Source organism: Paenibacillus sp. 2KB_20, assembly GCF_052115765.1.
Classification (GTDB): Bacteria; Bacillota; Bacilli; order Paenibacillales; family Paenibacillaceae; genus Paenibacillus_AQ.
Window position 1 is genome coordinate 115,344 of sequence record NZ_JBFRHH010000012.1, and the last position, 57,671, is coordinate 173,014.

The following is a 57,671-nucleotide window of genomic DNA, read 5'->3' on the forward strand; positions in this document are numbered from 1 at the left end:
TCATTTCTACGGCCTTTAGATAAAAGCCTTCAAAATCTTTCTGAAACGCCATGCTTTTTGCAATTAACTGCTTTTCAGCAAAATCCAGATCGGCCGCCAGGCTTACTGCATGACCATATGCATCCTGCAGCCAAACCATATCATAATGCAAGGGATGGAACAGAGGTACGCCTTTACCTTCTTGTAGCCCCTGTAATATCCGCAGATATTCCTCCAATTCATTTACCATATGGTTGACAAAGGACGGTGTCAGAAGGAAATCAATTTTGCCTGCAAGCTGTCGTTCCAGCAAATTCAGCTTGAACTCTCGCAGTTCATAAGAGGCTTTATAGGCATCCTTCGTCAGTTTCTCGATGAATGTAGTGGCATCGGGTCGCCGCGACTCCCCAAGCAGCATATCAAATTTAGCCATTAAGGACTCGGCTGTGGCGATATCCCCTTTTTCCTTGGGTGAAAGCGCAGTAAAAATAAAACGACAGTGGTCGCCAAGAATCTGTAACCAAAACCGGTGTTCATACAAGGGATCACTCATTGATCTAGCCCCTCCCAATAGCGTTATTCTCAGAAAATATATGCTGCTGAGAGCGGAGTAGAACGCGGAAGGGATAGTCGGACAATATTCGCGACTCAAGCATCATTCATGACATAATACGGAACAAGAAATTCTCTTTTTTTTCCTAAAGCCGGTTCACGACTGCATCTCGTTTTCAATCCGTTTCATAAAGTCTTCAGCGGCGCTGTAACCGAGTTGTTTAAGATACCAATTGTTGGCCGCCGCCTCGATCAGACTGGCGACGTCGCGTCCCGGCTGAAGCTGAACCTCGATATGCGGAATTTGAATGCCAAAATACTCTGTAAACTGAGGTACCGCCTCGAGCTCGTTGTTTAGGGAATTTTCCCGCCAAGGCGACAGCTCAATATCGAGCACAATTCGCGTCTCGTCCTGAAACGCCGTGCGTCCGTATTGACGAACGACATTGATCAGACCGATACTGCGCAGCGCCAGAAACTCGCGTGTTGTCTCATTATGTGTGCCGAGAAGAGTCGAAGGTCCCAGCTTTTTAAGCACCACAATATCGTCTGCCACAAACCGGTGGCCACGTCTGATCAAGGTGTGGGCTGTCTCACTTTTGCCAATCCCGGATTTACCCCGAAGCAGGATACCTATGCCCGATACATTCACACATACCGCATGGATCGACATCTCCGGTGCCAAAGTCTTCACCAAATAGCTATCCAACTTGGCGATAAATTCGGTTGTTGTCTCTGTCGTCCGCAATAGTGGTATGCCCTCCTGATTACAGAAGAGCGTCAGATAAGGAATCTCCTGCTGTCCTGACGTAACAATAAAGCACGGCGGATGATATTTGACGATATTCCCGATATGTAACTTGCGTTCTTCTATGCTAAGCGTCAATAAATAGTTGATTTCTTTGCGACCAAGCACCTGCACTCGCTCCATAGGAAAAAAATCGAAATACCCGACAAACTCCAGCCCGGGCCTATGCGTCTGTGGACGGGTAATCATACGATCCATGCGATTGGCTCCTGCAAGTACTTCCAAATGAAAAATTTCCGTAAGACTTTGAACGGTGATCGACTTCATGTTGTTCTCCTCCTGCGGTTGCAGTATGTATTCGGATATATTCAACGAACAACAGGTATTTTCCTGCCTCTTTGTCTCCATTTACGAGACACCCACCCTTCCGGCTAATTTAGATCCAGGACGACCATGACTGCCTCCAAACATGAGTTTACATCAAAAAAAGTCGCCTATTTGGCGACTCTTGTGAGTATATAATGTGATCATTATTGTAGGCTTGCATGGCATCCATCTACAACAACTCAAAGGTAAGGTCCGGTGTGCTCTCCACCTTCACAGGCTCCATGGATTGTTCATGATATCCCATTTCCAGCACGGCAACAATCCGTTCGTCATCATGAACACCAAAACGACGGGTGCAAGCCCTCTCATAAATCCAGTCATTCATCGTCATTCGCACATGGAGCATGCTTTCCTGAGCGAGCAGACGGAAATTCTGCATAAGGCAGCTTGCAGCTCCGTAATCTTCTTCTATCTTATGAGGATCATGATCTTCCTTAATAACCAATATCAGATAGGCCGAAGCCTGGTCCTGCAATTCAGATAGCATGTCTGTATTGCCGGAGCCGATAAATATAAACCGCCAAGGTTCCCGCATTCCATCATTAGGAGCCCATACAGCAACATTTAATAATTCCAGTATATGATTCTCGGAAACGGGTCTAGCGCTATAGCTCATCAAATGACCCCTCCTCCACTTGATAAAACCGACCATTTCTTTTCTGCCTGTGTTCGTGCTCTGGCTCTTGGGGTCTTATCGAAGTATCCGAGATGAAAAATACCAACCAGCCTCTCATTAGGCTGCAGCTTCAACAGCTCGAATAATTCTTTGCTCTGCATCATCGGTTCTGTATCCCACAGCGTACCGAGCCGACGTTGCCAGGCAAGAAGCTGAAAATTTTGCATGATCCCGCAGACCGCTGCATAATTCATATCTCTTTTCCTTCTGTCCGCATCCGTAGAGGCAATGATGATGAGATGGCCAGGTATATCGGTGACCCTCTTCCGAACAAAATCCCGAACCTTTTCCGGCAGCCATTTGACCAGTCTGTTCTTCACCAGCGGTTCCAGCATACTAACAGCCAAACGTTCCTTCGAATCCGCCGTCCCCGCATACACGCTTCGGAAGGCCACTTCCTCTGTGGACGGATAAAGCTGCCGCGCAGCGTAGAGTAATTCGATCACCAGCTCCTGGTCCACGGGAATGGAGTTAAACTTGCGGATGCTTCTTCGTTCTCTGATCGTCTTCACGAAATTCATGCATTCAACCCCCAGCCATTGCTCGCTTGAATAATCCTTCAAGATTTCAAGTATCGCATCGGCGAACATATTCTTAATGATAAAAGTCAACCAAATCTCCAAATAATCGCTTCATAAGATCAAGCTCGGATTCGCTATATCTGTCCAAAAAATCGATCATCCTCTGCTGCTCCTTGATATGGAGCTCATCATGAATAGCAAAAAGCCTTTTCCCGGCCGCTGTTAGCCGGAAGTACACTTCTTTTTTGTTATCATTGAGCTGGGCCCTGCGAACCCAACCCGCCTTCAATAATTTATTGGTTATCTTGGAGGTGTTCCCTTTGCTCAGGTTCATCGTTTCGGCAATGGAAGTAACATTAATCGGTTCTTGCTCACCAATACACGCAATGGTATGTAGTTCCGTTATGTTTAGTGTGGATTCTATCTCTATTACTTTCCGGAGCTCTTCGATAAAAGCGCTGCTTAACCGGTTCTCATATTGTTCTTTTTGCTGCAGAAATTGAATGAAATTTTCATGGATAGCGTTTTTTATTTTGTTCTTACTCATGATTATGCAAGCTCCTCGACTCATTGTTTTTTTCATTATAACCAAAATTAGTTTCGCAAGAAACAATATGAGCATACCAGGGAAGTTACACCTCGGAAAGTTATGATAATTTCAGTTTTCCAGTCCATATCACCCCCTTCAAATCAGAATATTGTTTCCATTGAATAAATAACTAATCAGTAAAACGGGAAATAAATCGAAATAAGACAGAATATTTATTCACATGAAACAATTCTATTTTAAGGTTATTTTGATCCGATGTCAATTCCGTCCGTTCTTCATATCATCCTTTAAAGCAATAGCAACTTCGCCAGCAGAACGCGTTTATGCCTTGTGCTTCTAGCGGAGAAAAAAGACAGCTGCGTCATCGCAGCTGTCTTTTGATAATGAGCAATAATGGACTATTTGCTTGTCTTCAATGCAAGCGCAGGTCTCGTTAAGGAATAAACGGCGCAGATTAGCGACACCATGACAATTCCTCCGCCTACCCAAGACGTACTGGATACGGTACCTCCCTGCTCTAACACAAGGCCGCCGATAGCGGATCCCAGGGCAATTCCGATCTGCAGCGCGGAATTGTTGAAACTCTGCTGGATATCGGACGAGCCCGGATCCACTTGAATCAAGTAATTCTGCAGCGGAGGGGCCAGACTCCAGCTTAATGCACCCCATATCATCATCACGACCAAAAATACGCCGATTGAGAATGTGGAGAACGGCAATAGGAACAGCACCAACATGAATGATGTAATGATGATTACAATGCTCTTATGCGACCCCAGCCGGTCGGCGAGTGCGCCTCCAAAGGCCCCACCGCCGACTGCGGATAGTCCGAACAGGAAGTAACAGATGCTGATCCAGTATGGACTCAGCCCAAGTTCGGATTCAAGAAACGGCGTGAAGTATGCATAAATCGTGTAGTGCCCTGCAAGCATGAATAAGGTAGCGAGATGCGCTCCGGCGATTTTCGATTTGCCGAGCGCCTTGATCTGAACGGATAACGGCGTGACATTTTCAGGCTTGATCCGATCCAGAAACATATAAATCAAGATCATGGAGCCAATCGACAAAATGCCGATACCAAGGAACAGTACCCTCCATCCAAAAGCTTCACTAATCAAAATACCGAGGGGCACGCCAAGCACCAACGATGAGCTGATTCCCATATAAATAACGCCTAATGCTTTCGCCCGATGTTCAGGTTCAACCACCTTGGCGGTAATGGTCAACGATAACACGATAATCAGCGCTGTGCTCATGGCAGTTAATATTCTAGCAGCCAATAGCATCGTAAAATTGGGGCTTACATAAGCCAGCAAATTACCAATAAAAAAAACAAATAAGGAAATCATATAAAGCCGTTTCCGCTCCACTCTTGCCGTAAGCGCAAGGAGAACCGGTCCTGCTACCGCATAAACTAGGGCGAACACGGTAATCAGCTGCCCAGCCGTGCCGAGTGAGATATGCAAGTCATCCGCGATGAGCGGCAGTATTCCGCCAACAATAAGTTCAACCAACCCGACGGATATCGTCGAAATCGCTAGAATTAATACTTTCAGATTCATCTGGAATAGAATCCCCCTTCTTCGATGTCGTATTTGCCTATAATCAACAAAAAAAATCCTGATTACAAAAAATGAGAAACATTTTCTGTAATCAGGATTTTACGGTTCCTGGTAGAGACCCTCAGACCATATTAATGAGGTTATACATTCAAATATTTTATTAAGTTTCAAAACAATCGTTGTTTAATTTATCACATCCGTTACGAAATATCAAGCTCCCAAGCAGGATTCCAGCAAATCTCCCACAAATGTCCGTCCGGATCGAGAAAATGGCCGGAGTAGCCCCCCCAGAATGTGTCTTGTGCTGGCACGGTTACCGTTGCACCCGCCCTTCTGGCTTGCTCCATCACCTCATCCACTTCTTCCTTACTGCCGACGTTGTGACCGATGGTAAACTCTGAGGAACTCGGAGGGGACAGAGGAACATTCGCCTCAACTGACAGATCTTTGCGATTCCATATCGCCAGCTTCACGCCCGCTTGTAATTCAAAGAATGCTACAGCCCCATGCTCAAATTCCGTCCCAATGATCCCTTCGGTCGGGAGTCCGAGTCCATCGCGGTAAAACTTCAATGACCGCTCCAGGTCATCGACGCTGATTGTAAGTACGGATATACGTGCTTTCATTATGGCATTACCTCCTATGCATCATCGTTACCTCATACTTATTTTCGTCGATGACTCTATTGAATGATTGTAAAAAACGGACAACGTGCTTCTACACATCAACAATTCCATCATTGATCACTTCAAAGCCTGTACGGGTGACATGCCATATAAACGCCTGAAGTTGTTAATAAAATGAGGCTGATCATAGTAGCCGTATTGGGCAGCAATATCAGGAAATCGGATCGGCTTGGCCTGATGCAACTCCTGCAGCAAATTTTGAAAACGAATGATCTCCGACATTTCCTTCGGACTGACGCCGAGTTCCTTCTGAAATGCTCTTCTTATGGTTCTCTCGCTATAATTAAGTTTTTCGGCCAAGGCACGAACCGTTATTCTTCCTTTAGCAGCGTACAAATACTGCATGCCATGCTCTAGCAGCGGCTCGGAACAGACGTTATTCTGTCCTAAGACGCCCATTAAAAACCTTTCAACCACATCCATTCGGTTGGCGGAATCCAGTGCTGTGACCATTTCCTCGTTCAACTGATTCACATCCAGCCCCCATGCTTCCTCTAAGAACACAGGACCCTCCCGGAAATCGGAAGCTGGATAACGTATGAATGGGCGGACGGACTCCGCAAAAAAGCGGACACCGAACAATGACTGATCCTGCGTCAATCTCATGGCTCCATAAGATGACATCAGTCCGGTAATAAAGCCGGAGGTTGAAGCATCCCGTATCTTCAGATTAAATATAATATCGACGCAACCGTCAGGAAGAATGCGATGAAGCGGCTGCTGAAGTGGCGAAGCTGTATAATCCAAGGTCCAATAACAAGCCACATAAGGACTTAATGCCGGGCTTGGCAGATATTCGTGATAGGTGTAAGAAGAGTCCGGAGACGGATTCTCTATCGTTGGAGCTTGTATAGGGACATAGTTCCGCAATGTGTTCACCCTTTATTAACGTTGGATAGCGAATGACTCAAGTAACTAACAACTGAATTACAGCATTGATTAATGCTGCCCTGCTTGAACCTGGAGGTTCATCACATGACCATCACGTGTCGTAGCGTAAACCTTCCAATCCCCCGTTACTCCGCTCCCATCATTCATGACAAATGTTCGGATGCCCTCCCTGCCGGCTTTGACATCCATATATCCGAATTCCTCCGTTCCTCGGTAGACATTCAGAATTACTGTACCCGAGCTGTTCCTATTACGAACCTTAACGGTTAATTTATTTCCATTATCTGGTACGGTGGTAAACGTATTCTCGTATGCACCGATACTTTGGTACTTATCTAAGTCTATGAATTGTACCTTATATGGAGCATGGCTTGTATCGCCCTCAACTTCCTCTATGTACGATACAAGATGTTGAATGTGTTCGCCCGCACTCTTTGGGAACAGCGCCAACGCAAGGAACATGGCGAATCCAATTCCAAGCCATTTCATTTCGACTTAACACCCCCAATAAACTTCCCTATTCGCTGTGCTGCTTCGCGCAGAGCCGCCTCTTCCTGGACCAACGCGATTCGCACATAGCCCTCTCCTTCGGAACCGAAAGCATCTCCAGGAATAACCGCTACGCCGGTTTCAAGCAGTAATTCGCGGGCGAAACGGCGCGAGCTCCATTGAACATCTCGAAAAGCTTCAGGGAGCCGGGCCCATAGAAACATCGTGGCCTGAGGCTTAGGTACAACCCATCCTGCTTCGGCAAGTGATGCCACGAGGACATCACGCCGAAGCTCATATAGTGAAGCGACACCCTGTTCCTCATGACCAGATGCCATGGCTTGACGCAGTGCATGGACAGCCGCAATTTGTACAGGCTTGAATACACCAAAATCAATATTGCTTTTGTACTCCCGCAGCGCGCCCACTGCTTCCTCATGACCGGCAAGAAAGCCGATGCGACAGCCTGCCATGTTAAAGCTCTTCGAGAAGGAGTGAAATTCTACTGCGATGTCGATCGCGCCGGGAACCTGCAGAATACTCATGGGGCGATAGCCGTCAAAACCCATTTCGGAATATGCAAGATCATGAACGATCAGTACGTCCCATTGTTTTGCCAACCCGACCAATTTTTCGAAAAAAGCATAATCAGCCCGGACCGCAATCGGATTCCCCGGAAAATTCAACAGAATGAATGTCGCTTTCGCCCAAACCTCCTCCGGAATGCTGTCCAGATCCGGCACAAATCCAAACTCTTCCTTCAGCGGAAGATACCAAGGCCTAACGCCTGCAATCGCAAGCGCTCCGGCATAGATTGGGTAACCCGGATTCGGTACAATGGCCACATCTCCCGGATTACATATGGCCTGAGCCAGATGCGATAATCCATCCTGAGATCCCATCAAGGCGAGTATTTCGGTATCGGGATTGACATTTACACCAAAGCGGTATTCCATCCAAGCCGCTGACTGTTCTCGAAACTCCGCGGTTCCTCTAGTACCTGGATATGTATAGTTATCATCTTTTAGCGCTTCTTGGCTAAGCACCTCACGGATATCCGCAGAAGGACCACGGTCAGGGCTTCCGATGCTCAAGTCGATAATATCTCTTCCCTCTTGAAGAGCCTCTTGTTTCCACTCGCTGACCTCGGCGAATATGGAAGAACCCATCTGCGATAGTTTGTCTGCACGCCATGTGCGTTTTGAAGTTTGATTCGGCAAGATATCCACCCACTCCACTTTTTCCCTACATTATAGCATGAAGCTGGAGGTGCATCGCTTTAAAATCCTCATCTCAGGCTTGACTTGAAAAGCCTTTCATAACGTAAGATCGAAGCATACAAAAAGAGAATTCAGGAGAAGAGACAACCATGACCAGAACACGAGAGACCATCTTTATTATCGCCTTTACTTTTGCAGCCTTTGTACTTGGTACTACCGAATACGTCATTGTTGGATTATTAAAAGACATCAGTGTAAGTCTCAGCATTTCGCTTGCTGCAGCCGGTGTCCTCGTATCCAGCTTCGCTATTGCTTACGCCATCGGAACGCCGATTGCGGTCACGCTGCTTGGACGTATTCCTCGGCATGTTACCATTCTGACAGCGTATATTGCGGTGTTATTGTTTAATTATTTGACCATCTTTGCCACCACGTACCCCGTCATGTTATTCATTCGCATCATCACCGCGATTCTGTGCGGATTAACTTTATCGCTGGCCATTGCCGCAACAAGCGAGCATATGAGCGCTTCCCGCAGGGCTGGTGCGGTTGCCTGGATCATCGGAGGTTTCTCGATTGCGAATGTCCTTGGCGTTCCTGTCGGAACGCAAATCGGCCAGATGGCTGGATGGCAAACGGCTTTCATTGTTACATCATTGGTCGGAATTATCCCGCTAGTTTTGATGATGGTTGTCATGCCCAAGAGCAATACCATTAGCGTAAGCTCCATGAAACAGCAATTTGCCTTGTTCAAGAACAAGCGGATACGACTTGCCTTCTTCATTCCGGTCCTTGGCGTAGGTTCTGTATTTATCGTATACACGTACATAACGCCGCTTTTAGAGAATGTAATGGGAATTCCGCAGCAATGGATCAGTACCGTTCTGCTGGCCTATGGCGCCTTCACCATTCTTAGTAATTGGCTCGGGGCCAAGGTAGCGCAAGGCAATTCAAGGGTAAAATTGAAAGTGATTTTTATCATCCAAGCGATGATTATGATGGCGCTTGCTCTTACCCTATCACTCCCGTGGATGGCCTTATTGTCGTTAATGCTGGTCGCCTGCTTCTCCTTTGCGCTCAGTACCGCCGTTCAATTATACCTGATTGACCTAGCGGATGAATCTTCAGCCGGCTCCAAGGACTTCGCTTCTACACTTATGCCGGTCGCATCCAATCTGGGCATCGCCGTTGGTTCTCTACTGGGCAGCCTTGTCGTGGATAACGTTGGTCTCGAATATCTGCCTTGGGCTGCCGTTGTGTTCGCAATCGGAGCATTTGCCGTTACCTCCCGCTGCCATCAGCTGGATCAAGAGCATATGGGTTTAACGCCTCTGGCATCGGCAAAGGCTTCGTAAAACGCCCTTTTTTCAAGCCTTCTCATTCCTTTCTATGGTCGACAACCAGACCATCGTATCGGGATGGGAAACATTCCAGATCAGCGTTCATTAATCGTTAAATTCAAAAAGCTTACCCGTTATGTAACGGCGTAAGCTTTTTGTTTTACTGTTATTCAGTTTATCAGGCATGCTTGAATGACTGTCGACTATATGCCGGTTAGCCGTGTACAAATTTCCTTATTACGATTCCGCCATCCAGCATGGTTAAAGTCCATGGATTTGCGATATTTGAGGACACTGATTCCGCTATTTCTTTGGTTTTACGCTTTTCGTAGCAATATGTGGACAAGAGATCCGTTATTGCGAGATAATTGGGGGATTAACCCGTGATTATGGTGCAATAGCGGATTCTGTGTCCGCATGAACTCCATAATGGGCTGATTTCGGCGAAATAACGGATTCTCTGTCCTCATGATCTCCTAATGGGCGAATTCCAGTATATAGCGGAGATTACTCTGTCTGCATGTGCCCCAAAGTAAGCCGATTTCCGCAATATAACTGATCCTCTGTCTTCATCATCTCTTATTGGGCGAATTTGAGCATATGACGGGACTCTTCTGTCTGCATGTGCCCCAAAGTAGGAAGATTTCGCCGAAATAGCGGATCCTCTGTCTGCATCTGCCCAATTTGTCCGATTTCTGCTTATAACTGTAATTCAGTTCAGCAGCGATAGCCCCGTGTACCGAATCCCTCATTATGATCCGCCACCCGGCATCGTTAATGTCTGTCGAGTTTCGATATTTGAGGACACTGGTTCCGCTATTTCCTTGTTATCACCCATTTCGCAGTAATATGCGGACATGAGATCCGCTATTGCGAGATAATTGGGGGATTAACCCGTGATTATGGTGCAATGGCGGATCCTGTGTCCGCATGAACTCCATAATGGGCTGATTTCGGCGAAATAGCGGATCCTCTGTCCCCGTGTTCTCCATAACGGGCGAATTCCAGTATATACCGGAGCCCCTTCTGTCAGCATGTACCCCAAACTAGGCTGAGATCCGCAATATAACAGATCCTCTGTCCGCATATACCCCAAACTAGGAAGACTTCGGCGAAATAGCGGATCCTCTGTCCGAATATACCCAATTTACCCTATTTTTGCGTATAATTGTTATTCAGTTCAGCAGCGATAGCCGTGTACCGAATCCCTCATTATGATCCGCCACCCGGCATCGTTAATGTCTATCGAGTTTCGATATTTGAGGACACTGGTTCCGCTATTTCCTTCTTATCACCCATTTCGCAGTAATATGCGGACATGAGATCCGCTATTGCGAGATAATTGGGGGATTAACCCGTGATTATGGTGCAATAGCGGATCCTGTGTCCGCGTGATCTCCATAATGGGCTGATTTCGACAAAATAACGGATTCTCTGTCCTCATGATCTCCTAATGGGCGAATTCCAGTATATAGCGGAGATTACTCTGTCTGCATGTGCTCAATATAGTCTTATCCCGCGATATAACAGATACTCTATCCTCCTGTCCTCCATAACGGGCGAAATCCAGTATATGCCGGAGCCCCTTCTGTCAGCATGTACCCTAAAATAGGCCGATTCCCGCATATAGCGGATCCTCTGTCCCCATGTTCTCCATAACGGGCGAATTCCAGTATATACCGGAGCCCCTTCTGTCAGCATGTACCCATAACGGGCCAATTCCCGCATATAGCGGTTCTTCCCGCGTCGTCCTACTGTTCGATGGAATCTTTACTTAGGCTACCATCTCCCGGCATACTTTCGCACATCGGAAGCATGCTTCAGCACATTCCTGGCAGTGCTTCATGTCATGCTTCTTACACTCGTTGCCGCATGCTTCACAGACATCGGCGCAGATCCTGCATATTTCTGTGGCATACATACTGTTCGTGGACATCGCTTGAGCAGCAAATCCGCAAATATCCGCACACTGCCGGTCCAAGCGAATGCATTCTTTCATCATCGCCACATCATGTTCATCCAAACATGCGGTGTAACAATGGTTACAGGCTACCATACAGCGCAAGCATTCCTCGATACATTGTTGAACTTGTTCATGTGACATCATCCATTCTCCTTTCGGTCTTAGCGCTCATAGGATTACCTTTTTTCAAGGTTGTATGTAATTAACCATAACTTGTGAAGATAATATGAGGATATTTTATAGAGTCGAGATCATTGGTGTGAATAGAAAAGACGACTGCGCAGCTGGTATTCTCCCCTCATGGTAGACAACGTAAAAGAGACATCTGTTAAGATGGACTTACATGTTGTCTGCTGGAGGGGATTTTTTTCATGGGGAAAACAGGACGTACAAACAATAGTTATTCTGAGGAAGTTAAGAAGGAAGCTGTGCGGCTGGCTATTGAGGAGAACATGTCCTATCGAGAGGTGGCCAGGCGGCTGGGGATTCGGAATAAGACACAAGTTGAGGTATGGGTGAAATGGCATCAAGAAGGTAGAGCTTTAGAACAAGAAGCCTTTCACAAAGGGCGGCCGAAGACTACGTTTACCAGCCTTGAAGAAGAGATGGCTTATTTAAAAGCGGAGATCGCATACTTAAAAAAGCGGTATCCAAATCTACACGGGGAGTGACGAGCAAAGCCATTCGTTGCGCGATCATCGAGGAATTGAGACAGGAACATCCGCTGAAGTGGCTTCTGCAGCTAGCGGATGTTTCGCGGGCCGGTTATTACAAGTGGCGCCGAAGAGCTCCCGAGATGAGTGAGCGCAAACAGCAAGAACGACTGCTAGAAGAGCATATTATGGCGATCCATCGCTTACACCCGTACTTCGGTTACTTGCGTATAACAGTAGCGTTGAAGCGCGAAGGACTTCATGTTAACCACAAACGGGTTTACCGACTTATGAAGAAGCTGAGCATCCGTTCTGTCATACGGAGGAAACGGCGTTTCTTTGGCAAACAGGCATCCGTTGTTCATCCCAATCGCCTAGAACGAAACTTTCAGTCGGACGCGCCGCTACAAAAACTGGTAACGGATATTACCTACATTCGGGCGGGAGAGCGTTTCGTATATCTATCCGCCATCCAGGACCTGTATAACAATGAAGTGGTGGCCTGGCACTTATCGGAACGCAACGATCTTGCCCTGGTCACGCACACCGTAGACAAGCTAACCGAGAAAGCAGATCTCACCAGCGTTCTCTTGCATTCTGACCAAGGATTCCAATACACTTCGAAACCGTTTAACCGCAAACTCACGAACCTAGGTATCCTTGGAAGCCACTCCAGAAGGGGAAACTGCTTTGACAATGCCTGCATTGAGTCATTCTTTTCGCATCTAAAGACCGAGAAAATTTATCTGGTTCACCCGCAAACTTTCCTGGATGTGGAACGGGCCATTCACGAATATGTCTTATTCTACAACAATGAGCGTTTTCAGAAAAAACTAAACGACCGCTCCCCAGTTGAGTTCCGAGAAGCGGTCGCAGCTTAAAGATGTCTTTTTATTCGTGTCTACTTGACAGGGGTATGACCACAGCAGTCGTCTCTTATTTTTCATGATTGCCATGAATGGAACATTACCCGTAAATATACGGTCGAGTTGAACATTTATAGGAGATTTATAGGAGATGAATTAAGTTAACCAATCTTCACATGAATCCGCCAAACTCTGCAAATCTTGAAAGAACATGCCGGCATGGTAACCATCACACACAGCATGGTGCACCTGCAATGAGACTGGGAGGAGAATACGGCCACCCTGCTCGATATATTTTCCTCCGGTTATGATAGGAAGAAGATAGTCTGCTTCATTGACAATATTTAGATTAAATCCGCTAAAGCTTGCCCAGGGTATCATGGATATGGGAAACGTGTTCAGCGGTGGATTCTCTTTAACGAAAATCCCTTTTGCATCCCGATAACGCTCCATGTCCTGCTCGTAATGATCGTGAAATCGATAGAAATCATTCGAACATGCTGTCCATAAACAGGAGAAGGTATGGTCATCATTATGGAAAAAAGTATAGCTTGGCGTCATCCGATCCCAGTAACCCAATTCCCCTTCGGGACTATAGGACGTTTTGAATTCGACCCGGTTATTGACAACCCTGGTAACCATATAAATAAAAGCAGGATAAAGCTTGAATCCATTAGCTTTTAACGAATACAGCAAGCGAGTAATGTCGATATCCACGGTAATGCTAAAGGTACATTTATTCGATCGATAATGCTCGTAATAAGGTTTTCTCGTCCACTGTTCAACATCTATAATATGAAATTTCATCGTTTATGCCCTCCTAAAATAAAATCGTTCTATTTCAGGAGGGAATATCCACTGATCTAATCACACGCCATCACTCCAAAGTTTCCGTATTAGCAGATTTCTGTTACATCTTCGAGTTTAACTGATTCTGCCCAGTTTCATTATTATAAATGATACAGCAAGAGGCTTCACTCCTCAAGCAGCTGCTTAAGTCGTAAAGCCTCTATGTCATCCAATCTTAATGAAGAACTTAAGGCATTTGGGTAAACAGCAGGTTTACTGGCAAATTGCTTCCCGGCGCAGCCGTCAGCATGATTTCAACCTTCTGTTCGTAATCGCCTGTACGGTAGAGGACTGCTTGCTCGCCGGGAGCTACCTGTCCAAGGGAATAGATCGGTACAATCGTTCCATTTATCATGGCATATCCCGAGTACTTACCGCCCCGTGGGTTAAACGAGATCAGGGTATCCGGTGCTACGCGATCCAAAGTAATTTTATACAAGACACCAAAGTTGCCCGTGTTGTGCGTAATGTCTCCAACCATAGGGTCCATACCTTCCAGGTTAGGGTCATCCTGATTGTCTCCAAGTACAAGACGTTCGGAATCTGCACCTACCAGTTCGGAATAACGGATGACCCGCGTCGAATCCGGATAGGTTCCGCGGTTGTGAACACCATCGCGATTCAGGATCGGCAACGTGCTCAGAACCTTCAATGGATCGGATTTCTCATCAATCATCACAACATCGAACTGAATCGGCAGGTCGCTGTACATATCCGAGTATAGGGAGATGACATGTCCTTGCTTCATTCTAACATCGCTCAGTTCCGTCATGACCAGCTTCTGTTCACCTGGTGCAAGCGTTACTGAAGTTCGCTTCGAATCGTCCTGCATGGATTGGAAGTAGTTCAGCACAGACTTCTTGCCTGCTGCCGTTGCGATCGGCGACGGGCCTGCAAATCCCAAGTAATCTTGTCTGAGCGTTACCGGAGTGCTGTTCTTGTTTGTTGCAATAACGTACATTTTCACATTTTTATTCAAATTGTTCACATGGTGAATCATAAAGCGCATATCGCCAACTGCCGTCTCTCGGTACACAATGCCTTCGGTGTTGACGGTTTCGGGACTGTTACTACGAATCAAGGTGCTTGGCTCGTCGTAAAAATCATAATTGATCTTCGCACGTGAAGTCACATTACCGAGGAACGTGAATTTCTCCCCTTCCGGGATAAAGAGCATATTGAAATCCTCTTCTTTATATAACGTTTCGTTTGTCACGTTAATCGTCGCCTCGTAGGTGGAACTAAGTCCCTTCTTATCGGTGGCCGTTAACTTGATCGTATAAACACCCGGTGTGAAGAAAGCATACTGTTTATTCTCCCACTTGTACGTCAGATCCTCAGGCTTGTCCTGGTCATCAGTACTTAGGTTCGTATAAGTAATCAACTCACCCATTTTATACTCGGACTTATCGGTCTCGAACATGGCAACGGGAGGTAGATTCGGCTGAATGACCGTAATCTTTTGGCTATAAGGCTCGCTCCACGCTCCTGTAGAATCCTGAACCGAGTAAGTGACTATGTATTCGCCTGGTGCATCGAAAATATCCTGTTTGCCTTCCCAACGCTCGTCGATGATCTCACCTTGTACATTCTCCAGCTGCGGTGTATAAGTCACTGTTGTTTCTCCGGCAAAAATCTCTTTAGGTCCCACCGTAAACTTGGCTACGGGCTTGGTTTCCAGATTCATGATGACACGTTTGCCTACATTATCCGCTTTATATTTAATATCCAGCGCTTGGGTTATAGCTGTCAGCGGAACCATGAAGGTGCTATTCGTCTGGTAGGAGGTTCCCTTCATCTCTTTCGTTACGCCATTCACGGTATACTTGCTGCTGTCTGTTTTGAAGCGAAGCTCCGTGGTTCCTTTGGTAATGACGGTTTCTTTGGTCTTCTTATCGTAAGTGACCTTGAAGCCTACACGGTCCACAAGGGCACGAATGGGAACATAGGATACTCCCTTTTTGACTTGCATCGGCTGTGGTGCATTGTACGTAACGCCATCTTGTACCATTTTTGTACTATTAAAATATAGAATAAGTTCTTTACCTGTTACGGTTTGTTGGTTATTCTGGTTGCTCGGCTCTTCCGTAGTTGTTGCCGGATCTTTCACTTCGCCAGTTTCCTCAACCGGTACTTCGGTTGTTCCTTCTTCTTTCGGCACTTGAGACCCTTCAGTCACTGTCTCTGTCTGAGTGGTTGTCTCTGTAGTATGGGTTGTTTCTTGAGCAGCGTCTGTACCCCCGGATTTTAATGCTTTGGTTGCCGCAGCGTTTTGCTCGTACACTTCTTGGGTGACTGACTGTTGTGGCTTGTCTGCGGTATTTGCATCCGCGCTCGCCGGATAAGCTGCAGCTAATTGGGCAACAGCCAATACGGTTAGCAATGATCGTTTCTTCAGTTTCATTCCATAACTCCTTCTAATCCTTTTTTGATATTTATTGAGGTCATACTATTAGACGCAAATTTTGGTAAAAAAGTTTCTCTGATCTGTTAATAATATTTATGATGATATAGAACATTGTAAAACCTATGAAAACTCCCGCAACAGCACGATGGCCATAGCGGGAGTTAAATATATATTATTTCACGATAGATGCTCCTGCAAATTCGTAGCCGCAATCATCTTTTTCCCGCTCCGATCATATCTCCATAGATGAACACCTGTGTCGCCAGTCGGGATATGAATGTCCGTATGATAAGGAAGATTCAAGAAGCTTCGGAATAACATCGAGATCATCCCGCCATGGGAGACAATGCATACTCTTTTCAAGTCAGGCTCGCAATGGATTGTAGTAAACAGCTTGGATATGAATTGTTCGGCTCTTGCTCTGAACTGCACTTCAGATTCTCCACCTTCAATCGCATCATGCCGCTTTCTTCCTCCAACAGGCAAGGGATATTTAAGTAAAGCCTCTTCTCTTAACATACCGGCTATGACTCCATTATTTTGCTCCATTAAATCATCGTCATAGGTAACGGGGACTTTTGTCGTTTCAGCTATTGCTGCCGCGGTCTGCTTGGCCCGGTTTAACGTGCTGGAGAAAATGGCATCCACGGTGTATTCACGATGAATCCACTCCGCTAGGAGCCGCGCCTGCTGCTGGCCAAGATCCGTTAGTGCATAGTCAGCCCGTCCTTCACACCGATTCAAAATATCCGCTTCCGATTGTCCATGCCTGACGACCAGAATCTCAACCATGTCATATCCCCCCCTTTTTTCACGCTTACGGCTCTATAGCTTATTACCAACCGCAATCCAGCGCCCGTCCACATCCTCAAATACAAACTCATGATTGTTATAATCCGTCGTCGATAAGGCTCTGACAATCTTCACGTCCAAATCGATAAGCTCTTGCTGGATTTCCCGTTGTCCATAAGTAATAAAATAAGCATCATACCCATATCCGTAACGGATTCGATTCGGAACAACCTCAATATCAGTCTTCGTTAATACAATCTCAACAGCGTCCTTGTAGAGGCACATATGCGGTTCTGTTGCATCAAAATAATTCACAGCACGGAACCCGATTCGCTCATAAAACTCGCTGGTTTTCTCGAAGTTAGACGTCGGGAAAATTTGCAAGCAGTGGGAAAACCCTTTATTCATCCTTCGATCTCCTGTTCGAGCTTATTTATGATCCTTCTCATTTCCACGCTTAAAATTCCCGGTCACTTTAGCCATAATTAGTTGGGCTCAGTCGATTGCATTTATCCACATTGCCCATCTTTTCATACTCCTCTAGATCGTAACTCTACGGTTTATTCTTTAATTCACGTATATCTTTGATCATGAGATCGAGTCTCTCAATGATTCTCTCGTCATTATCCAATTTCTTTTTGAGTCTGACCTCAATCACAATGAGTTCAATGATAAGCACCACGATAAGAACGCCGATAATCATAGCCCGCTCCTTTCTGAACCTGATACACCAGTTCCAAACAGATGAAGGATAGCCAGATAGAATGGGTACAACGCCAAAATTGCGATGGCCATGAGTCCTGTTACAGGATTCGGTTTGTCTGCCGGATTCATAATAGGGAACCATGCATACAAAAAACTCGATATATTTAATCGAATGAGGAAGCTCATGTTCACTCTCCTGAAACTTATATAACTGAAGCAAATTGTTGGCATGGTGCTTTAATGTTTTATTTAACCAGCTCTTTAATCAGATACAGATTCAAATCGTCATCCGCACATACCATGTCACCGGGCACCACAGGTTCATTGCTGTACATAATCCCGTTGCCATCAGGAATATAACCGCGACGGACATAGATTCTTTGTGCCGCACCATAGTCTCTGTACAATCCCACGCCGATACCGATACGCGGCATTTTTTGGCGGACGATGTTCTCGAATTCTTCTAGGATGCTGTTAGCTATGCCGTTTCTCTGGTACGCTGGGAACACATTCAGATCATTGATTTCCGGAATATTCTGATCTCGAAAATATGGATAACTCGATTCGTATTTCAAGTGGGAAACACCAGTCAGCTCCTCATGAACAAAAGCCAACAAGGTGACACGCTTGCCGATTTGGTTCTCATATTCGCAATAATCATAATACTCATCCGGGCGATTTATATTTTGCTGTTGAAACGCTTCTTTCCAGATGCTTTTCAGCTCCGTGTTATCTAACACCTTTAATGTAACGTCCATTGGTTTACCTCGCTGTTATGTATTTTAATGGTAGGATTCAACTCTGATATTGTCTCATCTAAAATCTCGCATGCCTGCCTCAAACGCCTCAGCGTCTTGATGAATAACTCCATGCAGCGCCTCTTGCAAGGCAAATGTGCTTCTATAAAAATGTACACGCTCCGCGATTTGGTCTCCATTCGGATACATGGCGATGCACTTTTCGAAGAACTCTTGACCGTACCCCGACAGAATTCCCGCTAGATCATAAGCCGGATCTCCAATCCCAGAGCCTCCAAAATCTATAATACCCGTAATTCGGCCTTTCTCCGGACTCCAGAGGATGTTGGACGTGCCAAAATCACCATGAATGCAGGTTGGACGAATGTCATGATTCGCAGGGTTGTTCAGAAACCTGGTGAAGTTGCTTGAGATTTCCTCTTGTGCATCAGGCCTGATATAACGAAACAACTGGTCTTGAATTTGAGTGAACAATCCGGACATCTCTTCGTGGACATTTACGATATTCGTATCGTCAGCAATCCATTCATTGATCTCCACAGCATGAAGTTGAACGAGAAATTCGACTAATTGTTCCGCTACCCTATCCTCGATGTTCGAATTCCGGTGTGGAAGCAGATCTTCTGTCCATAACGGTTGACCTTCGATTAACGGATAGCCCATGAACATTTTGCCCACCTGCATATCGTCAAATGAAACATACATCGGATTCGGTATAGGCAGCGTTACCTTGGTCTTGATCCCATTCAATAACTGTGTTTCTCTGATCATGGCTTTGAGACTTGCTGCGTACTTAGGAAATCTGAAGACAAGCGTTTGATTCACAATCAACACATCGTTGTTCTGACCGATGCTGTCAATCTCAACGTCTTGAATATGTAAATGTGGATAAACGTCTTGTATGCGCTGGGTATATGATGGATTCATGTATAAACTCCTTCTACTTGCGAATGTCATTAACCTCTATTTTAATGCTTTTCCTTAACTTGGTAAATCATTATAGAGCAATTTTGCAATTTCATTGGAATTACTCTTGCATGACAAACCCAAAGATGACATTATATTCCACGTAAGAAATCTGTCGCGATGAGGAGAGAATCCGGAAATGAAAAATTTAGGGAAAGTGCTGGCTTTAACTCTGCTTACGATCTGTTACATAGGGACGAATAGTGGAGTTGCGCTTGCAGATGAGACTCCGTTCAAGGATGTACCATTGAATCATTGGGGTTACTCTCACATTCAATGGGCCGTGGAGCAAGACGTGGTTGATGGGTATCCGGATGGAACCTTCAAGCCGAAACGGACCGTGACGCAAAGCGAATTTTTGACGATGCTCATTCGAGCTGCCAATCCGAAGGTTATCCCTGACGACTCCTCAACGACACCATGGGAAGAACCCTATATCACGTATGCCCGGAACTTAGGCTGGAAGGCTGCGTCACCGAAGAAGAAGCTTACGCGTGGATTGGCAGCTCAGTTGTTGGCGAACGCCACCGGCAAAAATTACGATCTAAAGGATTCTATCCAATACATGCTTGACTTAGGCCTTGCACAAGGGATATCAGGAAAAAACATCGAGGGCTATCAAGCAAATCAAGAAATCACACGTGCTGAGGCCGTGACCCTAATCGAGAGGTACTCAATGAAATACAATGAGCTCCATAACGTATCATCAAGCTTGGAGATCTACTCTCATGCTGATTTATTCCACAAGTATACAAACAGCACCTATCACTTTCGACTCGAGATTCCCAAGAGCTGGGACACGCGCTATGAAGTCCGTGATCAATCCATCGGAAACGGCCATCATCTGAACTTCGTCAATACAATGACTCAGGGCACACTGTTCACCATCTCCCTCTGGTCCAAGAGTGACTGGGCTGAGCAGGAGGAAGAAATCAAGGGGCAAATACCGGCAGTACAGGTCGGGGAACGAGGCAATCAGGTGTATGTGTTCCACACACCTACTGATGTCCAATACGATCCATCGAATGATAACGCCAAGAACGAGTATCAAGGCATGTTTTTGGACGTACAAAATATCAAAAGTTCGTTCCAAATTTCCGATAAGTAACTTTTCTTAATTTAAAAGCGGCCAGGACAAGTGTCCTAGCCGCTTTTTCCTTCTGATAACTAACCCGATCTCGCCTATTCTTTCATTCGTTCTGCCCGAATAATTCTACGGATCGATTGCTCTGTTAAATAATATCGTTCTGACAATGTACGGATGGAGTCGCCATGCATATAACATTTGAAAATGTTCTGATTCCGAATATCCAGATCCTTCTTTACCCCGGTTTGCTCTCCCCAGGACTTCCGATTCTCCGACTTTCTCGGAATATAAATATAACTTCCATCAATATATTGTTGAATGGTTTTGACTATGTGTTCAGGCAAAATATCTAGTGCTTTCTCGTATTTCATTCTCCCTGCTCCTATCTACATAGAATCTTGTAAATAGTGAGCAAAGCCGACACATGAAATATTGCAGCTATAATTAATGTTGAAGAAGGCTCCGAACAAATTCTCTGCTCGATATTTCCGTGCTGCTTTGCCCGGAGCCTGATTTAACGACTTGAACGGTTGTGCTTCTAATGTGAGCCATCATGATTTTCACCTCGCCAAATTTGGATAATTCAAAGTTCACTCGCTTCTACTCTCTATTCTAACAAATTCAATTTCCTTTGCACCAGGCTCGAATAACAAAATAACGGATAAGCGATCCACATTCCCGTTCGAGTCCGTAAGAAAAGTCGCTTTGGTTTTAATATCAAACTCCGTAACATGGAGTTCAAACTGATTCGCATTTTGATGTGTGAGGGGGAACTTCATTGAATTGAATCCTGCCCGAAGCTCTCCATCTGTAAGTTCAACCATCATTTCTCCATACGCTGCATGAACATACGTCCCCGTTAAATCTAATAAGGAACTGGACAATGGAACAATGGGTTCTTTCGCACCTGAAGTTGCCTTACTATTTGTTGCCGGCTCGTTCGCAACGGTTGCTTCCTTCTTTTGTCCCAACGCTTGCCCACTCCAGTCCTTGATCTCGCCACCGAGCAAAGAATCGAAAATGTAATTGGCTATAAATACAGGAAGCGGAGTACCATTGAGATTCGACAGCACCACGACGCCAATCTTCTCCGTAGGAATAAAGGCAACATGTGCGGTGAAGCCGTCAATATTGCCTCCGTGACTCACCATCCGTAAGCCTCGATAAGGTTCGATCAGCCAATCCGCTCCGTTGCAAAAGCATCAAACATTTTGAAATCAGGAAGATACTCCTTCACAGATGTATCCAAATCCAAGATTTTTTCACCCGCCAAAATTGCGGCTGCCAGTGCAGTAAAAGCTTTGGTGGAGGAACCGATCGCGAACAGCGTCTCACTTGTCACAGGCAGGCTTTGGGCGATATTTCGATACCCGTAACCCTCCATCATGACGAACTCCTGATCCTTGACCACCGCAACGGACACCCCCGGAACCTTCCATGCCTTCATCTGCTCCTCGATATATGTATGGATGCCCTTTAACGATTCCATTGTCATTAAAATCTCTCCCATATGATCCCCTTTCCTTCAACTATACAATTTATGAAACAAAATATATGGGTCCACAACCTATGCATCATACATCATTCGCTCCAAGACACATTCCCTTGCTAACCGACACACCACTCTCAAGTGACTAGGTCCTTGTTCCCCTTTTAAACATCAGTCCGGATTGGACTCGCTCGGCATGGTATACTTTTCCCAAAATCCAGTTATAGAAGGAGTCACCTTTCGTGTTAAAAGAGCGCATTGATTTCTTGTGCAAGAAAAAAGGAATAGCTCGCAAAGAGCTGGTAGAGGGATTAGTGACAACCACCCATTTTGCGAACATCCTTGCCGAGCGTTATCCACTGGCCGAGGACCTTGCCGAGCATCTGGCACAGCGTTTGCAAGTGACCCCCTCCTACTTAGTCAATGCAGCTAATTCCGATAAGGATACACTTGAGACCGCGGAACGCATCTTTGAAGAATTATCCCAATCGGTCTCTCACATCACAGAGGAGCGCATATACGATCTTCCGGATCGACATGACAGTCTTACGGTAGAACTCACAACGGCCTTAATGAAGGCGGTCTATTATCAACAAGTGAACGATGCGGTGTCCCATGAATATCTGCATCAGAATTACCTCAATTTTTATCTGGAAAAATACGGCCGTCCCGATGACGCAGAACTCCCGCTGCCCGCGAAAAAAGCGATGCTGTTCTATAAAATCCAGTTCTATCGATCCAAGAACCGCTATCATGAGGCTTTAAGCCAAGTGAACCGGTTAAGCGAACATGTTCAGATCGGCACCGATTTATGGCTGACCACTCAAAACTTCAAAATGGAGGCCTGTATATTTTTGAAGCAATATGACCAGGCCAAGCAGGTGTTTGAAGGAACGATGAGACAGGTTTATGAAGACCGCTTGTTTCACCGCTTATCCGATCTGTACATCGCGTACAGCGGCTACTGTTATTCCATGGGACTGTATCAGGAGGCGCTGGTCTCCCTCTCTATGGCAGAAGCCCATTTGGTCTATGCGGTAAACCAGGGGAACATGGTGTCAACCATCCTGAACAATCGGATCATCATGCTGACGATGCAGGGAGATCATGAAAAAGCGGAAGAAGAAATCAACCGTTTCGAAGGACTACTCGCGCGGGAAGTGGCGGAAGTACGGCAGCAATTCCGTCCAGTCGTATTGATTTACCGGTGTGAATTGGTCTTAGCACAAAAGCAATGGGGGCTTTTAACCCAATATATTCAGGAGCTGAAAGCGATCGAGCTTACAACGGATCAAGAGATGTCGGTTGCCTACTACCAATGTCAGCTAGCCTTGGCACACGGTCATCATGATGAATTTATGGGGCATGCCCTGTCTTGTCTACCATACTACGAATCCAATCATCTTACATTGCGACTTGAATCCTTATATGAAGCATTGGCCGCGGTATCGGAGGAATTAAGGAAATACAAAGAGTCAGCATCTTACTACAAAAAGCTGGTCTATCTGCTTCGAAGTAAATAATTCATGAGCTTAAAAGGTTACAAAAGGATGTTCCACCCGCAAAACTTTTGTCGTTCCCTTCATTTTAATCGCTGTACGACAGGATAAAGAGTGCACAAACCTTTGAATACGGCAAAAGTTTGTGCAGAAGTATCGTGTTGATTTACTCCTAATGCCGGAAGTTTTGTATCCTTGCCAAACCATTGTCTCCTCAGACCCCCACGGGTAACATGGAATTATAAATAATTCTACTAGTGAGGTGCTAAGCTTATGGGATGGTTTGGAAAAAAGAAAAATCCGCAGGACGCGCTGGAAAAAGCAGATAAAATGATGAACAAAGGTTTAACCGGCATGATGATGAAAGGTTTTGTTCCGAAAGAGCATCGCAATGCCATCAATCAAAGTTTGGAGCAGGCGAAGCAAGCGCAGATGGCAGCGACCGGAGCCCTGGCATTAACGGCCACCGCTAAAGTACGAACCGTACGGGATACCGGAAAGCTGATCAATTTCGACCCGGTTGTCATCCTGGAATTGGATGTAACCGAGAACGATGGGAGCCAATATACCAAAACGCTGGAGACCCTCGTATCGAAACTACAAATTCCTAGAGCCGGGGATATCATTGGTCTTGCCCAGCATCCGGCCAATTCGTCAGAGCTTGTCTATATGGGACCGATTGGATGATTATAGGCAAAATAAAAAGGACCTCATTCAGGTCCTTTTGTCATGTGCTCATAGCTTCCTGCAATTTCTCATTCAACAATTGGAAAGCCTCTTGAATGCTTTCTCTCGGTGTTTTACCGTACCGTTCCCCAATGTGAACTTCCGTATAACATTGACTTTCCCCTGCTTCGTTCAGATAACTGATCAATCCGATGCCCGTGACACGGAAAACCTCGATAAGAATCGGTTCAAGCTGTTCTTTGTTCAATTCAAAGTGTACATGAAACATATTCGATACGGGCACGGCAGGCTTCGTATTCACGCCCTCGCACGAATTAAACAAAGCTGCAAGCTCTTTAGCCTCCTGGTAATATCGGCCCATGCTACCTATTCTTTCCGTGTAATAATAACTTGAACTAATGATATACGGGTAAAGACTGACCAGATCACCGCCATGACGCCTTTTCCATACTTTAGACTTCGCCACGAAATCGGTGCCGCCAGCCAGAATGGCGCCGGCAATCCCACCTATACCTTTATAGAAGGACACATATACACTGTCAAACAGTGCACAGATTTCTGCCGCGGTTTTTTGATAATAAGGGGTGATCTCGAACAATCTTGCCCCGTCCAGATGCAGCTTAATGCCTTGCGAACGGCAATACGCCGATATCGCTTCCAACTCTTCGTATTCGGGCAGCTGCCCTCCGATTTCACGCTGCGGCAATTCCAGCAGCAAACATGCAATATCGCGATCCAGACGCTGCACGTCTTCAAGCGTAATCAAACGCTCCTCATCGGCAAGAAGAATCGGCTCAATATGATGCAGCTCCTTAAGCCCGTCCTCTTCGTGAATCTCCAGATGGCAGAGGGGATGATAGGCCACTCGTTTCAGCTCCGCATCATCACACCAGATCCGCAAAGCAATCTGCTGCGCCATGGTTCCGCTTGGGAAAAAGACAGCTGATTCCTTGCCCAGAACGTCTGCCATGCGCGCCTGAAACTCCTCAATGATGGCCCCTTTGCCGTATGTATCCCCCATCTGCGACCCATCCACATCCCGAAATGCTTCAAGCAGCACCTCGAGATTCCTGCGGCTATGTCCAATCAATGGATAGGCTGTTTCGCCATAAGCTTCACTAATCGATTTACGTTGTTCTCCCATGTCCCATACCACTCCTTCTCTTCAACCGATAATAAGAACAAATCATCACACAAAAAATTTAATTTCCTCACTTATCAAGCATACTAGATAAATGAATAAGTGAGAAATCATTTTCACTTCCACAAAACCCTCGGAAAAACTTGACAAAATCAAACGGTAAGATTACATTATATATGAGCATATGCTCATATTATATATAACACAAAATGTTTTATGATCTTTTATTACAATCAACAGATGGATCCGAAGGGAGTTTTCGATTATGCATCATCATAACCACCATCATGGACATGACCACAGCCACCATGATCATGCCCGCTCAGGAAACAAAAAAGGCCTTGCCATTGCCCTCATCATCACAATTGGCATCATGATTCTAGAGTTTGTAGGGGGCTTGCTAACCAACAGTTTAGCTCTGTTATCCGATTCCGGACATATGTTAAGTGATGCCAGCGCATTGCTGCTCAGTCTGGTCGCATTATGGTTTGCTACGAAGCCAGCATCGCCGAATAAAACCTACGGCTTTTACCGTTTTGAAATATTGGCAGCACTATTAAATGGAGTCGCCTTGTTTGTCATCGCCGGTTTTATCGTATGGGAAGCGATTCAGCGCTTTGATAACCCGCCGACCGTCGCCAGCGGAAGCATGATGCTCATTGCGGCCATCGGGCTGTTGGCTAACCTTCTCAGTGCCTGGTTCTTGATGCGGACGGGGGATGTGAAGAACAATGTGAATCTCCGCAGCGCATACCTCCATGTTATCGGTGATGCCCTCGGCTCTGTCGGCGCAATCATCGCCGGGATCGTGATGATTGCCTTCGGATGGTACATTGCGGACCCGATCATATCCATCCTGGTGTCGATCTTGATTCTGAAGAGCGCCTGGAGAATCATACAGAATACCGTTCATATTCTGATGGAGGGCGCACCGGAAACGATTAACTCTGAAGAGGTAACGAAGTCCCTCCTGTCTATTCCTGGGGTCACCGGCATCCATGATCTTCATATTTGGACGATTACGTCCAATTTCGACTCCTTGAGCTGCCATCTCGTCGCCCAAGATGACGCGAACACTTATGAGATCCTGCAACAAGCGATTGATCTTCTGGACAGTCGATTCCACATCGAGCATGCCACGATCCAGATTGAGAATTCCACCATCACGCATCGTGATCATAAAGTCTAATCTCTTCTCTGCGGTAATCCTTTAGTTCATGAAAAGGGGAAAAAGGGCTGCCGAGGTTTACACTTTTTACAAATTCGGTTGACCTCCATAATGAGAGTATCAAGACATTCTACTGGCGTTACAGCGAAATCTGAATGTCTGATAGGGAGGTTAACATGATCAACGATGTATATACACTGGAAAAGCTGAACGAATACCAGCAAGCAAAATGGGACGAACTTGATCGTCAAGGAAGATTCATTATTCATGACGAGATCGCGTGTGAATCGCAGCATACCTCAACCCATATTCGAATTCTCGATAAACTTCATGGCTTCTTTCGAAAGCGGAGATCCCGAAGAAGCCGTACGAAATCCTTATAAGTAAAAAGAGCAAGCGCGAATAACCGCGCCTGCTCTTTTTATGGGAAGAAATCATTCTCGCCAAATCTGCTTGAAGTCCAGCCATCCCAGATTATTGATGACCACCCCTTTATAAGAAGGATCCAAGCTTGCGTAAAATCTCGTGTGAGTCAAGAATGAAACATGCGCTTCCTCCCGAAGCCTCTCTTCAATATGGGTTAAAATACTCAAACGCTCCTCATACCATTCGCTGGCAAGCGCATCATCTATGCATTCTTTCACCCAATGATGCAGCGAAGGATCCATGAACTCTTTAACTACGCTTCCCTTCTGCACGTAGTTCTCGATTAAACATACTTCTTCACCTGGAAGAACAAGGCCGTGCAAGATACAATCCATGCTGTGCATCACATCCAGTTGGTGCATGGTATCCATCCTCTCCTCTCGGATGATCAATGGAATCCCGATGGAAGCGCATTGATTCTGAACCCATTCGGCGTCTTTAATATGCTTAGCGAGCGTAGCCATCGTAATGGGAGAGCCGTCATAACCCGACTGTTTCAGCAGTGACTTTGCGAGTTCGGGATCATATCGGTCTTTACGATAAGGCGCTTGCTCATCCATAATGAACCCTTTGGCTGGGTAAAGCCGATTATCACCAAGTTCGCGTATCATCTCCGCACGGTTCAGAATGAGGCTGAATGCCCGGCGAAATTCGATGGACTGATAGGGCCCCGGCTTTTTCATATTCCATGTAATCAACGTCGTGCAGCCTTCGGAGGATTCGATGACATCAACAGCATGCTTCTCGCCGTTATGATCGAAATGCTCCGGATTCCGCAGCAGCCGCTCCCAGCTGACCTCGCAATGCTCCGCATCTTCCGGCATCAAGATAATGTGGATGTTGTCCAAATGCGGTCTCCCATGATAATAATGGGGGTTAGCATGAATGGTCAGCCGATCATCGGTCCATTCCTTTACCCGAAAGGGGCCCGTTCCAACAGGTTGCTTCCAGAACTGTTCTTCATGGACGCTTACCAAATGTTTAGGCACGATGGACATGCATATGGAGCTAAGAAACCGAATGAAAATTCGATTCGGCTTGGTAAGAATAAAACGAACCTCACGAGGGGACACCACCTCTACCCGCTGCAGTTCACGCACGATCCAAGCATTTCGTTTATCCCGTCCCAGGCGTTCCACCGTGAATTTCACGTCCTCCGCCGACAATTCTTTACCGTCATGGAACCGTATTCCTTTACGCAGATGAAAGGTCCAGATCGTTCCATCCTCATTGCTCTTCCAATAATGCGCGATAACGGGTAGGTATTGATCATTTGCATTATCGTATATCACCAACCGGTCAAATATCTGCTGGATCATGTGAGCTTGAAAACTGTAGTAGCATTCGGCGGGATCCAACGTTTCAATCAGGCGGTAAACCGGAAGCCGCAGAGAATCCATTGCTTCTTCTTCCCCTTCGTTCATCTCCTTGCTAAAGCCAAAATGCCCGTTCATCCATTCCACGTAAGAATCGTTGGCGTGCATACCTTGGCCATAGGTACGCAGCAGTTCGAAGGCCTGCTTATATTCCCCTTTTATCGCGAGTTGCTGCGCTGCCTCCTGTAGCAGATCTGCTTGATCGACTACAAAGGTAAGCTTGGAACGGATTCCGCGCCCACGTCCCGCCTTCCATATAATCCAACCCTTCTCTTCCAGTTTGCGTATAACGAGCTTGGCATTCCGCGTTGTGCAATACAGCGTATCGGCAATCTGCTCAAGCGTCACTTCCGTAGCTGTACTCGCTGGAGCGTTAACAGCAAGCTTTTGGTGCAGCATAAAGAATTGTTCGTGCAGCATTGCAATCCGCTCCCCCTGGTAAAATCTATACGCTTTATTCTACTTGGAGATCGTTTCGAGCGCGAGTACCTTTTCGGTAGAAAACCATTATATTCGAAAAAGAACAAAGGCATTCATCATTCACAGGATTGAATGATAAGCTCTACCGCTTCCTTCAGAGTCAGTGTAAGCTCCGTGCCCTCGGTCATTTTCTTCAGTCGGACCATGCCCGAAGCCGCTTCATTTTCGCCAATCAGGATGGCATAAGGGATGCTTTCAGCTGAAACGGATGCTAATACTTTTTTCAATTTGCGTCGGTTGTCCGCCAATCGAGTATGAATCCCGCGATTCCGAAGTACTGCTGCAACCGTCAATCCTTCCGGAACGGTTTCTCCTATCGGGATAACCACAACGAGCGGCTTGTTCGTTTCAATCGGACGGTTCCGGATCATCTCCATGATGGATTCCATGCCAAACGAAAGACCCACCGTAGGATAGGCAATATCCTCGCGTCCAACGAGCTGCCCGATAATCGCATCATATCTGCCACCTCCGCCCAAGCTTGAACGGAAATCGTGCAATGCGTCAAAAATTTCGTAAACGGTTCCCGTGTAGAATGACAAGCCTCTTGACAGAAACGGATCAAATACGCAGATGTCTTGCAACCCGACACGCTGCAGCATATTTTGCAGGATCTGGACTTCTTGTGCTCCGCGCTCGTTGTCCAGGTTGTATTTGCTCGTTATTTGCTCAAATGTGGGCTCCTTGAGATCAACAAAATCGAGAATTTGACGACAAATCTCCGGTTCGAGTACCTTACCCGCAAGTTCTTGCCGAACCCCCTCTTTGCCAATCTTATCGAGCTTATCCAGGGTCAGCATGACGGATGGTTTCATCTCTTCTGGTACGCCCATAGCGCCAAGAACTTCACCCAGAAAGCTTCGATTGTTCCACCTGAGAATGATTGGAATGTCAAGTCTCCGAAACACTTCGGCTGCAAGCTGCATTAGCTCAACTTCCGCTTCTGGTCCCGAGATCCCTACCACATCAACGTCACACTGCAGAAACTCCCGCAATCTGCCGCGTTTCACGGGACCATCCCGGAATACCTTCCCCATCTCATAACGCTTGAATGGCTGGCTGATGGCGGGATTCAGCGCGATCACCTTAGCGAATGGAATCGTCAGATCGTACCGGAGCCCCAGACGTCGCGTGCCTTGATCCGTCAGCTGGTACATCTCCTTCAGAATCTCTTCCCCTCCTGCGTATTTGGAAGACAACAGGTCCGCTTCATTCAGAATGGTTGTCTCCATCTCAGCATAGTCATACCATTCAAACACTTCACGCAGCGTCGATTGGACCTTTCTTCGGATCGCCTGTTCTTGGCCAAAATAATCATACGTTCCTTTTACGTTCTGCATCGCTACTCATCCTTTCGTTCTAATGAAAATAAAAAACGCGCCGGACCTCATGGTCCCGCGCGCTTGATATGCGGCAGGGAGGCCAACGCGAACAGCGTTAGCCCACCCTGTAGAATGACAGGTGTGCTAACGCTGCTTGTGATGATGAAGTTGATTGAATTTAATGTTTATCATATTATTATCCCCTTCACCTTTTTTAGCTAGTGATTAAGGGGGATTATAGCGCAATCCATTTATTAATTCAAGGGCAATCCATTCTTAGATGGTGCGCGACCAATGGCGATGCGCCGCGATCGCCTCAATGAAGGCTTCGCCAAACGGCTTCAGATCCACATTCTCCTGAGTAACAACGATCCCTTCGCCGCTGGATGAAGGAAGTAAATTAGCCCCTTCGGCGATGGCTGCGATCGGTTTGAAATGCTGATACGCTTCCTTGACGAAATCCAGCACCTTCTGCTCCGCCAGGAGCTCCGATACACTTAACGCGCCGCCTGCGACAAGCACCGCATCGAACAAGACTGAATCCGCCCCCAGCAGCGAATGGTTCACTTCCAATTCAGCGCCGGCCTTGCCTTGAATTACGCCCAGCTTCGCGCTAACCACTTCGGTGATGATGCCGGCTTGCTGCAGCTGCGTAAGCACAAACGGCAGTTCATCCGTGAATCCGTTGCCTGCCAGCACCGCCACTTTACGGGTTAACGGGAGCTGCACGGTATTCATCATACTCAGTGCCGGAGAAGACTCACTGGAAGCGGAGCCGCTGGTTTGCGGAGGTATGGTTCCAATCCCCTCCGAAATCCGTGTGGCAAGTTCGCTATCTACGTTCGCGAACAGGTCGACGACCCGCTGGCGAATTTCCTTTCGCTGAACTTTACCAAGCTCGAACTGGAATGCGGCTACGATATGCTGCTTCTCGACCTGAGACATGCTGTTCCAAAACAGGGCTGCTTGGCTGAAATGATCCTTAAAGCTGTCACTGCGTGCCTGCACCTTACGTCCTTCCACCTTCTCGGTGTAATGCTCGTAACCGCCGCGCTCCACTGGAACCGGCTTCGGCGTGTTACCGGCAATGCCGTTCTTGTGGTAGCTGACTGGTCCCTTATTAATGGTCATACGGTGCATCCCGTCACGCTGATTGTTATGAGCCGGTGCAATCGGGCGGTTGATCGGAATTTCGTGGAAATTGGGTCCACCAAGCCGTGAAAGCTGGGTATCGGTATAGGAGAACAAGCGGCCTTGCAGAAGCGGATCATTGGTAAAATCGATTCCGGGTACGACATGTCCCGGATGGAATGCAATCTGTTCCGTCTCCGCAAAAAAATTATCCGTATTGCGATTGAGCGTCATCTTACCGATGATTTTGACGGGAATGAGTTCTTCGGGCCAAATCTTGGTCGGATCAAGGATGTCAAAACCAAAATTGAATTCCTCATCCTCCCGAATCATTTGAACACCAAACTCAAATTCCGGATAATTCCCTGATTCGATCGCATCCCACAGATCGCGGCGGTTAAAGTCAGGATCCTTGCCTGCCAGCTTCTGCGTTTCATCCCATACGAGGGAATGCGTGCCGAGCACGGGCTTCCAGTGAAATTTCACGAAATGCGCTTGTCCTTCTTCGTTCACGAAACGGAAGGTATGGACGCCGAAGCCCTCCATCATTCGGAAGCTTCGCGGAAGCGAGCGGTCGGACATCGCCCACATAATCATGTGCGCGCTTTCCGAATTGTTTGCGACAAAATCCCAGAACGTATCATGGGCGGATTGCGCCTGCGGAATCTCGTTATGAGGCTCAGGTTTAACAGCGTGAATAAAATCAGGAAACTTCATGGCATCCTGTATGAAAAAAACCGGCATATTGTTGCCAACCAGATCATAATTCCCTTCTTCCGTATAAAACTTGGTTGCGAAACCGCGTACGTCCCTGACGGTGTCTGCTGATCCCCTGGAGCCCGCAACCGTGGAGAATCGGACAAACACCGGGGTGACGACGGAAGGGTCCTGCAGAAATTTGGCTTTTGTATAATCTTTCATGGATTCATATAGCTGAAAATAACCGTGAGCCCCAAAACCGCGGGCATGCACAATCCGTTCCGGAATCCGCTCATGGTCGAAATGCGTCATCTTCTCTCTGAAATGGAAGTCCTCCATCAAGGTCGGACCGCGCTCTCCCGCTTTAAGCGAATGTTCGTCCTCAGAGACCTTAAGTCCCTGATTGGTTGTCAGTTCCTTAGCGTCATTGTCTACCGTGAATTGTTCCAGCTGTTGGTCCTTGCTCGTCTTGTTGTAACTGCTGTTAGCATTCGAATTGGCGTTTGAATTGTCCATTTGTCGGAACCTCCTGGTATGTAGGTAGTAGATGAGTGTCTGACGAAGTTGCACTTGGTAATAGATCCGCTTGCGAACCCGAAATGTAATTACCCTGCAAAATGGAATACGAATCCAGCTTCAAACTTCCTTCATGAAAAGCTCATCTAACCGTTCGATTGGGTTTCGCGCCTGCATCTCCTGTCTCCAGCAAAAAACAGCCCCCCTCCCTGGAGGCGGACTGCTTTGATTGTAATTCAATGATTTTCCAAACATATGCTGCGATTTTGCACATAACACACCCGCTCCGATATCTCGATGAGACGACGGATCCCTTCTTCCAGCTGAATCTCGCTGATATACGAATAACTCAGCCTGATCCACGAGTCCATCTGATCCAGCGGGTCGCAGATACGCCCCGGCACAAACGCTACCGATTCCGCTAGGCATTGCTGCAGCAACGCATCCACGTTGACGTTTTCCGGCAGCTGTATCCACAAATTCAAACCGCCGCCGGGGCTGTTCCATCGCCATTCTGTAGGCTCAAGCAGCTTCTCCATCCTCTCTTTACGAAGCTCCAGCGCAATCCGCAGCTTGGCCACATGCTCCTGAAGTCTGCTCGAGAAGAAATAGTGCTGGAAAATCTTTTGCGTCAGCAGCGGCGTCCCGTTGTCCGACAACGCCTTGATCGGAAGGATGACATTCATCAGTTCCGGACGGGCAGCCAGCACCGATATCCGCAAGCCGGGGGCCACATATTTGCTGAAGCTTCGAATGTGAATGACATAGCCTTCGGTGTCGTAGTAAAAAAAAGGCAGCGGCGGCGGATCTCCAAAATAAATGTCGTGATACACCTCATCCTCCACCAGAATGCACTGATATCGCTCCGCCAGTTCCACCAGCGCCTTGCGCTGTGTGACCGGCACCGTGTATCCCGTCGGATTCTGAAACGTTGGGTTCATATAGAACAGCTTCGGTTTCTCCGCTCGCATAAGACCTTCAATTCGTTCAAGGTCGTACCCTTCCGGTGTAATCTCAATTGGAAGCAGTTTGACATTTTGCTGCACAAAAACATCGATCGCCGGACTATACGTCGGCCGTTCGATCAATACACAGTCTCCGCTTTTGACGAGCGAACGCGAGATCAGGTCGATCGCTTGCTGGGATCCCGTTGTAATGAGTAGCTCTTCCGGATGGACCGTTATGCCTTGTTTGTCCATAAAATAGCGAGCCATCTCCTCGCGCAGCTCCAAATCTCCGGACACGGAAGAATACGTGCTTAATACTTTCGGATACATGTCAAACACTTGTTTCACGTGATTGGACAAGAATGCATTTGGCAGCAGCCCAGGATCAATCAGCGCTTCCGACATCTGGTATTCGACCTGATGCCTGTGAATGTCGGACAAGCGGCTGCGATTGACATACACCGATTTGGCCTGATATGCCCATCGCGGGCTGGCTGTATGGGATTCTGGTAATGCGTCTTCCGTCTTACCCGCTACGAAGTACCCTGATTTATATTTTACTTCCACGATCCCGTCCTCAAGCAGCAGCTGATAAGCCTTCAGCACCGTTAATCGGTGAACATTCAAACGCTCTGCCATCGCCCTCACGGATGGGATTTTGTCAGTCTCCTTCCACTCTCCCCGAGCTATTCCTTCCAGTATCGTGTCATAGACCGACTGCTGTAATGTTCGCTTACCATGATTGTTGTCGTCCAGCGTTGATAATTCCATCTGCTCCTCCCCAATCCACATAAATCATATCTGTTCTACCTATCGCCAATGTGTTCTATTAACTACCTATTATAGTATAGAAAAAGGAGGATGCTACATGATTATTTTTAACTACTTGCTTATGTGCGCCATTTTCAGTACGACGTTTCTCGCCATCAAGATTGGCGTTGAAGCAGGACTGCCGCCGTTTCTCTCAGCGGGGCTTCGATTTCTTCTGGCGGGCGCCTTCATCTTCCTATGGATGATATTGCAGCGGAAGGCAAAACCGAGCCTTCTCCTGCGAAAGGAATTCCTTCTAATCGGGATGACCAGCACATTCTTGACGTTTGCAACGCTGTATTGGGCCGAGCAGCACGTGTCCTCAGGGATCGCCGCCATCCTATCGGCAACAGGCCCCATGATGATTCTAATGATTCAATCGGTAGTGATGCGGAAAAATGCCCGGCGCAGTGATTATTGGGGGTGCGCGGTCGGTTTTGCGGGGGTATGTTTGCTCATTATGCCCGAGCTAGCGATGGGGAGCGATCTCATCTGGATTCTGAGCTGTATCGCAATTCTTATAGGCGAAATCGGTTATAGTGTGGGCTCCCTGGCAACCCGGAAATTGTCCTTTGACATGCCGAATGTCTCACCGATTACGATCAATGCGGTGCAGATGATGTATGGCGGCGCAGCCCTATTGCTGTTATCCCTGTTCAGTGAACAGGTACAATGGAATGGTATTCTAACGTTGCCAGCCATCGGATCTGTCTTGTATTTGACGATGGTTGGCTCGATGCTGGGCCATAGTCTATATGCCTGGCTGCTAAAAGCAACGAATGCCTTTTTCCCGTCCACCTGGCTCTTTGTTTCTCCAATCATCGCGTTGGGACTGGGCGCATTTCTGTACGACGAAGCAATTTCTTCCTATTCCATCATTGGCAGCATGCTCATCATCGGCGGGATTCTGATCGTGAATCTGCCTGAGCTTCGAGCACGCCGGACCGCGCGCCGTGTGGCTTCAAGCACTTGATATCGAACCTGCAAGGCTCCAAGGATTAACGCAAAAATTAAAACGGCTGCAACTCGTAAACCTCATCACGAGTAGCAGCCGTTATGTTTCATTATTCAAGGTTATGATTCAATACTTAATCCACTTTGGCACGATATGCCTCTGCGGTGAGCAGCTTTCCGAGTGCCTCCTCCAGGTCACCTTCCACCTCAACCTCAATGATCCATCCGCCTTCGTACGGCTCTCCGTTCACAAGCTCCGGCTGATCTTCCAGGGAAGTATTCACTTTCGTGATGGTACCGGATACAGGGGAATACAGTTCCGATACGGTTTTGACCGACTCAATGGTACCGATGCTGTCACCTCCGGCAACGACAGCGCCCGCCTCGGGGAGTTCTACGAATACGATATCGCCCAGCTGGCATTGCGCATGATCAGAAATACCGACGCGCACCACATTTCCATCTACCTTCAACGCCCATTCATGATCGTCGCTGTACACCAAATTCTCTCTGATTTCACTCATTACGGATACTCCTCTTTTCTTAAAGAAATGAAATAAAGGTGGATAAATGAAAAAAAGGACGCGAAAAAAGGCATTCGCCTTCTCTCTGTCCTCGGTACCTGAGAGTTTATGATCGACCCTTCTTATTTTCGGTTCGACCTTTCCCCTTGGGTGGCTTGCGCACTCTCCAGAGCTGCGTCAGATGGCGGTTCGTTTACCTGAGAGATTACTCGTCAGCCTGGCAGGCGTAACGGTTTGCTCCTTCGGTGCCGCCAAGGTTTGAACCTTCGCGTGGCGGTCTCTCCCATCCATCATCATCCGCATATTCGGTTGGCTTATTCTCCCACAGAATAAAACAGGGATGCAGTGATGTCAAGATATCTGACAAAAATTTTAAGAATGAAAATATTTTGGTGAAATAAAGGTTGACACTTTATGGAGAGGCACGTTTATAATAATCACAAGAACGTAGAAAGATCTGACAACTCAATAATTTTCACGCGGATGATGGTAGCGGGAGAGATTACCGACAAGATTGACAGGTAGCGCCGAAGGAGTAAGCCGTAACACGGTGAATCTCTCAGGCAAAAGGACCTTTACCGGACGCACCTCTGGAGAGAATTCTGAATGTAGAATCACCCACGGGGAAACTCACACACGCTTGACATTATACTTACATGACATGTGGGGTAACTCTCAGGTACAAAGGACAGAGCAGAAGGATTACGCAACGAGCGGGCTTTTTTTAGCACGGCTTGTTATCCTTCTGTCTGTCCTTTTTTGGTGTTTCCCCCAATTGATCATGCCAATTAGAAGAGGTGAAGAGATGAGTTCATTACAACGTACACCGCTTTACCCGCTTTATTCCGATTTTCCTTCTGTCCGCTGCATCGACTTCGGCGGTTGGGAGCTGCCCGTGCAATTTTCCGGCATTGTGCAAGAGCATGAAGCCGTACGCAAGCACGCCGGCCTGTTCGACGTTTCCCATATGGGTGAATTTATCGTCACCGGACAAGACGCTGAAGCTTTTATCCAGAAGATGACCACAAATGATGTAACCCGCATATCGATTGGCCAGGCCCAATACACGTTAATGTGTTACGACAACGGCGGTACGGTAGATGACCTGCTTGTGTATAAACTGTCGGCAGATCGATTCATGCTGGTTGTAAACGCATCCAACATCGACAAAGACCTCCAGTGGCTTCAAGATCATCTTGCAGGTGATGTCACCATCCGTAATGTGTCCGCTGAGACGGCTCTCATTGCACTTCAGGGACCTGCCGCCGTGAACATCATGTCACAGGTAACCAATGAGGCGCCAAGCGAACTCCCTTCCTTCCATTTTATTCAGAACGCACAGGTATGCGGCTGCACCGCCCTGCTCTCCCGCACCGGTTATACCGGAGAAGACGGCTTTGAAATCTATTGCTCCGCCGGGGATGCTCCCGCAATTTGGAGAGAACTATTAGCTGCCGGAGAACCACATGGTCTTGTTCCAACCGGACTCGGCGCCCGCGATACACTCCGTTTCGAGGCGAAATTGCCCTTGTACGGCCAAGAGCTCTCAAACACGATCTCTCCGCTTGAAGCCAGTCTCGGTTTCTTCGTGAAGCTGGACAGCGGCGATTTCATCGGTCGGGAAGCGCTTCAACAGCAGAAGCAAGACGGTGTACCGCGTAAGCTGGTAGGCATTGAACTCATCGATCGCGGAATTCCACGATCCCACTATCCTGTATACAACAATGAAGGAGAACCCATCGGTGAAGTGACCAGCGGTACCCAATCCCCTTCACTCAAGCGAAATCTCGGATTAGCCCTGATCGAAACCTCATATACGGGTCTCGATACCGAGGTATGGGTCGAGATCCGCGGTAAGAAGTTAAAAGCCAAAGTGGTAAAGACACCATTCTACAAAAGAGGAGCTGCCTTAACATGAAGCATCGTTACTTGCCTATGACGGATCAGGATCAAGCCGATATGCTTGCTGCGGTCGGCGCGGAAACGATCGAAGATCTGTTTGCCGATATCCCCCAAGCGGTCCGTTACAACGGCGTCCTCCCCATGTCAAAACGGCTGGGTGAGCCTGAGCTTCTAAAGCATATGCGCCGCCTATCGGACCGCAATGCCGATTTTGACCGTTATACAAGCTTTCTGGGGGCTGGTTTGTACGACCACCATATTCCGGTCGTGCTCAATCATGTGATTTCCCGCTCTGAATTCTACACGGCCTATACACCATACCAACCCGAGATCAGCCAAGGCGAGCTGCAAGCGATTTTTGAATTTCAATCCTATATCTGTGAACTGACCGACATGAAAGTTGCCAATGCCAGCATGTATGACGGTTCCACGGCACTTGCAGAGGCTGCGGCGCTCGCCAGCGGGGCAACCAAACGGAAGAAAATCGTCATTTCGCGTGCTGTCCATCCCGAAGCCCGGGAAATCGTTCTGACTTCGGCCCGCGGACTCGATCTGGACGTCGTGGAAGTCGGCATCGTCAATGGCGTTACCGACCAGGATGCACTCGCTGCTGCCATAACGGCTGATACCGCCGCCGTGCTGCTGCAATCACCGAATTTCTTCGGCTGCATCGAAGATGTGAAATCAATCGAGCCGCTGGTTCATGAGAAAAAAGCACTGCTTGTGCTGAGCGTAAACCCGCTGTCCCTCGGTTTACTGGAATCCCCTGGCGTGCTTGGAGCCGACATCGTTGTCGGCGATGCCCAGCCGCTTGGCATTCCGGCATCTCTCGGCGGACCGACCTGCGGATTCTTCGCGGTATCCGAGCCGCTGATGCGCCGCATTCCTGGTCGTATCGTGGGTCAAACCGTCGATCAGGACGGCAAACGCGGATTTGTACTGACACTGCAGGCGCGGGAACAACATATTCGCCGTGAAAAGGCAACGTCGAACATCTGCTCGAACCAGGCGCTGCTCGCGCTGTGTGCGTCCGTATATATGTCTACCCTAGGTAAAGCCGGCATGCAGGAAGCAGCGCTGCTGAATGTGCGCAAATCCCATTACGCTGCCGACCGTGTCGCAAACGGCTCCCTCTCCCTCCCGTTCAGCTCGCCGTTCTTTAATGAATTTGTGGTGAAACTGCCCGAAGGAACGAATGTGAGAGAGGTCAACTCGAAGCTTCTGGGTGCAGGTTATATCGGAGGTTATGATCTTGGCGCTGTGTACCCTGAGCTTCAAGGATGCATGCTGATCGCCGTGACCGAACGGCGGACGAAGGAAGAAATCGACCAATTTATTGGTGAATTGGAGGCGATCGTATGAAACCGGAAAAAGCCTTGATATTTGAACTCAGCAAGCCCGGCCGTGTCGCCTATTCCCTGCCCGAATGCGACGTCCCGGAGACCGACGCCGCTTCATTGATTCCGGAGGGCCTGCTGCGCAGCAAACCGGCCGAACTGCCGGAAGTATATGAAGTGGATGTCATCCGTCACTATACGGAGCTGTCGCGGCGTAATTTCGGCATCGATAACGGCTTCTATCCGCTCGGCTCATGCACGATGAAATACAACCCGAAGATCAACGAGGATGTTGCCCGTTTTGCCGGCTTTGCCAAGATCCATCCGTACCAGCCCGAAGAAAGCATTCAAGGCGCTCTAGAGCTGCTCTATACCCTGCAGAATGATCTCGCAGCACTGACTGGCATGGATCAAGTAACGCTGCAGCCCGCTGCGGGAGCGCATGGGGAATGGACAGGGCTGATGCTGATCCGTGCTTACCATGAAAGCCGTGGCGAGAAGCGAACCAAGGTGATTGTTCCCGACTCCTCGCACGGTACTAACCCCGCCAGCGCAACGGTGGCCGGTTACGACACGATCACGATTAAATCCAATGAGCGCGGCATGGTGGATCTGGATGCCCTTCGCGCTGTCGTTGGTGACGATACGGCGGCTTTAATGCTCACAAACCCTAGCACACTGGGTCTGTTCGAAGAGCAGATCGTGGAAATTGCTGAAATCGTGCACGAAGCCGGCGGCCTGCTGTACTATGACGGAGCCAATTCCAACGCCATTATGGGCATTACCCGCCCAGGCGACATGGGCTTCGACGTGGTCCATCTCAACCTGCATAAAACGATGAGCACGCCGCATGGCGGCGGCGGTCCCGGTGCTGGCCCAGTCGGCGTGAAGAGCCTGTTGATCCCGTTCCTGCCAAAACCGATCGTGTCCAAACGTGAGGACGGCACTTTCTATTGGGATTACGACCGTCCACAGTCGATCGGGCGCGTGAAGGCGTTCTATGGCAACTTTGGCATCCTGGTCCGGGCCTACACGTATATTCGAACCTATGGACCGGAAGGACTTCGCCGCGTCTCGGAGCTCGCCGTGCTGAATGCCAACTACATGATGCATCGTCTGGCTCCATACTACGAAGTAGCCTACCCAGGGCTGTGCAAGCATGAATTTGTGCTGTCCGGCAAAAAACTGAAGGAGTACGGCGTGCGCACCCTCGATATTGCCAAGCGGCTGCTTGATTTTGGTTATCATCCGCCAACCATCTACTTCCCACTCAATGTGGAGGAATGTATCATGATTGAGCCGACCGAGACGGAGAGCAAAGAAACGATGGACGGTTTCATCGACACGATGATTCAGATCGCCAAGGAAGCCGAAACCACGCCGGAGGTTGTCATAGGCGCCCCTTATACCACGGTCGTGAAACGACTCGACGAAACGACGGCGGCACGTAAACCGGTTCTGAACTGCACCTGCGGTTAATATTGAGTTGATCTATACTCCTTAAGAAAGGGTGTCCCTCGCCGTAGGATCGGCGGTAAGAGACACCCTTTTTTGTGCTGGACAACATAGGGATTTAGTCACCTGTTTAATGACTATTTCAGCAGCAGCCAACTTCCCCTCTTACGATGGGACTAACTCCCAGGATAAAATTGGGTGGTCATTCCCATTCCAGCCCAATAAACCTATGGTCATTCCACAAACTATCCATGCTATCCATTAGCAGAGTCCCTTCCGCCTCCTTCTTGTTCTCTATTAGAAAGCCCAAATATATGATATAAAGTATATAATTATATACGGCTTACTTCTACCAAGCTGACCAAAGACGAAAGATGCGGTGATCGAATGAGTAACCCGATACATGGCCTGGACGCAAACCAATATCTTGAGCGTATTGGATACACGGGCCCGATTGTAAACAGCGCTTATATGCTCGCCAGATTGCAGGAACAGCATGTGCATACCGTACCCTATGAAAATCTCGATATCCTTGATCGAATTCCACTTTCCCTGGATATCCCCGATCTTTACGATAAAATCGTAACCCGGCATCGCGGCGGCTACTGCTTCGAGCTCAATGCGCTATTTGGCTGGCTGCTGCAGGAACTGGGATTTAAGGTCACTCATTATTTCGGACGCTTCTGGCGTGATGAAACCGATACGCCTGCTAAGCGTCGGCATCATATTCTGCAGGTGGATATCGAAGAACAGCGATATATTGCCGACGTCGGTGTCGGAGGAGCCGGACCGCGCCACCCTCTGGAATTGGTTGATGGCCTTGTGCAGACTCAGGGGAACGAGACCTACCGGCTCGTCCAAACCGAAGCGTATGGCTGGATGCTCGAAGAGTGGAAAAAAGAAGCCTGGGATCCCGTCTTCTCCTTTACGGAGGAACCTAACTTACCGAGAGATTTCATCACCACTTCATTCTGGTGCGAGTATGCCCCCGATTCACCCTTTAATAAAACGGCTCGGGTATCCATACGTACAGCGGAAGGCAGAAACACCGTGGATGATGACGAATTCAGAATTTACAAGGCCGGCGGCGTCCACACCTTTAAACCGGGCAATGCACAGGAATATGCCGAAGCGCTCTATACATATTTCGGCATCCCTATCCATAAATAAGAATAAACCGGGCTTTCCCATGCAGGGAGCCCGGTTTTATTATTAATATTCGATTTTGCGCTCAGCAGAGCTCCACGCTTGAAATGGCAGTAAATAATCCTCTGTTTGAACCTGCTTCATAGGGATGGAGCGCTGGTCCAATGGCATCGCAATTTCATCGTATATAAAATGATCATCGAATCCGATCTCAGCCGCATCCTTCTTCGTGCTTGCATAATAAACGGCATCGGGCCTGGACCAGTAGATGGCCCCCAGACACATCGGACAAGGCTCGCAGCTGGTATAAATCGTACAGCCTTTTAATTGGAAATCCTCCAGGTGCAGACACGCTTCCCTTATGGCTTGCACCTCGGCATGAGCCGTCGGGTCGTTCAGCGCGGTAACCAGATTCCGGCCCCTGCCAATCACTTGACCCTCCTTCACCACAATCGCTCCAAAAGGACCACCCTCCACAAGTTGAACGTTTCGATGGGCCTCTGCAATCGCTTGACGCATCCAGTACTCATGATGATGTTCACTCACAGTGTACAGCTCCCTTCCCATGTTCATTCTGATCCCGGTGTGCGTATTCATCATCCATGACAATCTCCTGGGACAGCTAATTATCATCATAGCATATCTTCCATCGATCTCCTCAATTTTTCCAATCCAATGGAGAAAAACAGATTGACGAATCGTATACAAATGTATACAATCACTTTAAGTGGTATACAAACGTATACGTTATTATCGTTGAGGAGGTTGATATTATGCGCCAAGAGGAACAGGATACATCGAGTCAAGAACGGTCGGAGCCACGCGACCGGGATAACCATCGGCACGGCGGGAGACACGGAAGACGGCGTGAGGAAGGCCACGGCGGCAAGATGGCGCAGACGTTCCGCCGGGGGCGCGCGCTTTCTTTTCTCGACAATTTGGTTGTGAAACGAGAGACCTTGAAGAAGCAAGTCAATGACCCGGACTTTGAAGCCATCAGAGAAGTGGTCAGCGGAGAGTTGAAAGCAGTGGACCAGATTATTCAGGAGTACATTCAAGCTTTTGAGCTGTATGATACGAAACCATCGCAAGACAGCCCCTAATGGCTGTCCGCTAATCTTAACCCAATAACCCTGACAGAGGTAGAACCTGGAGTGTGATAATTCTTGATCAGAAAGTTTTTTTCGTACTATCGGCCGTACAAGGGATTGTTTATTTTGGATTTTACATGTGCCGTTATTGCCGGACTGCTGGAGCTTGCTTTCCCGCTTGCCGTCAGCAAATTCATTGACGATCTGCTGCCAAGCCAGGATTGGCCGCTTATCCTGATTGCCTGCATCGTCCTTCTCTCCATCTATGCGCTGAATACCGCGCTGCAATACATCGTGACTTACTGGGGGCATATGCTCGGCATTAATATTGAGACGGATATGCGGGAGAAAATGTTCTCCCACATTCAGAAGTTATCCTTCCGTTTCTTTGATAATAACAAAACTGGACATCTTATGGGGCGCATCACGAATGATCTTAATGATGTCGGAGAAGTAGCCCACCATGGACCGGAAGATGTGTTCATCGCTGTTATGACGCTGCTCGGTTCCTTCTCCTTAATGGCTTACATCAACCTGGAGCTAGCTTTGCTCACCTTTATCATCGTGCCGCTGATGGCATGGCTGATCATTAAATTCGGCAGCAGAATGACCACGACCTATCGTCAACTGTTCCGTAATGTAGGGAATTTCAATGCCCGCATCGAAGACAATGTTGGCGGTATCCGTGTGGTCCAATCGTTTGCAAACGAAGAGCATGAGAATAAATTGTTTCAGGAAGAGAACAAGCAATTCCGGGCCACCAAACTGCTGGCTTATAAAACGATGGCAAAAAGCTCATCCATCAGCTACATGCTGATGCGTTTGATCACGGTATTTGTCATGATCTGCGGCGCGTGGTTCTTCATTCAAGGCAAAATTGAAATGGGTGAATTCATGGCCTTCCTGCTGCTCTCCAACATCTTCTTCCGTCCGATCGAGAAGATCAATGCCGTCATTGAGAGCTATCCCAAAGGCATTGCCGGCTTTAAACGCTACCTGGAGATTATGGATACCGATCCAGAGATCGCCGACGTGCCTGACGCCGTATCCCTGTCCTCCGTCCGAGGAGATATCCGCTTTGAAGGCGTTACCTTCGGATACGAACCTTCCCGGACGATACTGAATAACATACATCTCACGATCCGTGCTGGAGAAACGGTCGCGTTTGTCGGACCGTCCGGTGCGGGAAAGACAACCATCTGCAGCCTTCTCCCCCGCTTCTATGATGTGGATCAAGGCAAGATCACAGTGGATGGAATCGATATCCGGAATATCAAATTGCAAAACCTCCGCAAGCATATCGGCATCGTGCAGCAGGATGTGTTCCTGTTCTCCGGTACGATTCGCGACAACATCGCTTATGGCGATTTACATGCAACGGACCAGCAAATCTGGGAAGCCGCACGGCGTGCTTCGCTGGATGAACTGATCCGAAGCTTGCCGGACGGTATGGAAACGGTGATCGGGGAACGTGGGGTTAAGCTGTCTGGCGGTCAGAAGCAGCGCTTGTCCATCGCGAGAATGTTCCTCAAGAACCCGCCAATCCTAATCCTGGACGAGGCCACGTCGGCACTCGACACAGAGACGGAAGCGCAAATCCAGAAGTCCCTGGCTGAGCTGTCCGTCGGCAGAACAACGCTGGTAATCGCTCACCGACTGACCACCATTCAGAGCGCGGACCGAATTATCGTCGTCAATTCCGATGGTATTGCCGAGCAGGGAACGCACCAGGAATTGATTCATTCCGGCGGTGTGTACAGCAGACTTCATCAAGCTCACTAACGAAGCCAACGATCCAATGTTATACATGGATATTAAACTGAAAGTCATGAAATTCCGCAACAAATATGTAAAAGGATGACTCCGCACGGAAGGGAGTCATCCTTTTTTTCTATAACAGGAGAGAACTTCTGTCGCATTGTCCTTGGATAAAAAAGTTGCCACGCGGAAACATTAATGGCGTACTACAATGACATCGTTTCAGGAGGCGCTTTATGTTTTATATCTACAGTGTCGGTCTACTTTTTGGCGGGCTGTCGATCATCAACCTTGTCTTCTCGTACCAAACCAAGCATATCCAGCATTTGTTCTGGCCAACGCTGCAGTTTCAGTTATTCATGCTTCCTCTGTTTCTCATTGCTAACATGTGCATCGGATACGGAATCCGTTATGGATATAAAGCCACCGAACAGTTAGGCTATACGTTGATCTTCTCCAAATGCCTGGAAATCCTGATTTCGTTAGGAGTGGCTTACTTGTTCCTGAAGGAAGTTCCAACATGGAAAAATTGGGCCGGCATCGGGATCATTGCGCTGGGCATATTCCTTGTTAAACAGAAATGAACGCGTGCGTACACTCCCTGGACGTCTCTCTCGCTCGCTTAAAGTCATTCTTTAATATTATCTTAGCGGATAATTGACACGGGCGTGACCGTTATCTCTTCCCCATCCACCCTTGTTCAAAGGCATAACGGGTCAGCTGTACCCGATTTTCCAAATGGAGCTTTTGCAAAATGTTCTTCAGATGGTTCTTGACCGTATTCTCGGATATACACAAGGCAACCGAAATATCGCGGTTAGACAACCCCTCGGCTACGAGTCCCAAAATTTCTTTTTCCCGCGCCGTTAATGGACTATTGCTTGGATTCGGCTTGTCATGCTGCGAAAACTCCTTCAGGATACGGAAAGCAAGCTCCCTGCTCATCGGTGCTTCGTCCACGGCAATGGCTTTGAGGTACTCGTGCCATGATTCGGGATTCAGATTCTTCAGCAGATAGCCTTGCGCTCCACGTTTCAGGGCGTCAAACAAATGAGCGATATCGTCGGACACCGTAACCATGACAATTTTAACGTAAGGAAACTTGTCCTTCACTCGCTTGGTCGCTTCCAATCCGTCCATCCCAGGCATCTGAATATCCATCAGGATAATATCAGGCATCCATATTTCGGTCAGCTCCAGCGCTTCCTCGCCGCTTTGTCCTTCAGCCACAACCTCAAAGGTCGGGTCGCTGCTTAGAATGGTGCGAATTCCTTCTCTCGCAAGATCGCTGTCATCGATGATTAACACGCGAAAAGGCTGCTCGTTCATGCGGTATTCTCCTTCCGAATGCTGATTATCGTCTTGTTGTTATGTCTTTCTACCATGAACTTCCAGCCCATGGCCTCGGCCCGGTCCTTCATGATTTTGATTCCATACCGGTTGCTGCCGAGCGGCTTGTCCAAATCAAAACCTTTGCCATCATCACTGACAGAGCAGTGCCAGCTTGAATCCGCCGCTGTCGCGGTTATCTTCACATGGTTCGCTTCGGCGTGCTTATGAATATTCAACAAGGATTCCCTGATCGAAGCCAGTAGTTCCACCTTTTCTTTGGCGGACAGCATGGCATCCGGGATTTCCCATTGAACGTCGAAATGCAGATTGGTCTCCTGCTTGATTTCCTCAATTAAGCTGTTCATGCTATGCATCCACGGAATGGCCTGCGGATCTGCCGGATACCGGAGATTAGCAATGGCTTCTCTAACGTAGGTATTGGTCCGGTGGACACTTTCCTTAATTTCCTGGTATGGAATTTCTCCGGTTACTCCCGATTTCTGAATTCGATCAATTTGTGCGTTCAGCAAAAACAAGGATTGGGCGATTCCGTCATGAAGCTCCCGGCCAATCTTCTCCCGTTCATGCATCGCGGCTTGCAATGCCCTGGATTGGTTCAGTTCCTCCTGATTGCGTTCAATCAATGCGAACAATTGAGTAAGAAACAGTATGGAAACCAAGAACACGATAACAGGTGCCAGCAGGTTGCCAAGATCCATCGATATATAAGGCAGCAGGAACTCATGCCGAACATACTCCCAAATGCCAATCGTCAACGTAGGAATGATCAGAATCAACCATTTCATTTGTTTATAGGACATACCTTTCCTCCTATTTCAATCTAAAACTTGAATGTGCCCGCCTCTTTACCTATCATGTTACCACTAGATATCCCTTCATTGTAATCAAATTTGGCCATGAACGGAATGACTCTAAAGAGCTACTGACCTTACCGGTTTCACCCGTTCTGTAATAACCTATTTACAATTCGACTATAAATCGCGTATAAAGAGTAAAAGATATCCATTCATTCCATTTCCGATGAAGGGAGCTGCAGTTAGATGAAGCAAAAAATTGCAGTGATCATTGTACACGGATTGGGAACACAAAAGAAAGACTATGCGGATAAATTTATGAAAAAATTAAGAGAGACTTTCTCTCAAACCTCCGGTATTCCGCATGAGCAACTGGCGATGGAGGCTGTTCATTGGGCCGATGTATTTGCGGCACGCGAGTCTGAGTTAATCAGCAGCAGCATTAAACCTTACCGTTTACGTTATCAGCACCTTCGGCAGTACGTGATCCACAATCTGGCGGATGCCGTGGCTTATCAGCCCGTGGAAACCGAAGATCAGAACTATGAGGCCGTTCATCGGACGATCAGTGAGGCGCTCCACCGACTTGCCCTCTCTGCCGGCCCCGAGGCTCCATTATGCGTGATCTCTCATAGCCTGGGATCTGTAATCGCCAGCAATTTCTTCTATGATCTGCAATTCTCCTCCCGCGGGCATCGTCTGGTCGTTGACCCGAAAGCTCCGCTGGAGCGCGGAGAACTCCTGACCTTATTCTATACGCTGGGAACCACCTTACCATTGTGGAGCATGCGGTACCGCGATTTTGACAAGCCGATCGACGTCCCTTCCGGGCAACTGAAGCACTATCATGATCAACTGCTGGGGGAATGGGTCAATTTCTATGATAAAGACGATATCCTTGCCTATCCCCTTAAAAGTATAAATGAAGAGTATGACCGCACGGTGCGTAACGATATATCCGTTAACGTGGGAAACTGGTTAACCAGCTGGAATCCCTTGTCCCACAGCGGTTATTTCTACAGCAAACCGATTCTGGAGTATATTGCTTCAAATTTGGAAGCTACCTGGCGGAGCGTCAACCAAGTAAAATAAAGCAATGCCGCAAAGACCAGGTGTCTTTGCGGCATTTTTATATCAGATGGCTATATTCATAACCCATTGTTCTCCCGTTGGCCCGATCCTTCTTCTGCCCGTATCTTCGAAACCAACCCGTTCATACAGCTGCTGAGCCGGAACATTCTTATGGTTCACGACCAACACCACTTCATCGCAGGAAGGAAACTGACTTCGAATGAACGATGGCAGCGCAAGCATCCCTCTTCTGGCATACCCCTTACGCTGCTGACGATGGTCAATGGATAAGGTAGTAAGCAGCATGGCATGAGAATTGCTTGTATACTCCTTGACGCGCTCCGTGGCGTGCAGGATAAAGAAGCCGACAGGATGATCATCAGCTAAAATGACGATGGGAAACTGACCTTTCACTAGGTTTAATGCTTCTTTCGGATGAGCGGTAAATTGGACTTGATCATCCGGAAGCTCGAATTCATTCAAGATAGGCAGGTGTTCTGCCGAACGGAATTCCAGCTGAATTTGTTCCGCTTTTTGCATGGGGGGATATCTCCTCTGTCTATGGTGAAATGGATACATCTTTTACTCTATCGATTGCAATCTTGATCTTACTTATTATCCTGTTTCTTCGCCATACCACAGCTGCCGGAAACTTTCGCTTGAAGCCAGCAGCTGTTCTGCCGTGCCTTCAGCCTCAATCTCTCCGCCATTCAACACGATGATATGGTCCGCATGGTGAAGTGCTGCTTTTCGATGTGATACGACAAGGCAAGTCGCCCCGCCGCGCTCGCTGAACAGCCGCTCCCATAACTTACGCTCGGTCTCAACATCCAATGCGCTGGATAAATCGTCAAATACATACAGCTCCGCGTCCCGTACCAGCATCCTTGCGGCCGCTGTCCGCTGAGCTTGACCGCCGGACAGCTTGACTCCTCGTGGTCCTACCATCGTCTCCAGGCCATGCTGTAGATGCTTGATATCTTCTTCCATTACAGCCGCATGTAGTGCGCGGTCCAGACTGCCCGGCTCCTCGATTATACCTAACAGTATGTTGTTACGCAGTTTATCACTGTACAGCCTGGGGATCTGCGCAGTATACGCACTCTGTGGAGGTATAAAGAAATCAGCGGGTTCTGTTATCCTCTCACCGTTCCACCGGATCTCGCCCTTTTCAGCTGGCAGTAAGCCCAGCAGGGTGCGAACCAGCGTCGTTTTACCGCTGCCGATCATCCCTGTAACGACAGTAAAAGTACCACGCTTCAGTGTCAGATTAATATTCGAAATACCGCGTCCGGTTTCGGGATATTGATACGACAGCCCTTGCGCTTCAAGCAGTGAAAGAGGTGGCGCCTCGATATAAGCCGTTTCCACGCCGTCTTCGGCTGCGGAAATGGCGGAAGGATTGTATCCTCCATTCGTTAACAAATCTTTCTGAGCCCTATGATGAGGATTAGCACCCTTCTCTGTATTCTGTTTACTCTTAACCTTTCCGATACCGATATAATTGGCTGCCGTAAGCAGTGAAGCCGGTGCCCCTTGCAGCATGGATTGGATCCGCCGAAAGCTGACGCCCATCTGCTTGTAATAGGTCATGAAGTTGCCTACGTTCGATATGAGCTGCGTGACAAAAGTTAAATAATATACAAAGAGCGACAAGTCCCCAACCGTAAAATCGCCATTTCGCATCTTAAGACTCGCAAGCACGAGGATCAATCCTGTGCCGAGATTGACGGAGTTGGTGAATACGGAAGATAAAGTTTCCGTTAACAGCTTATCCTTCACCATGGATTGGCGCCGTTTCTCACTAAGGCTTACAAACCGTTCCACTACGCGTTTCTCAGCCCCTGCGACTTGAATGGCTTGCACGTTGGCAAACATTTCGCTAATCGCACCGGTTACCTTTGCCGTCGATTCCCGGCTTGCTGCCCTGTATTTCTGAATGCGAGCTGTCGCAATCTGGGCCGCAGTGACCACCAGTATCAAAGGAACGAACACGAGAATCGTCAGCTGCAGATCAATGGATATAAGAATCCAGCTGGCAACGATAACGAATCCGACCAGTCCTAAAGTATCCACCGACCAGCTTGTCGCTTCTTCGGCCTGATCGACGTCATCCCGAAAATTGCTGATGGCTTCACCTGGGGAGCAAGGTATCGCCCGAGCTCCAGGCTCCTTCATGACATGGGACAGCATATTGCGGCGAAGCAAGGTGCTGATCCGGAAGCGAAAATGCACGTCTGTCATGAAACCGCCGAAGATCAGCGCAATCCGGGCTAAAGCAGCGCCAATGAGCAGCACGGCAATCGCCCAAACGCCGTAGGGAAAAGCATATGTACCTTCCAGATGGTCAAAGAAAGCCTTGGTTAACAGTCCGGGGATCAGTGGTGCCATATGGATAAGGGACCATGCCAGCAGGTTGATCAGATACAAGCCCGGCCGGTACAGAATCAACCGACAGAAAAAATGTCTTGTTTTCATGCCAGCACCTCCTCCATTCCAACGGCCAGCATGCGGCTAAACCGTGATTGCGGGTCTGAGGCAAGCTCTTCCCGGCGACCACTTTCGAGCATGCGACCATTCTCCAGAATAAGAATCCGGTCGGCACGTTGAACCGTAGCCAAGCGGTGGGCAATGATAATACACGTCTTCTCCTGCAGCAGACGCGTAATGGCTGCTTCAATCCGGTATTCCGTTAACGGGTCGAGGCGGGATGATGCTTCATCAAGGATGACGAGACCCGGATCCGTCAGAAAGACACGGGCAAATGCCAACAGTTGGGCCTCACCAGCCGACAGGCTCCCCCCGCCTGAGGCCAGGTTCGTATCGAGCCCTTCCTGAAGCGAAGCATACCAGTCCCCAAGCCCAAGCTCCTCGAGCACGGATATGATTCGGCTATCCGCGATACCTTCATCAAACAAGGTCAGATTATCACGAACAGTCCCTTCCAAAATCTCAATATTCTGCGTAACCATGGCGACCTTGCGCCTCAGTTCATGAAGCTTGAAGGCCCGGATATCCGTTCCTGCAAGCGTGACGCTACCCTCTTGAGGATCATAGAAACGCAGCAGCAAGCGGGCGATCGTCGTTTTGCCGCTGCCTGTACGCCCGAGCAGCCCTAGAGTCTGGCCTGGCTCGAGCCGCAGCTGCAGATTTTCGAGCGTAACCTGCCCATCTTCATATGAGAAGTTTAGGTTGCGGAATTCCACCGACAACGCACCTGATGGAAGCGGAGCTCCAGGTCCGTCTTTGATCTGGGGCTCGGTTGCCAGCAATTCCCGGACCCGCATCAAGCTGGCATCTGCCTTTTGTAAGTCCTCTAATTGGGTACGGATCTTCTCAATCGGCTTGGCTAACAGCTCGGTATAATAAAATACTAAATAGATGGAGCCGATCGTCAAACCGCCATGTCCATTCTTCCACAGTATGGCGCAGACGATAAATGCGGCCGCATTGCCCAGCGCAAACACCAATATTGTTGTGCTCCACATAAGGAAAAATCCGATGAATGCACGAACTCGAACCGGCAGCATGCGTCTGGCCATCTCGTAGAATCGATTCATGACATATCCAGCCGCCCCGTTGGCACGCGTATCTTCAGTGCCTTCGAGGTGCTCGCCAATGAATCCATAGAAATCCGCATTCAGCTCACGCCAACGCTTCCAAACCGGTATCGCAAATCGACGGATATGCTGAATGACGTAGATGCTGCCGATAACAAACACCGTCATGACAAAACCAATCCAGAAGTTCTCCCGATATAGAAGAGTCAGGATTCCGATCATAAGGAGCAGATTGCCGAATAGATGAATAATAAAGCTGGAGAAGAAATTCGCAAGCGCATTCACATCGCCATCGACCCGTTCGATTAAAGAGCCGGACGTGTGGGCTTTGTGAAAGCTCATATCCAGCGAGAGGCAGTGCTCCGCTAATTCAGCCCGAAGCTTGTTGGTTGTCGTCCAGCCCAGATTCTCGCTGTAGTAAGCAGCCGCAATGGAAACGCCTTGTTGGAGTAAAGAAAATACGATAAAAAAACCTGCCGCATAATAAAGGGATGTCAAATTTCCCTCTCCTTGAGCTGTATCGATAAAATACCGAATGATCTGCGGATTAATCAGTTGCAGCCCGATTGAAAATAACAGCAGCACCGTTAGCGCTGCCAGCAGTTTCTTATGCGGGAATACGTATCGGAATAGCATCTCACGGTACATGCCAATCCCCGTGGTCCTTCGCTTGCTGTTTAATGTGTGATCGCTTTGCATTCGTCTGTAATCCCCCCGCTTCAGGTTAACCCTCTTGATAATAATAAGCTTCCTGGGAGGATATGACAAGAACATGGGTTCCTGTTTTTAAAATAATTTACAGCCGATTGATTAGCGACACATCTGCCAGCAAAATCGCTCTGATTAAGAACTCTTTTGAGCCCACGCTAAAAAGACCAGCCCCCTGAGCATGGGACTGGTCTTCAAAACCGTTTACGTATAGAGAATCAACATCTTATGTCTCTACCACTAATTTTAAGAATTGATTAATCATTTCGGGGGTGATTTCCTGGTTCTCGGGCATTTTGACTGCCGAGCTCTTATTAACGGATTGGATGGCCACATTGGATCTAGCTGCACTTGAAGCGATACCGGATCTGGCTTGTCCATCATGCACATTGTCATGGTTAGCTAACATCATCATCAGAAAAGCACTTCCAAGTCCTAACGACCACATACTCATTTTGTTTTTCTTGTTCATCTGCGTTGCTCCTTCCATCACTTGTAGTGACATACTTAGTATAAGGTCCAAACCTTAACGAGAGATGAAGGCAACCTAAAATCCAAGTTAAGTAAAGTGAGGATATGATTATTACCTCTTATTTTCCATAATTCCTTTTATACACCATATCTACATTGAACAGATTCGAATTATTTGTTTACATAATATGAATTATGTTTGAAATCAACTGCGCGACGAGCCGCGAAACTTTCTTTAATGAATAATGCCTCCCAGTATCCCCGTCAGAACCATGAGTAGGATCGGGTTCATCTTCCATTTTCTCAATACAAACAAAGATCCCGTAAATACACCTACAGCAATCCAATCCACTTTAGAAGCCATGCTTATTGCTGAAGTCCCAAGAAACGTCATTAGTAATATGGTTGCAGCAGCCGAAATAATAAGCCCCAGTGAAGCCGACTTCAGGCCATTCAAAGCTTCAAACACATAGATAGATTTATTGAATTTTTGAAAAAAGCTATACAACAAAATAGAAATGCCGACACCTGAAATCACGCAGCCGATAGTTGCAATCATTGCGCCCGGTATCCCCGCGACCTGTAAGCCAACAAATGTGGAGGTGTTTACTGCTAATGGGCCGGGTGTCATTTGCGAGATGGTAATGATATCGGTAAAAACCCTTTGCGATACCCATGCGTATTTTTGAACTGCCAGTTCCTGAATGTATGGGATGATTGCGTACCCACCCCCGATACTGAACGAACCGATCTGAAAAAAGACCCATAACAGTTTCAATAGTTCCCCCATTATTTCTGCCGCCTTTCATCAAGCCGCACTCGCACAATGCATAAAAAACAACACGAGATGAGGATAATGGCTACATTGACTTCAAAGATAAAATTCGCCAAAAATGCTGCCGGAATCATCAGAGTAAGAAATAGAGAACGTTCTTTGATCATCATACTGCACATATCCACAACGAAATCAACGATAAGGGCTGCAACGCCTGCCTGCATTCCTCTCAATACTGCGGAGATTAACGGATCCGCCGCAAACGCAACATAGAACGTGGAGATGAATCCCAATATGACGAGGGATGGAATGACAGCAGCAATACAACTGATTACAGCGCCCGTCATCCCCGCTACCCGAAACCCTGCAAGAGTTGACAAGTTGATTGCGATTGCTCCTGGTGAGGACTGTGCAATAGCAGCCATATTGACGAGTTCATCTTCGTTGAGTAGTTTTTTCCTGGATACAAAATACTTCCGAATCATCGGAACAACAACATACCCACCGCCAAATGTAAATGTGCTGATAAACAAATTTATGCCCAGAAGCCAGATATATAGTTTGGTTCTTTGGCTAATCATCTGATCGCCTCCTTGTCACCCTGTTATTATGGAGGTTGATGATTGATTAGTAAAATGATATTATTTTGCAATAACGATTAGTTTTATTCATGGGAGGGGGAGCATCAATGATGACTCTTCGGCATTTTGAAATATTTCGGGCAGTAGCAGAAACGGGAAACTTCACAAGGGCTGCGGAAAGGTTATATATCACGCAATCGGCAGTTTCTCATGCCATACGTGAACTGGAAGAAAAGGCAGAAACAGCATTGTTTGACCGACTTTCAAAAAGCGTTCAGCTTACAAAAAGCGGCCGGCTTTTGCTGGAGGAAGTTACACCGATTCTATCTTCGTGCGAAGCATTAGATGCACGGATCAGCTGTTTGGAAAAACAAGCTCCCCTGCACATCGTTTCCAGCATTACCATTGCAGCGTTCTGGTTACCAAAAATCTTGAAAGCCTTTCAAAAAGATTGGCCTGATATACTGATCCATGTCGATGTGGTCAGCGCAGCGAATGCCATTGAAATATTGCGGAACGGCAAAGCTGACATCGCTTTGATTGAAGGTGCGGCTCCCCAAGGGCCTTTTACATGCATCCCTTTTGCTTCCTATCCGTTATATGTTGTGTGCGCTCCTGACTATCTCATCACGCACAAGGAGTTGACTCTGCAACAATTTTGCTCTGAAAAACTATTGTTGCGTGAAAAGGGAAGTGCGATCCGCGATACTTTAGACAGCGTTCTTTATTTGTCCGGACATACCGCACAACCTGCCTGGACAAGCGTAAATTCCCTAGCATTGATCGAAGCTGCCAAGGCTGGATTCGGCATCACGATTTTGCCTGATGTTCTTGTAAGTGAGCAGCTATTGCAGGGGGAATTGATTTCACTGTCTGTTCAAGACCTCTTGTTGAGAAATGAATTGCTTGCCGTTCACCATAGAGATAAATATCTGACAACTCCGTTAAGGGCCCTTCTTTTGCACATAGAATCTACGATGTCATGAAGCCTCCTCCTTATCTTACTAGCCCCCCCTTCGCGCACGTCAAAATCGGCAACAACCACCTTCATCTCTTACATAACCTTAAGATGAGGTGGTTGTCACAAGAAATCCATATTAAGTTAAGGCTACGCTTTATTCTCAACGGTCAATGTAGATTTCTCTTCGGTAACCAACTGTTGTTTGCCTGGCCAGAAAGCCCACTTGCCCAGGAGCGTTGTGATCGCGGGTACCAGGAAGGGTCTTACAATGAACGTATCCAGCATAACACCGATGGCCGTTATGATCCCAAACTGTACCAATACTTGAATCGGAAGCGTGGCCAGTACGGCGAAGGTCCCTGCCAGGATTAAACCGGCTGAGGTGATCACCGAACTCGTCTCGCCCACGCCTTCTTTAATCGCCTGCTTCAGGGGCATCTGCTTCCGTTTTTGCCATATGCTCGAAATCATGAATATGTTGTAGTCTTCGCCCAGCGCGACCAGGAATACAAACGAATACAGCGGTATGGCTCCTTGGATGGCTTCTGCCCCCAGACCGTAATGAATGATAATCCAGCCAAGCCCCAAGGCGGAGAAATAAGACAAGATGACCGTGGCAATCAGATAGACGGTTGCCACAACCGATCTCAGATATACCAATAGCAACAGCGTAATCAAACCGATGACGACGGGAATGATCAGTTTGGCATCATGTTCTCCCGCGATCTCCGTGTCATACTGGGTAGCCGTTTGACCGCTGATCCACACGGCTTCCGCCGGATTCTCGACTCCTGCCTTCGCAAGTGAAACCTCCGCGATCTCCCTGAGATCCGGAATATGCTGCATCGCTTCCATAGAGTAAGGATTCATGGATAGCTCGATTTCATAACCGATAATATCGTTATTCTCCGCCCCATTCTGCGGTTCGGATACACGATCCACATAATCCAGAGTCTTCAGGCGTTCTTCAAGATCTAAAGCTTGCCCCGCGCCATCCACCATCAGCCGAACCGGCGCAAGCTCTCCTTCGGAGAACTGTTCGCCGATGACGGTGAATCCTTCGCGGGAAGGAACATCCTCAGGGAATGAGGATAGGAGATCGTAGGTGAATTTGATTTGGGATGAGAAGGTCGCAAGTCCACCCAGCAATACTAAAGCTACCAAGACGACGGTCCATGGCTTCGTAGTCACCATACGGCCGATCCGGCTTTCCTTCTCTTTGTGCGGTGCAGGAACCGGCTTTCCTTTTTTCTTGGCGCGCTCCGCTTGCATCTCCGGCGTTCTCGGAATGAAGGGATAAAAGGAACCTCTCCCGAAAATAGCCAACAATGCCGGCACCAATGTCAGACTGGCTATGAACATGATCAGAATTGACAAGCTGAAAGGCACCGCAAATCGTTGGTATGCCCCGTACTGAGCCAGAAGCAGCGCAAACAGAGACAAAACAACCGTGAAGCCGCTCATCGCAATGGCGCCGGATGAACTCGTAATCGCCTGGAACAAGGCTTTGCGCTTATCGGGTTCATGCCACAACAGCTGGCGGAATCTCGAAATCAGGAACAAGCAATAATCCGTACCGGCTCCAAAGAGCAGCACGGTCATAATGGCAATGGATTGGGAATCCACCGTGATCCAGCCTTGATCCGCCATAAACCCGAGAATCGGGCTCGTTACCATATAGGCAAAACCGACCGCTACCAGCGGAATGAGGGCAAGAATCGGTGAACGGTAAATCAGCAGCAGCAATATCAGCACCAGAAGCACGGTTGCAATCATGAGCGACACGTCGGCATCCTCAAACAATCCCGTTGCATCAATAGAGATTCCAACCGGACCTGTTACGCGAGCACTGATTCCGTCTCCGCTCTGGATGGCCGTCTGAAACGGATTACCGCCCAGCAATTGTTCCGATCGCTTCTCAAGCTCTGCCGTTCCTTCCTTGAGCTGGTCCGTCTCCCGGTCTTCTTCGAAGAATACAGGCATCACCAGCGTGCTCTGATCCTCTGACAACTGGGCGCTCAAAGCCTGCGGAGGCAGCTGATGGAAAGGAACAACGAAGGTTTGATACGGGAGCGGATCGGATTCCAGGCTCTCCGTTAACTCCTGCAGCTTGGTTAAATCCCCTTCGTTCAATCCATTGGCTTTATGCCACACGATGAGAGCCGGTACTCCCCCGTTGCTAGGAAATTCCTTATCGGCAATGGCTTCCGCTATGACGGATGGAACGTCCTCCTTCAGGTTGGCTGCATTGTTATCCTCTTTATCTGCAACAGCCGGCCATAGCAAATTCAACGCCAGTGCGATGAGTACCCATACACAGAGCGTGACCCATTTGCTTCGCTTCCCTGCAACCCATTTTCCGTAATTCGGTCCTGATCCGTGCATTTGTAGATCCTCTCCATTCCGTGATGTTCTTTATCATGATCTTGTTTCTTTCTTAGTAAGACTGAAAATAAATCGCGCAAATTAATTATATATACCGGTAGGTTAATTTTCAATATTCATTTTGAAAAAACGACCTGCATGTCTTACACTATACACAGGAGGTCATCATGACAAAAATACGCAACCCCCGAAATCCCGGGCGTCCCAAAGCAGCTGCCGATCAGGCTCCTATCCAGGAAACCATCCTCTGGACCGCCTCCAAGTTATTCATGGAAAATGGCTACGAGCCCGTATCCTTGCAGCAGATCGCGAAGGCTTGCCAAGTGACCAAGGCTTCCATCTACTATCATTTCACAAGTAAACCCGAGCTGTTTAAAATAGCGGTAACCACGATTCTAGATAAAGCATATGCTTCTACTCGTCAGTTTCTGGAGGAGGCCGATACCCTAGAGTCTGGATTGATCCGGGTAGCCGAAGCGAAGATTGCCAAGCCTCATGCCGAGATGG

The 57,671-nt window shown here is 47.8% G+C and carries 55 protein-coding genes and 4 riboswitches (2 of these 59 cut by a window edge); of the genes, 18 read left to right on the plus strand and 37 right to left on the minus strand.

Going from position 1 to position 57,671, the window contains the following annotated elements; genetic code table 11:
- From AB4124_RS26690 to AB4124_RS26735, 10 genes are all read right to left on the minus strand, one after another.
- A protein-coding gene (locus tag AB4124_RS26690; RefSeq protein ID WP_441974708.1) for a DUF2935 domain-containing protein crosses the window boundary here: on the minus strand, positions 1–532 show its 5' portion. Its footprint begins 263 nt before the window's first position; 532 of the gene's 795 nt are visible here — the first part of the coding sequence; its start codon is at positions 530–532; its stop codon lies off the left edge, out of view.
- A 156-nt stretch (positions 533–688) separates the two neighbouring features.
- Positions 689–1,606: an HPr(Ser) kinase/phosphatase gene (gene hprK, locus AB4124_RS26695; protein ID WP_441974709.1), complete on the minus strand. Its 918-nt coding sequence runs from the start codon at positions 1,604–1,606 to the stop codon at positions 689–691.
- 229 nt (positions 1,607–1,835) lie between these two features.
- Positions 1,836–2,282, minus strand: a complete 447-nt coding sequence (locus AB4124_RS26700; RefSeq protein ID WP_256720457.1) for a nitroreductase family protein — start codon at positions 2,280–2,282, stop codon at positions 1,836–1,838.
- Positions 2,282–2,953: a nitroreductase family protein gene (locus AB4124_RS26705; protein ID WP_441974710.1), complete on the minus strand. Its 672-nt coding sequence runs from the start codon at positions 2,951–2,953 to the stop codon at positions 2,282–2,284. Before AB4124_RS26705 ends, AB4124_RS26700 begins: the two co-directional genes overlap by 1 nt.
- Positions 2,937–3,410 carry a MarR family transcriptional regulator gene (locus AB4124_RS26710; protein WP_441974711.1) on the minus strand — a complete coding sequence of 158 codons (474 nt, stop codon included), beginning with the start codon at positions 3,408–3,410 and terminating at the stop codon, positions 2,937–2,939. The genes AB4124_RS26705 and AB4124_RS26710 overlap by 17 nt, the downstream gene beginning before the upstream one ends.
- Before the next feature lie 401 nt (positions 3,411–3,811).
- The gene (locus AB4124_RS26715; protein WP_430185068.1) at positions 3,812–4,975 is read right to left on the minus strand and encodes an MFS transporter; all 1,164 of its coding nucleotides are present in this window, start codon (positions 4,973–4,975) and stop codon (positions 3,812–3,814) included.
- Between the two features lie 68 nt (positions 4,976–5,043).
- Positions 5,044–5,143, minus strand: a riboswitch (purine riboswitch).
- 32 nt (positions 5,144–5,175) lie between these two features.
- Positions 5,176–5,601: a VOC family protein gene (locus tag AB4124_RS26720; protein WP_441974712.1), complete on the minus strand. Its 426-nt coding sequence runs from the start codon at positions 5,599–5,601 to the stop codon at positions 5,176–5,178.
- 117 nt (positions 5,602–5,718) lie between these two features.
- Entirely contained in the window at positions 5,719–6,540 is an 822-nt protein-coding gene (locus AB4124_RS26725; RefSeq protein ID WP_441974713.1) for a DUF6597 domain-containing transcriptional factor, read from the minus strand.
- A gap of 60 nt (positions 6,541–6,600) precedes the next feature.
- Complete coding sequence (locus AB4124_RS26730; protein WP_441974714.1) at positions 6,601–7,041, minus strand: hypothetical protein; 441 nt, start codon at positions 7,039–7,041, stop codon at positions 6,601–6,603.
- Positions 7,038–8,279 carry an aminotransferase class I/II-fold pyridoxal phosphate-dependent enzyme gene (locus tag AB4124_RS26735; RefSeq protein ID WP_441974715.1) on the minus strand — a complete coding sequence of 414 codons (1,242 nt, stop codon included), beginning with the start codon at positions 8,277–8,279 and terminating at the stop codon, positions 7,038–7,040. Before AB4124_RS26735 ends, AB4124_RS26730 begins: the two co-directional genes overlap by 4 nt.
- Positions 8,280–8,410: 131 nt before the next feature.
- On the opposite strand from AB4124_RS26735, the gene AB4124_RS26740 reads away from it, so the two are divergent.
- Complete coding sequence (locus AB4124_RS26740; protein ID WP_441974716.1) at positions 8,411–9,616, plus strand: MFS transporter; 1,206 nt, start codon at positions 8,411–8,413, stop codon at positions 9,614–9,616.
- 1,759 nt (positions 9,617–11,375) lie between these two features.
- Here the strand turns inward: AB4124_RS26740 and AB4124_RS26745 are convergent.
- Complete coding sequence (locus tag AB4124_RS26745; RefSeq protein ID WP_430131890.1) at positions 11,376–11,705, minus strand: four-helix bundle copper-binding protein; 330 nt, start codon at positions 11,703–11,705, stop codon at positions 11,376–11,378.
- Between the two features lie 230 nt (positions 11,706–11,935).
- Between AB4124_RS26745 and AB4124_RS26750 the strand changes: the two genes are divergently transcribed.
- A protein-coding gene (locus AB4124_RS26750; RefSeq protein WP_441974717.1) for an IS3 family transposase occupies positions 11,936–13,098 on the plus strand; the annotation gives its coding sequence in 2 pieces (ribosomal slippage) (positions 11,936–12,212 and positions 12,212–13,098; 1,164 coding nt in all).
- A 141-nt stretch (positions 13,099–13,239) separates the two neighbouring features.
- On the opposite strand, the gene catA is transcribed toward AB4124_RS26750, so the two are convergent.
- The 7 genes from catA to AB4124_RS26785 all read right to left on the minus strand — a co-directional run bounded on the left by catA (position 13,240) and on the right by AB4124_RS26785 (position 19,521).
- Positions 13,240–13,890: a type A chloramphenicol O-acetyltransferase gene (gene catA / locus AB4124_RS26755; protein ID WP_441974718.1), complete on the minus strand. Its 651-nt coding sequence runs from the start codon at positions 13,888–13,890 to the stop codon at positions 13,240–13,242.
- A gap of 229 nt (positions 13,891–14,119) precedes the next feature.
- Positions 14,120–16,336, minus strand: a complete 2,217-nt coding sequence (locus tag AB4124_RS26760; RefSeq protein ID WP_430104513.1) for a stalk domain-containing protein — start codon at positions 16,334–16,336, stop codon at positions 14,120–14,122.
- A gap of 180 nt (positions 16,337–16,516) precedes the next feature.
- Positions 16,517–17,131 carry a histidine phosphatase family protein gene (locus AB4124_RS26765; RefSeq protein ID WP_379405741.1) on the minus strand — a complete coding sequence of 205 codons (615 nt, stop codon included), beginning with the start codon at positions 17,129–17,131 and terminating at the stop codon, positions 16,517–16,519.
- A gap of 33 nt (positions 17,132–17,164) precedes the next feature.
- Positions 17,165–17,539, minus strand: coding sequence for a VOC family protein (locus AB4124_RS26770; RefSeq protein WP_076321703.1), 375 nt, complete (start codon positions 17,537–17,539; stop codon positions 17,165–17,167).
- Positions 17,540–17,684: 145 nt separating this feature from the next.
- Positions 17,685–17,834 carry a hypothetical protein gene (locus AB4124_RS26775; RefSeq protein ID WP_215163912.1) on the minus strand — a complete coding sequence of 50 codons (150 nt, stop codon included), beginning with the start codon at positions 17,832–17,834 and terminating at the stop codon, positions 17,685–17,687.
- 247 nt (positions 17,835–18,081) lie between these two features.
- Complete coding sequence (locus tag AB4124_RS26780; RefSeq protein WP_339265483.1) at positions 18,082–18,594, minus strand: GNAT family N-acetyltransferase; 513 nt, start codon at positions 18,592–18,594, stop codon at positions 18,082–18,084.
- 54 nt (positions 18,595–18,648) lie between these two features.
- Positions 18,649–19,521, minus strand: a complete 873-nt coding sequence (locus AB4124_RS26785; RefSeq protein ID WP_215163903.1) for a phosphotransferase family protein — start codon at positions 19,519–19,521, stop codon at positions 18,649–18,651.
- Between the two features lie 178 nt (positions 19,522–19,699).
- On the opposite strand from AB4124_RS26785, the gene AB4124_RS26790 reads away from it, so the two are divergent.
- Entirely contained in the window at positions 19,700–20,668 is a 969-nt protein-coding gene (locus tag AB4124_RS26790; protein WP_441974719.1) for an S-layer homology domain-containing protein, read from the plus strand.
- Positions 20,669–20,742: 74 nt separating this feature from the next.
- Here AB4124_RS26790 and AB4124_RS26795 read toward each other — a convergent pair whose 3' ends face one another.
- From AB4124_RS26795 to AB4124_RS26805, 3 genes are all read right to left on the minus strand, one after another.
- On the minus strand, positions 20,743–21,018 hold the full coding sequence (locus AB4124_RS26795) for a CD3324 family protein (protein ID WP_076321710.1): 276 nt from the start codon (positions 21,016–21,018) through the stop codon (positions 20,743–20,745).
- A gap of 219 nt (positions 21,019–21,237) precedes the next feature.
- Complete coding sequence (locus tag AB4124_RS26800; protein WP_441974720.1) at positions 21,238–21,798, minus strand: DUF3471 domain-containing protein; 561 nt, start codon at positions 21,796–21,798, stop codon at positions 21,238–21,240.
- A 23-nt stretch (positions 21,799–21,821) separates the two neighbouring features.
- A complete protein-coding gene (locus AB4124_RS26805; protein WP_441974721.1) occupies positions 21,822–22,142 on the minus strand; it encodes a serine hydrolase domain-containing protein in 321 nt (106 codons plus the stop codon).
- A 236-nt stretch (positions 22,143–22,378) separates the two neighbouring features.
- Between AB4124_RS26805 and AB4124_RS26810 the strand changes: the two genes are divergently transcribed.
- Together AB4124_RS26810 and AB4124_RS26815 are read left to right on the plus strand one after the other, a co-directional pair.
- Entirely contained in the window at positions 22,379–23,659 is a 1,281-nt protein-coding gene (locus tag AB4124_RS26810; protein ID WP_441974722.1) for an XRE family transcriptional regulator, read from the plus strand.
- A 249-nt stretch (positions 23,660–23,908) separates the two neighbouring features.
- The gene (locus AB4124_RS26815) at positions 23,909–24,322 is read left to right on the plus strand and encodes a hypothetical protein (protein ID WP_379405724.1); all 414 of its coding nucleotides are present in this window, start codon (positions 23,909–23,911) and stop codon (positions 24,320–24,322) included.
- 40 nt (positions 24,323–24,362) lie between these two features.
- Here AB4124_RS26815 and AB4124_RS26820 read toward each other — a convergent pair whose 3' ends face one another.
- Positions 24,363–25,466, minus strand: a complete 1,104-nt coding sequence (locus AB4124_RS26820; RefSeq protein ID WP_441974723.1) for a threonine aldolase family protein — start codon at positions 25,464–25,466, stop codon at positions 24,363–24,365.
- A 262-nt stretch (positions 25,467–25,728) separates the two neighbouring features.
- Between AB4124_RS26820 and AB4124_RS26825 the strand changes: the two genes are divergently transcribed.
- Positions 25,729–26,652 (plus strand): cation diffusion facilitator family transporter, encoded by a 924-nt coding sequence (locus AB4124_RS26825; protein WP_430131853.1) that lies wholly within the window; start codon positions 25,729–25,731, stop codon positions 26,650–26,652.
- Positions 26,653–26,807: 155 nt separating this feature from the next.
- Positions 26,808–27,014, plus strand: coding sequence for a hypothetical protein (locus AB4124_RS26830; RefSeq protein ID WP_076321717.1), 207 nt, complete (start codon positions 26,808–26,810; stop codon positions 27,012–27,014).
- 51 nt (positions 27,015–27,065) lie between these two features.
- On the opposite strand, the gene AB4124_RS26835 is transcribed toward AB4124_RS26830, so the two are convergent.
- The 4 genes from AB4124_RS26835 to AB4124_RS26850 all read right to left on the minus strand — a co-directional run bounded on the left by AB4124_RS26835 (position 27,066) and on the right by AB4124_RS26850 (position 34,299).
- Positions 27,066–28,853: an ABC transporter substrate-binding protein gene (locus tag AB4124_RS26835; RefSeq protein WP_441974724.1), complete on the minus strand. Its 1,788-nt coding sequence runs from the start codon at positions 28,851–28,853 to the stop codon at positions 27,066–27,068.
- Positions 28,854–28,969: 116 nt separating this feature from the next.
- The gene (locus tag AB4124_RS26840) at positions 28,970–30,253 is read right to left on the minus strand and encodes a histidine--tRNA ligase (RefSeq protein WP_441974725.1); all 1,284 of its coding nucleotides are present in this window, start codon (positions 30,251–30,253) and stop codon (positions 28,970–28,972) included.
- A gap of 258 nt (positions 30,254–30,511) precedes the next feature.
- Positions 30,512–32,581 carry a catalase gene (locus AB4124_RS26845; RefSeq protein WP_441974726.1) on the minus strand — a complete coding sequence of 690 codons (2,070 nt, stop codon included), beginning with the start codon at positions 32,579–32,581 and terminating at the stop codon, positions 30,512–30,514.
- Positions 32,582–32,817: 236 nt separating this feature from the next.
- The gene (locus AB4124_RS26850) at positions 32,818–34,299 is read right to left on the minus strand and encodes an aminotransferase-like domain-containing protein (protein WP_441974727.1); all 1,482 of its coding nucleotides are present in this window, start codon (positions 34,297–34,299) and stop codon (positions 32,818–32,820) included.
- Between the two features lie 97 nt (positions 34,300–34,396).
- On the opposite strand from AB4124_RS26850, the gene AB4124_RS26855 reads away from it, so the two are divergent.
- Complete coding sequence (locus tag AB4124_RS26855; protein ID WP_441974728.1) at positions 34,397–35,311, plus strand: DMT family transporter; 915 nt, start codon at positions 34,397–34,399, stop codon at positions 35,309–35,311.
- Positions 35,312–35,426: 115 nt separating this feature from the next.
- On the opposite strand, the gene gcvH is transcribed toward AB4124_RS26855, so the two are convergent.
- A complete protein-coding gene (gene gcvH / locus AB4124_RS26860; protein ID WP_215162958.1) occupies positions 35,427–35,816 on the minus strand; it encodes a glycine cleavage system protein GcvH in 390 nt (129 codons plus the stop codon).
- Between the two features lie 175 nt (positions 35,817–35,991).
- Positions 35,992–36,113, minus strand: a riboswitch (glycine riboswitch).
- 186 nt (positions 36,114–36,299) lie between these two features.
- Positions 36,300–36,401, plus strand: a riboswitch (glycine riboswitch).
- 3 nt (positions 36,402–36,404) lie between these two features.
- Positions 36,405–36,510: riboswitch (glycine riboswitch) on the plus strand.
- A gap of 111 nt (positions 36,511–36,621) precedes the next feature.
- Between gcvH and gcvT the strand changes: the two genes are divergently transcribed.
- The 4 genes from gcvT (at position 36,622) to AB4124_RS26880 (ending at position 41,680) form a co-directional block, all read left to right on the plus strand.
- Positions 36,622–37,734: a glycine cleavage system aminomethyltransferase GcvT gene (gcvT, locus tag AB4124_RS26865; RefSeq protein ID WP_441974729.1), complete on the plus strand. Its 1,113-nt coding sequence runs from the start codon at positions 36,622–36,624 to the stop codon at positions 37,732–37,734.
- Positions 37,731–39,080, plus strand: coding sequence for an aminomethyl-transferring glycine dehydrogenase subunit GcvPA (gcvPA, locus tag AB4124_RS26870; protein WP_441974730.1), 1,350 nt, complete (start codon positions 37,731–37,733; stop codon positions 39,078–39,080). Before gcvT ends, gcvPA begins: the two co-directional genes overlap by 4 nt.
- A complete protein-coding gene (gcvPB, locus tag AB4124_RS26875; protein ID WP_441974731.1) occupies positions 39,077–40,534 on the plus strand; it encodes an aminomethyl-transferring glycine dehydrogenase subunit GcvPB in 1,458 nt (485 codons plus the stop codon). Before gcvPA ends, gcvPB begins: the two co-directional genes overlap by 4 nt.
- 363 nt (positions 40,535–40,897) lie before the next feature.
- The gene (locus tag AB4124_RS26880) at positions 40,898–41,680 is read left to right on the plus strand and encodes an arylamine N-acetyltransferase family protein (RefSeq protein ID WP_430104536.1); all 783 of its coding nucleotides are present in this window, start codon (positions 40,898–40,900) and stop codon (positions 41,678–41,680) included.
- Between the two features lie 42 nt (positions 41,681–41,722).
- On the opposite strand, the gene AB4124_RS26885 is transcribed toward AB4124_RS26880, so the two are convergent.
- Positions 41,723–42,223, minus strand: coding sequence for a nucleoside deaminase (locus AB4124_RS26885; protein WP_076322171.1), 501 nt, complete (start codon positions 42,221–42,223; stop codon positions 41,723–41,725).
- Between the two features lie 206 nt (positions 42,224–42,429).
- On the opposite strand from AB4124_RS26885, the gene AB4124_RS26890 reads away from it, so the two are divergent.
- From AB4124_RS26890 to AB4124_RS26900, 3 genes are all read left to right on the plus strand, one after another.
- Complete coding sequence (locus tag AB4124_RS26890) at positions 42,430–42,759, plus strand: hypothetical protein (RefSeq protein ID WP_076321728.1); 330 nt, start codon at positions 42,430–42,432, stop codon at positions 42,757–42,759.
- A 63-nt stretch (positions 42,760–42,822) separates the two neighbouring features.
- Positions 42,823–44,529 carry an ABC transporter ATP-binding protein gene (locus tag AB4124_RS26895; RefSeq protein ID WP_098746046.1) on the plus strand — a complete coding sequence of 569 codons (1,707 nt, stop codon included), beginning with the start codon at positions 42,823–42,825 and terminating at the stop codon, positions 44,527–44,529.
- A 212-nt stretch (positions 44,530–44,741) separates the two neighbouring features.
- A complete protein-coding gene (locus AB4124_RS26900; protein ID WP_076321730.1) occupies positions 44,742–45,089 on the plus strand; it encodes a hypothetical protein in 348 nt (115 codons plus the stop codon).
- Between the two features lie 91 nt (positions 45,090–45,180).
- Here AB4124_RS26900 and AB4124_RS26905 read toward each other — a convergent pair whose 3' ends face one another.
- Both AB4124_RS26905 and AB4124_RS26910 read right to left on the minus strand, forming a co-directional pair.
- Positions 45,181–45,834 (minus strand): response regulator, encoded by a 654-nt coding sequence (locus AB4124_RS26905; RefSeq protein ID WP_076321731.1) that lies wholly within the window; start codon positions 45,832–45,834, stop codon positions 45,181–45,183.
- Positions 45,831–46,658 carry a sensor histidine kinase gene (locus AB4124_RS26910; protein WP_076321732.1) on the minus strand — a complete coding sequence of 276 codons (828 nt, stop codon included), beginning with the start codon at positions 46,656–46,658 and terminating at the stop codon, positions 45,831–45,833. The genes AB4124_RS26905 and AB4124_RS26910 overlap by 4 nt, the downstream gene beginning before the upstream one ends.
- Positions 46,659–46,898: 240 nt before the next feature.
- On the opposite strand from AB4124_RS26910, the gene AB4124_RS26915 reads away from it, so the two are divergent.
- Positions 46,899–47,744 carry a chemotaxis protein gene (locus AB4124_RS26915; protein ID WP_076321733.1) on the plus strand — a complete coding sequence of 282 codons (846 nt, stop codon included), beginning with the start codon at positions 46,899–46,901 and terminating at the stop codon, positions 47,742–47,744.
- Between the two features lie 42 nt (positions 47,745–47,786).
- On the opposite strand, the gene AB4124_RS26920 is transcribed toward AB4124_RS26915, so the two are convergent.
- The 6 genes from AB4124_RS26920 to AB4124_RS26945 form a co-directional block, all read right to left on the minus strand.
- The gene (locus AB4124_RS26920) at positions 47,787–48,263 is read right to left on the minus strand and encodes a GNAT family N-acetyltransferase (protein ID WP_441974732.1); all 477 of its coding nucleotides are present in this window, start codon (positions 48,261–48,263) and stop codon (positions 47,787–47,789) included.
- Between the two features lie 75 nt (positions 48,264–48,338).
- Positions 48,339–50,201 (minus strand): ABC transporter ATP-binding protein, encoded by a 1,863-nt coding sequence (locus AB4124_RS26925; protein WP_441974733.1) that lies wholly within the window; start codon positions 50,199–50,201, stop codon positions 48,339–48,341.
- The gene (locus tag AB4124_RS26930) at positions 50,198–51,982 is read right to left on the minus strand and encodes an ABC transporter ATP-binding protein (RefSeq protein ID WP_441974734.1); all 1,785 of its coding nucleotides are present in this window, start codon (positions 51,980–51,982) and stop codon (positions 50,198–50,200) included. Before AB4124_RS26930 ends, AB4124_RS26925 begins: the two co-directional genes overlap by 4 nt.
- 235 nt (positions 51,983–52,217) lie before the next feature.
- Positions 52,218–52,463: a hypothetical protein gene (locus AB4124_RS26935; RefSeq protein WP_441974735.1), complete on the minus strand. Its 246-nt coding sequence runs from the start codon at positions 52,461–52,463 to the stop codon at positions 52,218–52,220.
- 234 nt (positions 52,464–52,697) lie between these two features.
- Complete coding sequence (locus AB4124_RS26940) at positions 52,698–53,252, minus strand: chromate transporter (protein WP_441974736.1); 555 nt, start codon at positions 53,250–53,252, stop codon at positions 52,698–52,700.
- The gene (locus tag AB4124_RS26945) at positions 53,252–53,818 is read right to left on the minus strand and encodes a chromate transporter (RefSeq protein ID WP_441974737.1); all 567 of its coding nucleotides are present in this window, start codon (positions 53,816–53,818) and stop codon (positions 53,252–53,254) included. Before AB4124_RS26945 ends, AB4124_RS26940 begins: the two co-directional genes overlap by 1 nt.
- Before the next feature lie 107 nt (positions 53,819–53,925).
- On the opposite strand from AB4124_RS26945, the gene AB4124_RS26950 reads away from it, so the two are divergent.
- A complete protein-coding gene (locus tag AB4124_RS26950; RefSeq protein WP_441974738.1) occupies positions 53,926–54,804 on the plus strand; it encodes a LysR family transcriptional regulator in 879 nt (292 codons plus the stop codon).
- A 122-nt stretch (positions 54,805–54,926) separates the two neighbouring features.
- Here AB4124_RS26950 and AB4124_RS26955 read toward each other — a convergent pair whose 3' ends face one another.
- Complete coding sequence (locus AB4124_RS26955) at positions 54,927–57,164, minus strand: MMPL family transporter (protein WP_441974739.1); 2,238 nt, start codon at positions 57,162–57,164, stop codon at positions 54,927–54,929.
- Positions 57,165–57,331: 167 nt separating this feature from the next.
- Between AB4124_RS26955 and AB4124_RS26960 the strand changes: the two genes are divergently transcribed.
- Positions 57,332–57,671, plus strand: the 5' portion of a protein-coding gene (locus tag AB4124_RS26960) for a TetR/AcrR family transcriptional regulator (protein ID WP_430104551.1). Its footprint extends 284 nt past the window's final position; only the first 340 of its 624 coding nucleotides appear in the window; its start codon is at positions 57,332–57,334; its stop codon lies off the right edge, out of view.

Bases quoted from the DNA above. Each gene is read 5' to 3' on its own strand.
- AB4124_RS26790 (WP_441974719.1), top strand. From the start codon at position 19,700: ATGAAAAATTTAGGGAAAGTGCTGGCTTTAACTCTGCTTACGATCTGT.
- AB4124_RS26800 (WP_441974720.1), bottom strand. From the start codon at position 21,798: ATGGTGAGTCACGGAGGCAATATTGACGGCTTCACCGCACATGTTGCC.
- AB4124_RS26835 (WP_441974724.1), bottom strand. From the start codon at position 28,853: ATGCTGCACGAACAATTCTTTATGCTGCACCAAAAGCTTGCTGTTAAC.
- AB4124_RS26900 (WP_076321730.1), top strand. From the start codon at position 44,742: ATGTTTTATATCTACAGTGTCGGTCTACTTTTTGGCGGGCTGTCGATC.
- AB4124_RS26700 (WP_256720457.1), bottom strand. From the start codon at position 2,282: ATGAGCTATAGCGCTAGACCCGTTTCCGAGAATCATATACTGGAATTA.
- AB4124_RS26710 (WP_441974711.1), bottom strand. From the start codon at position 3,410: ATGAGTAAGAACAAAATAAAAAACGCTATCCATGAAAATTTCATTCAA.
- AB4124_RS26815 (WP_379405724.1), top strand. From the start codon at position 23,909: ATGGGATGGTTTGGAAAAAAGAAAAATCCGCAGGACGCGCTGGAAAAA.
- gcvT (WP_441974729.1), top strand. From the start codon at position 36,622: ATGAGTTCATTACAACGTACACCGCTTTACCCGCTTTATTCCGATTTT.
- AB4124_RS26780 (WP_339265483.1), bottom strand. From the start codon at position 18,594: ATGGACGTTACATTAAAGGTGTTAGATAACACGGAGCTGAAAAGCATC.
- hprK (WP_441974709.1), bottom strand. From the start codon at position 1,606: ATGAAGTCGATCACCGTTCAAAGTCTTACGGAAATTTTTCATTTGGAA.
- AB4124_RS26785 (WP_215163903.1), bottom strand. From the start codon at position 19,521: ATGAATCCATCATATACCCAGCGCATACAAGACGTTTATCCACATTTA.
- AB4124_RS26915 (WP_076321733.1), top strand. From the start codon at position 46,899: ATGAAGCAAAAAATTGCAGTGATCATTGTACACGGATTGGGAACACAA.
- catA (WP_441974718.1), bottom strand. From the start codon at position 13,890: ATGAAATTTCATATTATAGATGTTGAACAGTGGACGAGAAAACCTTAT.
- AB4124_RS26730 (WP_441974714.1), bottom strand. From the start codon at position 7,041: ATGAAATGGCTTGGAATTGGATTCGCCATGTTCCTTGCGTTGGCGCTG.
- AB4124_RS26940 (WP_441974736.1), bottom strand. From the start codon at position 53,252: ATGGGGGAACTATTGAAACTGTTATGGGTCTTTTTTCAGATCGGTTCG.
- AB4124_RS26805 (WP_441974721.1), bottom strand. From the start codon at position 22,142: ATGACAATGGAATCGTTAAAGGGCATCCATACATATATCGAGGAGCAG.
- AB4124_RS26890 (WP_076321728.1), top strand. From the start codon at position 42,430: ATGCGCCAAGAGGAACAGGATACATCGAGTCAAGAACGGTCGGAGCCA.
- AB4124_RS26880 (WP_430104536.1), top strand. From the start codon at position 40,898: ATGAGTAACCCGATACATGGCCTGGACGCAAACCAATATCTTGAGCGT.
- gcvH (WP_215162958.1), bottom strand. From the start codon at position 35,816: ATGAGTGAAATCAGAGAGAATTTGGTGTACAGCGACGATCATGAATGG.
- AB4124_RS26715 (WP_430185068.1), bottom strand. From the start codon at position 4,975: ATGAATCTGAAAGTATTAATTCTAGCGATTTCGACGATATCCGTCGGG.
- AB4124_RS26820 (WP_441974723.1), bottom strand. From the start codon at position 25,466: ATGGGAGAACAACGTAAATCGATTAGTGAAGCTTATGGCGAAACAGCC.
- AB4124_RS26760 (WP_430104513.1), bottom strand. From the start codon at position 16,336: ATGAAACTGAAGAAACGATCATTGCTAACCGTATTGGCTGTTGCCCAA.
- AB4124_RS26845 (WP_441974726.1), bottom strand. From the start codon at position 32,581: ATGGACAATTCAAACGCCAATTCGAATGCTAACAGCAGTTACAACAAG.
- gcvPB (WP_441974731.1), top strand. From the start codon at position 39,077: ATGAAACCGGAAAAAGCCTTGATATTTGAACTCAGCAAGCCCGGCCGT.
- AB4124_RS26925 (WP_441974733.1), bottom strand. From the start codon at position 50,201: ATGAAAACAAGACATTTTTTCTGTCGGTTGATTCTGTACCGGCCGGGC.
- AB4124_RS26775 (WP_215163912.1), bottom strand. From the start codon at position 17,834: ATGATTATCGGCGTTCTTATCGTGGTGCTTATCATTGAACTCATTGTG.
- AB4124_RS26855 (WP_441974728.1), top strand. From the start codon at position 34,397: ATGATTATTTTTAACTACTTGCTTATGTGCGCCATTTTCAGTACGACG.
- AB4124_RS26950 (WP_441974738.1), top strand. From the start codon at position 53,926: ATGATGACTCTTCGGCATTTTGAAATATTTCGGGCAGTAGCAGAAACG.
- AB4124_RS26910 (WP_076321732.1), bottom strand. From the start codon at position 46,658: ATGTCCTATAAACAAATGAAATGGTTGATTCTGATCATTCCTACGTTG.
- AB4124_RS26720 (WP_441974712.1), bottom strand. From the start codon at position 5,601: ATGAAAGCACGTATATCCGTACTTACAATCAGCGTCGATGACCTGGAG.
- AB4124_RS26830 (WP_076321717.1), top strand. From the start codon at position 26,808: ATGATCAACGATGTATATACACTGGAAAAGCTGAACGAATACCAGCAA.
- AB4124_RS26905 (WP_076321731.1), bottom strand. From the start codon at position 45,834: ATGAACGAGCAGCCTTTTCGCGTGTTAATCATCGATGACAGCGATCTT.
- AB4124_RS26745 (WP_430131890.1), bottom strand. From the start codon at position 11,705: ATGTCACATGAACAAGTTCAACAATGTATCGAGGAATGCTTGCGCTGT.
- AB4124_RS26955 (WP_441974739.1), bottom strand. From the start codon at position 57,164: ATGCACGGATCAGGACCGAATTACGGAAAATGGGTTGCAGGGAAGCGA.
- AB4124_RS26825 (WP_430131853.1), top strand. From the start codon at position 25,729: ATGCATCATCATAACCACCATCATGGACATGACCACAGCCACCATGAT.
- AB4124_RS26795 (WP_076321710.1), bottom strand. From the start codon at position 21,018: ATGAAATACGAGAAAGCACTAGATATTTTGCCTGAACACATAGTCAAA.
- AB4124_RS26920 (WP_441974732.1), bottom strand. From the start codon at position 48,263: ATGCAAAAAGCGGAACAAATTCAGCTGGAATTCCGTTCGGCAGAACAC.
- gcvPA (WP_441974730.1), top strand. From the start codon at position 37,731: ATGAAGCATCGTTACTTGCCTATGACGGATCAGGATCAAGCCGATATG.
- AB4124_RS26770 (WP_076321703.1), bottom strand. From the start codon at position 17,539: ATGAATAAAGGGTTTTCCCACTGCTTGCAAATTTTCCCGACGTCTAAC.
- AB4124_RS26765 (WP_379405741.1), bottom strand. From the start codon at position 17,131: ATGGTTGAGATTCTGGTCGTCAGGCATGGACAATCGGAAGCGGATATT.
- AB4124_RS26935 (WP_441974735.1), bottom strand. From the start codon at position 52,463: ATGAACAAGAAAAACAAAATGAGTATGTGGTCGTTAGGACTTGGAAGT.
- AB4124_RS26840 (WP_441974725.1), bottom strand. From the start codon at position 30,253: ATGCAGAACGTAAAAGGAACGTATGATTATTTTGGCCAAGAACAGGCG.
- AB4124_RS26740 (WP_441974716.1), top strand. From the start codon at position 8,411: ATGACCAGAACACGAGAGACCATCTTTATTATCGCCTTTACTTTTGCA.
- AB4124_RS26930 (WP_441974734.1), bottom strand. From the start codon at position 51,982: ATGCAAAGCGATCACACATTAAACAGCAAGCGAAGGACCACGGGGATT.
- AB4124_RS26945 (WP_441974737.1), bottom strand. From the start codon at position 53,818: ATGATTAGCCAAAGAACCAAACTATATATCTGGCTTCTGGGCATAAAT.
- AB4124_RS26850 (WP_441974727.1), bottom strand. From the start codon at position 34,299: ATGGAATTATCAACGCTGGACGACAACAATCATGGTAAGCGAACATTA.
- AB4124_RS26885 (WP_076322171.1), bottom strand. From the start codon at position 42,223: ATGGGAAGGGAGCTGTACACTGTGAGTGAACATCATCATGAGTACTGG.